The 55,213-nt window shown below is 67.6% G+C and carries 56 protein-coding genes (2 of these 56 only partly in view); 18 read left to right on the top strand and 38 right to left on the bottom strand.

Features of this window, described 5'->3' with window-relative positions:
* The 4 genes in view from EAO78_RS10775 to EAO78_RS10760 are tightly spaced (at most 19 nt apart) and all read right to left on the bottom strand, a layout consistent with a single transcriptional unit that may run on beyond the window.
* On the bottom strand, positions 1-623 hold the 5' portion of the coding sequence (locus tag EAO78_RS10775; RefSeq protein WP_238987668.1) for an ABC transporter ATP-binding protein. The gene continues 418 nt to the left of window position 1, outside the view; only the first 623 of its 1,041 coding nucleotides appear in the window; it begins with the start codon at positions 621-623; its stop codon lies beyond the left edge, outside the window.
* A gap of 2 nt (positions 624-625) precedes the next feature.
* Positions 626-1,636 (bottom strand): ABC transporter permease, encoded by a 1,011-nt coding sequence (locus EAO78_RS10770; RefSeq protein ID WP_122105838.1) that lies wholly within the window; start codon positions 1,634-1,636, stop codon positions 626-628.
* Positions 1,633-2,592: an ABC transporter permease gene (locus EAO78_RS10765; RefSeq protein ID WP_122105837.1), complete on the bottom strand. Its 960-nt coding sequence runs from the start codon at positions 2,590-2,592 to the stop codon at positions 1,633-1,635. The genes EAO78_RS10770 and EAO78_RS10765 overlap by 4 nt, the downstream gene beginning before the upstream one ends.
* A 19-nt stretch (positions 2,593-2,611) precedes the next feature.
* Positions 2,612-4,324, bottom strand: coding sequence for an ABC transporter substrate-binding protein (locus EAO78_RS10760; protein ID WP_122105836.1), 1,713 nt, complete (start codon positions 4,322-4,324; stop codon positions 2,612-2,614).
* A 277-nt stretch (positions 4,325-4,601) separates the two neighbouring features.
* On the opposite strand from EAO78_RS10760, the gene EAO78_RS10755 reads away from it, so the two are divergent.
* From EAO78_RS10755 to EAO78_RS10745, 3 genes are all read left to right on the top strand, one after another.
* A complete protein-coding gene (locus tag EAO78_RS10755; RefSeq protein WP_122105835.1) occupies positions 4,602-5,288 on the top strand; it encodes a helix-turn-helix domain-containing protein in 687 nt (228 codons plus the stop codon).
* Between the two features lie 136 nt (positions 5,289-5,424).
* A complete protein-coding gene (locus EAO78_RS10750) occupies positions 5,425-5,793 on the top strand; it encodes an Hsp20/alpha crystallin family protein (protein ID WP_122105834.1) in 369 nt (122 codons plus the stop codon).
* A 119-nt stretch (positions 5,794-5,912) separates the two neighbouring features.
* Complete coding sequence (locus tag EAO78_RS10745) at positions 5,913-6,839, top strand: DMT family transporter (protein WP_122105833.1); 927 nt, start codon at positions 5,913-5,915, stop codon at positions 6,837-6,839.
* Positions 6,840-6,874: 35 nt separating this feature from the next.
* Here EAO78_RS10745 and EAO78_RS10740 read toward each other — a convergent pair whose 3' ends face one another.
* Positions 6,875-7,342, bottom strand: a complete 468-nt coding sequence (locus EAO78_RS10740; RefSeq protein ID WP_122105832.1) for a peroxiredoxin — start codon at positions 7,340-7,342, stop codon at positions 6,875-6,877.
* A gap of 99 nt (positions 7,343-7,441) precedes the next feature.
* On the opposite strand from EAO78_RS10740, the gene EAO78_RS10735 reads away from it, so the two are divergent.
* Together EAO78_RS10735 and map are read left to right on the top strand one after the other, a co-directional pair.
* Entirely contained in the window at positions 7,442-9,493 is a 2,052-nt protein-coding gene (locus EAO78_RS10735; RefSeq protein ID WP_122105831.1) for a histidine kinase N-terminal 7TM domain-containing protein, read from the top strand.
* A 76-nt stretch (positions 9,494-9,569) separates the two neighbouring features.
* Positions 9,570-10,478 (top strand): type II methionyl aminopeptidase, encoded by a 909-nt coding sequence (gene map, locus EAO78_RS10730; protein WP_122105830.1) that lies wholly within the window; start codon positions 9,570-9,572, stop codon positions 10,476-10,478.
* A gap of 664 nt (positions 10,479-11,142) precedes the next feature.
* Here map and EAO78_RS10725 read toward each other — a convergent pair.
* The 7 genes from EAO78_RS10725 to EAO78_RS10695 all read right to left on the bottom strand — a co-directional run bounded on the left by EAO78_RS10725 (position 11,143) and on the right by EAO78_RS10695 (position 16,113).
* Positions 11,143-11,577 (bottom strand): type II toxin-antitoxin system VapC family toxin, encoded by a 435-nt coding sequence (locus EAO78_RS10725; RefSeq protein WP_122105829.1) that lies wholly within the window; start codon positions 11,575-11,577, stop codon positions 11,143-11,145.
* Positions 11,574-11,849 (bottom strand): hypothetical protein, encoded by a 276-nt coding sequence (locus EAO78_RS10720; RefSeq protein ID WP_122105828.1) that lies wholly within the window; start codon positions 11,847-11,849, stop codon positions 11,574-11,576. Before EAO78_RS10720 ends, EAO78_RS10725 begins: the two co-directional genes overlap by 4 nt.
* A gap of 86 nt (positions 11,850-11,935) precedes the next feature.
* On the bottom strand, positions 11,936-13,042 hold the full coding sequence (locus EAO78_RS10715; RefSeq protein WP_122105827.1) for an ATP-NAD kinase family protein: 1,107 nt from the start codon (positions 13,040-13,042) through the stop codon (positions 11,936-11,938).
* 284 nt (positions 13,043-13,326) lie between these two features.
* Entirely contained in the window at positions 13,327-14,013 is a 687-nt protein-coding gene (locus tag EAO78_RS10710; protein WP_122105826.1) for a competence/damage-inducible protein A, read from the bottom strand.
* A gap of 88 nt (positions 14,014-14,101) precedes the next feature.
* Complete coding sequence (locus tag EAO78_RS10705; protein WP_122105825.1) at positions 14,102-14,878, bottom strand: DUF5803 family protein; 777 nt, start codon at positions 14,876-14,878, stop codon at positions 14,102-14,104.
* Between the two features lie 15 nt (positions 14,879-14,893).
* On the bottom strand, positions 14,894-15,589 hold the full coding sequence (locus tag EAO78_RS10700) for a DUF2110 family protein (RefSeq protein WP_122105824.1): 696 nt from the start codon (positions 15,587-15,589) through the stop codon (positions 14,894-14,896).
* Entirely contained in the window at positions 15,589-16,113 is a 525-nt protein-coding gene (locus EAO78_RS10695) for a transcription factor (protein WP_122105823.1), read from the bottom strand. Before EAO78_RS10695 ends, EAO78_RS10700 begins: the two co-directional genes overlap by 1 nt.
* A 116-nt stretch (positions 16,114-16,229) precedes the next feature.
* Here EAO78_RS10695 and EAO78_RS10690 point away from each other — a divergent pair, with 116 nt between their 5' ends.
* Positions 16,230-17,222 carry a hypothetical protein gene (locus EAO78_RS10690; protein ID WP_122105822.1) on the top strand — a complete coding sequence of 331 codons (993 nt, stop codon included), beginning with the start codon at positions 16,230-16,232 and terminating at the stop codon, positions 17,220-17,222.
* Positions 17,223-17,253: 31 nt separating this feature from the next.
* On the opposite strand, the gene EAO78_RS10685 is transcribed toward EAO78_RS10690, so the two are convergent.
* Positions 17,254-18,732, bottom strand: coding sequence for a PAS domain-containing protein (locus EAO78_RS10685; RefSeq protein ID WP_122105821.1), 1,479 nt, complete (start codon positions 18,730-18,732; stop codon positions 17,254-17,256).
* A 73-nt stretch (positions 18,733-18,805) separates the two neighbouring features.
* On the opposite strand from EAO78_RS10685, the gene EAO78_RS10680 reads away from it, so the two are divergent.
* Entirely contained in the window at positions 18,806-20,287 is a 1,482-nt protein-coding gene (locus tag EAO78_RS10680; protein WP_122105820.1) for an ATPase domain-containing protein, read from the top strand.
* A 17-nt stretch (positions 20,288-20,304) separates the two neighbouring features.
* Here EAO78_RS10680 and EAO78_RS10675 read toward each other — a convergent pair whose 3' ends face one another.
* The gene (locus EAO78_RS10675) at positions 20,305-20,982 is read right to left on the bottom strand and encodes a tRNA (cytidine(56)-2'-O)-methyltransferase (RefSeq protein WP_122105819.1); all 678 of its coding nucleotides are present in this window, start codon (positions 20,980-20,982) and stop codon (positions 20,305-20,307) included.
* 168 nt (positions 20,983-21,150) lie between these two features.
* Here EAO78_RS10675 and EAO78_RS10670 point away from each other — a divergent pair, with 168 nt between their 5' ends.
* A complete protein-coding gene (locus EAO78_RS10670; RefSeq protein ID WP_122105818.1) occupies positions 21,151-22,212 on the top strand; it encodes a phosphoribosylaminoimidazolesuccinocarboxamide synthase in 1,062 nt (353 codons plus the stop codon).
* A 335-nt stretch (positions 22,213-22,547) separates the two neighbouring features.
* On the opposite strand, the gene EAO78_RS10665 is transcribed toward EAO78_RS10670, so the two are convergent.
* A complete protein-coding gene (locus EAO78_RS10665; protein ID WP_122105817.1) occupies positions 22,548-23,513 on the bottom strand; it encodes an asparaginase in 966 nt (321 codons plus the stop codon).
* Between the two features lie 140 nt (positions 23,514-23,653).
* Here EAO78_RS10665 and EAO78_RS10660 point away from each other — a divergent pair, with 140 nt between their 5' ends.
* Positions 23,654-24,832, top strand: coding sequence for a M24 family metallopeptidase (locus EAO78_RS10660; protein ID WP_122105816.1), 1,179 nt, complete (start codon positions 23,654-23,656; stop codon positions 24,830-24,832).
* A 34-nt stretch (positions 24,833-24,866) separates the two neighbouring features.
* On the opposite strand, the gene EAO78_RS10655 is transcribed toward EAO78_RS10660, so the two are convergent.
* On the bottom strand, positions 24,867-25,850 hold the full coding sequence (locus EAO78_RS10655) for a D-2-hydroxyacid dehydrogenase (RefSeq protein WP_122105815.1): 984 nt from the start codon (positions 25,848-25,850) through the stop codon (positions 24,867-24,869).
* Positions 25,851-25,982: 132 nt separating this feature from the next.
* Here EAO78_RS10655 and EAO78_RS10650 point away from each other — a divergent pair, with 132 nt between their 5' ends.
* Positions 25,983-27,299: an amidohydrolase gene (locus EAO78_RS10650; RefSeq protein WP_122105814.1), complete on the top strand. Its 1,317-nt coding sequence runs from the start codon at positions 25,983-25,985 to the stop codon at positions 27,297-27,299.
* A gap of 185 nt (positions 27,300-27,484) precedes the next feature.
* Here the strand turns inward: EAO78_RS10650 and EAO78_RS10645 are convergent, their stop codons facing one another.
* The 6 genes from EAO78_RS10645 to nth form a co-directional block, all read right to left on the bottom strand.
* A complete protein-coding gene (locus tag EAO78_RS10645; RefSeq protein WP_122105813.1) occupies positions 27,485-27,964 on the bottom strand; it encodes a hypothetical protein in 480 nt (159 codons plus the stop codon).
* Positions 27,961-28,455 carry a phosphopantetheine adenylyltransferase gene (locus EAO78_RS10640; protein WP_122105812.1) on the bottom strand — a complete coding sequence of 165 codons (495 nt, stop codon included), beginning with the start codon at positions 28,453-28,455 and terminating at the stop codon, positions 27,961-27,963. Before EAO78_RS10640 ends, EAO78_RS10645 begins: the two co-directional genes overlap by 4 nt.
* An 80-nt stretch (positions 28,456-28,535) precedes the next feature.
* Positions 28,536-29,138 carry a winged helix-turn-helix domain-containing protein gene (locus EAO78_RS10635; protein ID WP_122105811.1) on the bottom strand — a complete coding sequence of 201 codons (603 nt, stop codon included), beginning with the start codon at positions 29,136-29,138 and terminating at the stop codon, positions 28,536-28,538.
* Between the two features lie 64 nt (positions 29,139-29,202).
* On the bottom strand, positions 29,203-30,294 hold the full coding sequence (locus EAO78_RS10630; RefSeq protein ID WP_122105810.1) for a glutamate--cysteine ligase: 1,092 nt from the start codon (positions 30,292-30,294) through the stop codon (positions 29,203-29,205).
* A 186-nt stretch (positions 30,295-30,480) separates the two neighbouring features.
* Entirely contained in the window at positions 30,481-31,035 is a 555-nt protein-coding gene (locus EAO78_RS10625; protein WP_122105809.1) for a DoxX family protein, read from the bottom strand.
* Positions 31,036-31,170: 135 nt separating this feature from the next.
* Positions 31,171-31,854, bottom strand: a complete 684-nt coding sequence (nth, locus tag EAO78_RS10620) for an endonuclease III (RefSeq protein WP_122105808.1) — start codon at positions 31,852-31,854, stop codon at positions 31,171-31,173.
* 153 nt (positions 31,855-32,007) lie between these two features.
* On the opposite strand from nth, the gene EAO78_RS10615 reads away from it, so the two are divergent.
* The gene (locus EAO78_RS10615) at positions 32,008-32,379 is read left to right on the top strand and encodes a hypothetical protein (protein ID WP_122105807.1); all 372 of its coding nucleotides are present in this window, start codon (positions 32,008-32,010) and stop codon (positions 32,377-32,379) included.
* 19 nt (positions 32,380-32,398) lie between these two features.
* Here the strand turns inward: EAO78_RS10615 and EAO78_RS10610 are convergent, their stop codons facing one another.
* Positions 32,399-33,445: a threonine aldolase family protein gene (locus EAO78_RS10610; RefSeq protein ID WP_122105806.1), complete on the bottom strand. Its 1,047-nt coding sequence runs from the start codon at positions 33,443-33,445 to the stop codon at positions 32,399-32,401.
* 148 nt (positions 33,446-33,593) lie between these two features.
* Here EAO78_RS10610 and EAO78_RS10605 point away from each other — a divergent pair, with 148 nt between their 5' ends.
* Positions 33,594-35,120, top strand: coding sequence for a carboxypeptidase M32 (locus EAO78_RS10605; protein ID WP_122105805.1), 1,527 nt, complete (start codon positions 33,594-33,596; stop codon positions 35,118-35,120).
* 31 nt (positions 35,121-35,151) lie between these two features.
* On the opposite strand, the gene EAO78_RS10600 is transcribed toward EAO78_RS10605, so the two are convergent.
* The 4 genes from EAO78_RS10600 to EAO78_RS10585 form a co-directional block, all read right to left on the bottom strand.
* On the bottom strand, positions 35,152-36,222 hold the full coding sequence (locus EAO78_RS10600; RefSeq protein WP_122105804.1) for an NAD(P)/FAD-dependent oxidoreductase: 1,071 nt from the start codon (positions 36,220-36,222) through the stop codon (positions 35,152-35,154).
* 55 nt (positions 36,223-36,277) lie between these two features.
* Entirely contained in the window at positions 36,278-37,297 is a 1,020-nt protein-coding gene (locus EAO78_RS10595) for a two-component system sensor histidine kinase NtrB (protein WP_122105803.1), read from the bottom strand.
* A gap of 398 nt (positions 37,298-37,695) precedes the next feature.
* The gene (locus EAO78_RS10590) at positions 37,696-38,868 is read right to left on the bottom strand and encodes a 3-dehydroquinate synthase II (RefSeq protein WP_122105802.1); all 1,173 of its coding nucleotides are present in this window, start codon (positions 38,866-38,868) and stop codon (positions 37,696-37,698) included.
* Positions 38,869-38,954: 86 nt separating this feature from the next.
* Entirely contained in the window at positions 38,955-41,618 is a 2,664-nt protein-coding gene (locus EAO78_RS10585) for a heavy metal translocating P-type ATPase (protein ID WP_122105801.1), read from the bottom strand.
* Positions 41,619-41,793: 175 nt separating this feature from the next.
* Here EAO78_RS10585 and EAO78_RS10580 point away from each other — a divergent pair, with 175 nt between their 5' ends.
* Both EAO78_RS10580 and EAO78_RS10575 read left to right on the top strand, forming a co-directional pair.
* Positions 41,794-42,471, top strand: coding sequence for a DJ-1/PfpI family protein (locus tag EAO78_RS10580; RefSeq protein WP_122105800.1), 678 nt, complete (start codon positions 41,794-41,796; stop codon positions 42,469-42,471).
* Between the two features lie 49 nt (positions 42,472-42,520).
* On the top strand, positions 42,521-43,354 hold the full coding sequence (locus tag EAO78_RS10575; RefSeq protein ID WP_122105799.1) for an HNH endonuclease: 834 nt from the start codon (positions 42,521-42,523) through the stop codon (positions 43,352-43,354).
* A 5-nt stretch (positions 43,355-43,359) separates the two neighbouring features.
* Here the strand turns inward: EAO78_RS10575 and EAO78_RS10570 are convergent, their stop codons facing one another.
* Positions 43,360-43,635, bottom strand: coding sequence for a transcriptional regulator (locus EAO78_RS10570; RefSeq protein WP_122105798.1), 276 nt, complete (start codon positions 43,633-43,635; stop codon positions 43,360-43,362).
* A 96-nt stretch (positions 43,636-43,731) separates the two neighbouring features.
* Here EAO78_RS10570 and EAO78_RS10565 point away from each other — a divergent pair, with 96 nt between their 5' ends.
* Entirely contained in the window at positions 43,732-44,706 is a 975-nt protein-coding gene (locus tag EAO78_RS10565) for a sugar phosphate nucleotidyltransferase (protein WP_122105797.1), read from the top strand.
* A 54-nt stretch (positions 44,707-44,760) separates the two neighbouring features.
* Here EAO78_RS10565 and EAO78_RS10560 read toward each other — a convergent pair whose 3' ends face one another.
* From EAO78_RS10560 to EAO78_RS10540, 5 genes are all read right to left on the bottom strand, one after another.
* Positions 44,761-45,279 carry a macro domain-containing protein gene (locus EAO78_RS10560; protein ID WP_122105796.1) on the bottom strand — a complete coding sequence of 173 codons (519 nt, stop codon included), beginning with the start codon at positions 45,277-45,279 and terminating at the stop codon, positions 44,761-44,763.
* 23 nt (positions 45,280-45,302) lie between these two features.
* Positions 45,303-45,545 (bottom strand): hypothetical protein, encoded by a 243-nt coding sequence (locus tag EAO78_RS10555; RefSeq protein ID WP_122105917.1) that lies wholly within the window; start codon positions 45,543-45,545, stop codon positions 45,303-45,305.
* 79 nt (positions 45,546-45,624) lie between these two features.
* Positions 45,625-47,619, bottom strand: a complete 1,995-nt coding sequence (menE, locus tag EAO78_RS10550; protein WP_122105795.1) for an o-succinylbenzoate--CoA ligase — start codon at positions 47,617-47,619, stop codon at positions 45,625-45,627.
* Positions 47,620-47,649: 30 nt separating this feature from the next.
* Positions 47,650-48,084 (bottom strand): universal stress protein, encoded by a 435-nt coding sequence (locus EAO78_RS10545; protein WP_122105794.1) that lies wholly within the window; start codon positions 48,082-48,084, stop codon positions 47,650-47,652.
* A gap of 74 nt (positions 48,085-48,158) precedes the next feature.
* Positions 48,159-49,112: a transcription initiation factor IIB gene (locus EAO78_RS10540; RefSeq protein ID WP_122105793.1), complete on the bottom strand. Its 954-nt coding sequence runs from the start codon at positions 49,110-49,112 to the stop codon at positions 48,159-48,161.
* A gap of 279 nt (positions 49,113-49,391) precedes the next feature.
* Here EAO78_RS10540 and EAO78_RS10535 point away from each other — a divergent pair, with 279 nt between their 5' ends.
* A complete protein-coding gene (locus EAO78_RS10535) occupies positions 49,392-49,820 on the top strand; it encodes a hypothetical protein (protein WP_122105792.1) in 429 nt (142 codons plus the stop codon).
* A 4-nt stretch (positions 49,821-49,824) separates the two neighbouring features.
* On the top strand, positions 49,825-50,463 hold the full coding sequence (locus tag EAO78_RS10530) for an METTL5 family protein (protein WP_122105791.1): 639 nt from the start codon (positions 49,825-49,827) through the stop codon (positions 50,461-50,463).
* Between the two features lie 12 nt (positions 50,464-50,475).
* Here the strand turns inward: EAO78_RS10530 and EAO78_RS10525 are convergent, their stop codons facing one another.
* The 5 genes from EAO78_RS10525 to EAO78_RS10505 all read right to left on the bottom strand — a co-directional run bounded on the left by EAO78_RS10525 (position 50,476) and on the right by EAO78_RS10505 (position 54,763).
* Positions 50,476-51,315: a halocyanin domain-containing protein gene (locus tag EAO78_RS10525; protein WP_238987667.1), complete on the bottom strand. Its 840-nt coding sequence runs from the start codon at positions 51,313-51,315 to the stop codon at positions 50,476-50,478.
* A 151-nt stretch (positions 51,316-51,466) separates the two neighbouring features.
* A complete protein-coding gene (locus tag EAO78_RS18450; RefSeq protein ID WP_238987666.1) occupies positions 51,467-52,234 on the bottom strand; it encodes a hypothetical protein in 768 nt (255 codons plus the stop codon).
* Between the two features lie 108 nt (positions 52,235-52,342).
* A complete protein-coding gene (locus EAO78_RS10515) occupies positions 52,343-54,094 on the bottom strand; it encodes a rhomboid family intramembrane serine protease (RefSeq protein WP_122105790.1) in 1,752 nt (583 codons plus the stop codon).
* An 80-nt stretch (positions 54,095-54,174) separates the two neighbouring features.
* A complete protein-coding gene (locus EAO78_RS10510) occupies positions 54,175-54,453 on the bottom strand; it encodes a UPF0058 family protein (protein ID WP_122105789.1) in 279 nt (92 codons plus the stop codon).
* Between the two features lie 94 nt (positions 54,454-54,547).
* On the bottom strand, positions 54,548-54,763 hold the full coding sequence (locus tag EAO78_RS10505) for a ribbon-helix-helix domain-containing protein (RefSeq protein ID WP_066415053.1): 216 nt from the start codon (positions 54,761-54,763) through the stop codon (positions 54,548-54,550).
* A gap of 209 nt (positions 54,764-54,972) precedes the next feature.
* Here EAO78_RS10505 and EAO78_RS10500 point away from each other — a divergent pair, with 209 nt between their 5' ends.
* A protein-coding gene (locus EAO78_RS10500; RefSeq protein ID WP_122105788.1) for a molybdopterin-dependent oxidoreductase crosses the window boundary here: on the top strand, positions 54,973-55,213 show its 5' portion. The gene runs 395 nt beyond the window's last position; 241 of the gene's 636 nt are visible here — the first part of the coding sequence; its start codon is at positions 54,973-54,975; its stop codon lies beyond the right edge, outside the window.

The raw sequence follows: 55,213 nt of genomic DNA, 5'->3' as shown, positions 1-55,213 counted from the left end.
ATCTGCGCCTGAATGGTCACGTCGAGCGCCGTCGTCGGCTCGTCGGCGATCAGGAGGTCAGGCTCACACGAGAGCGCGATCGCGATCATCGCGCGCTGGCGCATTCCACCGCTGAACTCGTGGGGATAATCCGTCGCACGGCTCTCCGGATGCGGGATCTGAACCGACTCCAGCATCTCTATGGCCCGGCGCCACGATTCGCTAGCTTTCGAGGCGCCGATTATCTTCCGTTTCATCTCCGCCGGAAGCGAGATCGATTCGCCGATGTCCTGATGGAGTCGGACGGTCTCCGCGATCTGTTCTCCCACGGTTATCGTGGGATTCAGGCTGTTCATCGGGTCTTGAAACACCATCGAGATCTCGTTGCCGCGGATCGTCGTCATCTCCGCTTCCGACTTCTCGAGCAGCGGTTCGCCCTTGAACAGCAGTTCGTCCGCGGTGATCTCACCGGGGTCCTCTACGAGCCGCATGACGCTCTGTGCGAGGACGCTCTTTCCGCTCCCGCTCTCGCCGACGAGCCCGACTATCTCGCCGTTGTCGATGTGTAAGTCGACACCGTTGACCGCGGTGACCGTCCCTCGAGGCGTCTCGAACTCCGTCCGGAGGTTCTCTATCTGCAGCATCGTCATTTCTCCGACACCTCCGATTGCTTGACATCGAACGCGTCCCGGAGGCTGTCACCGAACATGTTAAACGCCAGCACGACGACCATGATCGCCAGGCCGGGGAAGACGCTGATCCACCACGCCTGGTTGATGTACTGGCGCCCCTCCGCGAGCAACAGCCCCCAGGTCGGCGTCGTAGGTTTGACCCCGAGACCGAGGAAGGAGAGGGCCGCCTCCGCGATGATCGCAAGGGGGATCATAAGCGTCATCTGGACGATGATCGGCGCGACGGCGTTGGGGAGTATCTCCTTGGTCATGATCCGTCGGTCGCTCGTCCCGATCGCTCGGGCGGCGAGGACGTACTCCTCCTCCCGTATCGACAACACCTCCCCCCGAACCAATCGGGCGAAGTCGTCGATAAAGGCGACCCCGATCGCGATCACCACGTTCGTCACTCCGAGCCCGCCGAGGAACGCGATCAACCCTGCGGCGAGGATGATCGAGGGGAACGCCCACTGGAAGTCGACGTATCGCATCAACAACTCGTCGATCAGGCCGCCGTAATAGCCGGCTATCAACCCGATCGCGGTCCCCACGGTAAACGCGAACGCCACGGTCGTCAGCGCGACCAGAAGCGAGATCCGCGCCCCGAAGACGATACGAGTGAACAAGTCATGACCGAACGAGTCGGTCCCGAGCACATGCCACACTCGGTCGATCTCACCGTTGCCGGTGTAGTCACCCTCGGAATAGCTGTTCGGCTCCTGGTTGATTCCGAACGTTTCGTCCTGTTCGTACGGGGCGATCATCGGCGCGAACATCGCCGTGAACACGAACAGTAGCACCATCGTCGCGCCGAAGATCGCCTTCTTGTCGGAGAGGATCTGATCGCGTATTCGGCGATACACTCCCCTGTTTTCGGTCGATTCGACCGGCGATTCGTCGCGATACCGTCGAGCGATCCGTTCCCGTTCGTCGGGGTCGAGCGCGTCCGAGTCCGACCGGCCGGACGTAGTGTGATCGTTGCTCATGACGCCTCATCCCCGTAGCGGATCCGCGGATCGAGGAACGTGTAAATGATGTCGACTGAGAGGTTCATGAATACCATGATCGACGCGACGAGGAGGATCACCGCCTGGGTGACGGGATAGTTGCGATCGAGGATCGCGTCGACGAGGAGCCGACCGATCCCCTGAATACCGAAGACGAGTTCCACAGTGACGCTTCCGACGAGCACGAGCGCGATCTGGATCCCGGCGACGGTAACCACTGGAATGAGCGCGTTCTGCATCGCGTGTTTGTACAGCCTCGTGGTTCGACCGACGCCCTTAGCCTTCGCCGTCCGCATGTACTCCGCGTCGAGTACCTCGAGCAGCGAGGATCGCGTCATCCGCATCACCACGGCCGCGTACGGAACGCCGACGGAGATCCCGGGGAGAAGGATCCGACGGAACCACTCGACGATCCCGTCCTCCTGTAGCGGGGCGTATCCGACGATCGGGAGGACGCCCCACCAGACGCCGAAGACGAGCGCCAACAGGATGCCGATGAAGAACGCCGGCATCGAGAGTCCGAGGAAGGCCGCGACGGTCGCGACGTAGTCCGAGCGCTGCCCCTTTCGGGTCGCGCTGATGATCCCGGTCGGAAGTGCGATCCCGAGGCCGACGACGACCCCGATCAGCGCGATCGAGAGCGTCCGTGGGACGGCGCTTGCCATCATCACGCTGATCTGTTCGCCTGAGGTGAGGCTCTGTCCGAGATCGAACGTCACCAGGTCGATCATCCATTCGACGTACTGGACGTAGAGTGGCTGATCGAGACCGAGTTCAGCACGCATCCGGTTTACCGCCTCCTCGGTGGCCTCGGCACCCAGCATCGTCCGAACGGGCCCGCCGGGGATGGCCCGTAGCCCGAAGAACACCACCGTCGCTACCAGCCAAACGACGAACAGTGCGTTGAGGACGCGTTTAGCGATGTACTTTTTCATTTAGCGGTCACCGCGCGTCCTATTCATCCAACCATACAGGCTCGAATTTCCGGACGAACGCGGGGATGTGGACGAAGCCGTTCACCTCGTTGCGGATCCCACAGACGTCCTCCTGGTGTCCGATGAATCCGGAGGCTGCCTCCTGGATGAGGATGTCCTCGACCTCCCAGAGCGTTTCACGACGCTCCTCCTGATCGATCTGACGGCGTTGTTCGCCGAGGAGGTCATGGACCTCCTGGTTGCGGTACTGCGCCCAGTTCCAGACGCCGTCCTCCTCTGGCAGCCGGAAGAAGTTCCAGACCGACTCCTCGGGGTCGGGCTTGTCGACGCTTCCGCTGAGCAGGATGTCGAAGTCGCCGTCGTAGTCGAACCGCTCCCAGAACGTCGCGGAGGTCACCTGCTCGACTTCGGAGTCGAGGCCGACCGCGTTCAACTGTTGGTTCAGGACCCGCGAGGCACGCAGGTTCTCCGGGTTCGCGAGGATGCTGATGGTGGTGTCCATCGCACCGCTCTCCTCCAACAGCTCCCGCGCTTCCTCGGGTGCGTAGGCCTGATCGTCCGGTTTCTCTTCGGGCTCCCGCCAGATCCACTCGGGGCTCGGCGAGAAGACGCCGGGGTTCGCGACGCCGTAGTTGAAGTACGCGGACTCGACGAACGCCTCGTTGTCGATGGCCTTGGCGATGCCGAGGCGCGTCTCGAGGGCGTCGAACGGCTCGCGGGCGTGATTGAAGATCACGCCGGCCCACGTGTTCCCTATCGTACTGCTGACCCCGGCGTCCGGGCTGTCCTCGACTTCGGAGATGTTGCCCAACGGGAGGAGGTTCGTGAACTGGATGTCTCCCGACTGGAGGGTGTTCACGACGGTTCCGGGCTCGGGAATCAGACTGACGTCGACGCCGTCGAGGTACGGAAGCGAGTTGCCGTCCTCGTCCTCCCTGAAGTAGTCGTCGAACTTGTCGAGGATTATCTCCGATCCCGTGTCGTGGTTACTGACCTGGAACGGACCGGTACCCACGGGTTCGAGGTTGTACGCGTCGGCACCCATCTCCTCGAACGCGGTCTCGTTCACGATCGTCGCCGCGCGACCCGGACCGGTGGTGAGGAGCGCGAGCGCGGACGCGAGCGGTGCCTCCCAGTTCAACGCGACCGTGTAGTCGTCGATGACCTCGACGGCCCCGTCCTCGACCGCGATGAGTTCGTTCTCCAGGTTGTGGGGCGCCTCGCGTTCGATGTTCCGTTCGATCGTGTACTTGACGTCCTCGGCCGTGAAGTGGTCCCCGTTGTGGAACGACACGTCGTCGCGGAGGTCGAAGACCATCCTCGTCCCGTCGTTCTCGACGGTCCAATCCGTCGCTAGGTCCGGGACGATCTCCAGGTTCTCGTTGGCCATGACGAGCCCGTTGAAGATGTTGACCGAGAGCTGGAAGTAGATCCCCGTACTGATGTACGCCGGATCGAGGTTGCTGATGTCGCCGGTCCACCACGCTGCCTGAAGGCGCCCGCCGTACCGGTCCGATCCGCCGGACCCGTCGCCGGAGCCGTCGTCCCCGCTACCATCACCACCACTGCCCTCGTCGCCACCGCCCTCGCCGGCACAGCCCGCGAGTGCGCCCATCCCGGCCGCACCGAACACCTTCACCGCGGTCCGCCGGTCGACTTTAGGTCCTTCGAGATCTGCGGCGTCTATCCCGGCCTCCGAGATCGACGGACTGTTTGTGTTTTCTTCTGACATGAGTTTATGTGGTAAACGCCACCATACCCACCATTTAGGTAATATAAATTTAAACTTTTCGCTGAGGTCCGATCAACGAGTGTACTACCAGTTCTAAATCCGCTGCTGTCTTGCGGTTTTCATATTTGTACTCTCAATGGATCTACTACTTTCGACGTTATTTATATACCATTGCCCGAATTGATTTGGGCTCTGATCGCCTTCCACCGTCGATCGCGACGGGGTCGATCGGGTCGACGGGAAACACGTTATGTTCCTCCACCGACTCACCTCGACCATGCGCGAAGTGACGCTCCGGATCCGCCACCACGACACGCCCGAGTGCGGGGCCAGCGCTCGCTACCCGGAGGTGACGCTCCGCTCGGTCTCCTCGATGACTGGGCGGGGGACGGAGCGAAAGCGGATCATCGAGCTCCGCGGGCCGGGTGACGACATCGAGGGATTCCTCGAGGCGTTCCGAGAGGCGGAATCCGTCGTCGAGGCAGAGCCGCTCTCGCCGCTCGAAGGGTTCCACGTCTACGTGGCGCTCGTCGTCGACGCCGAACGCTGGGACAGCATCGCCGAACGTCTCTCGGATCTCGGGATCCACTACCGGATGGGGACGACGATCACCGCCGGGATCGAGCGGTGGACGCTGTATTTGGAGCCCGACGACGACCTTTCGGCCGTGATCCGCGCGCTGGAAGCGGGCGGCAACGATGTCGAACTTGCCCGAAACGTACCGCTGTCGGAGATAGAGCGGCCGCCACAGCTGGAGCTGTCCCGTTTTCTCGAGGATCTCACGCCACGACAGCGCGAGGTGCTGGCGGTCGCGATCGCGATGGGGTACTACGAACACGGCGGAGATGTCGGCATCGAGACGGTCGCCGACGAACTCGAACTCGGAACGACCACGGTCTGGGAGCACCTATCCCGTGCCGAAGCGAAGGTGATGGCTGGGGTCCTCGACCGACTCGAGACGTGAACCCGCCCGTCAGGCAAGCTACCACGTCCTCCGCCCGCCGCTTTTCGTCTCCCTATATATTGTTAATACATGTCATGATTCGTTAGATTTTTATTGAGCCGCCCATATACTACCGAACGGATTCGAGGTGGTAGACATGGCTCTTCCACGACCAGCCAGCACGTGGACCGGAGGCATGGACCTGCCAAGCAAACTGTTCGAACGAGGGAGCGACGACTACGAACTATACGAACAGGAGGACGAGTTCGTCCTCGCGGTCGAGCTCCCTGGGTTCGATCCGGCGGAACTCACCGTCTCGTGGAACGACGGCACGCTGAACGTCGCCGGCGAGCACGAGGACGAGTTCCGCAGCACGCGCCGGACGTACCATCGCCGGTTCCGGTTCCCGAAGACGATCGACGAGGACGCCATCGAGGCCGAGTATCAGAACGGTATTCTCACCGTCCGGCTCCCGATGGCGGTCGACGCCGCGATGACCGGAACCGAGATCGAGATCGAGAGCTGACGGGCTCGTCCGTCGGTCGCCCCGTTCCCTGAGCTCGATCGCGAAACGCTTTCTCCCGGAAACCCCGATCGCTGACCGGAACGGACACCGATATACGGGCGGACGTCGTCGTCTCGAACGTGTCCAGATACCGCGACTTCCTCCTGTTCGCGCTCCTCTCGGCTCTGTGGGGCGGCTCGTTCGTCGCCATCGAGGTCGGACTGGCGTACTATCCCCCCGTGTTGTACGCGGCCTACCGGTTCGACATCGCGGCGTTGGTCCTCGTTACCTACGTCCTCCTCACCGAACGGAACCCGTTTCCACGGACTCGTGGCGACCTCGCCGCGATCGGACTCAGCGGCGGGTTCAACGTGGCAGCCAACAACTCGCTGTTGTTCACGGGTCAGCAGTACACGACGAGCGGGATCGCCTCGATCACCTACAGCCTCGTTCCCATCGTCACTGCGGCCGTCGCGGCGATGTGGGTCGGCGAGTCGAGCCTCGACCTGCGAGGGGGGGTCGGCGTCGTGCTCGCGTTCGTCGGCGTCGGACTCGTCGCCCAGCCGGACCCCGCGAACCTGGCCGGCGGGGTGACGATCGGGGTGGCGCTCATCTTCGTCGGCGTGGTCTCGGTCTCGTTCAGCAGCGTCGGACTCCGCGTCGTGGAGACGACGTTCTCGAGCGTCGCGCTCACCGGCTGGGCGATGCTGTTCGGCGGACTCCTGATGCACGGGTTCAGCCTGGGGCTCGGCGAGGGACAGCGACTCCCCGCGACCGAGCTGCCGGCGCTCGTCGCGCTGGGATTCCTCGGCGTGCTCTCCTCGGCCGTGGCGTACACGATCTACTTCACGCTCCTCGACCGGCTCGGCGCGTTCGAGATCAACCTCGTCTCCTACGTCGTTCCCGTGGTCGCGACGGTCGCCGGCGCGGTGCTCCTCGCGGAGCCGGTGACGGCGACGACCGTCGCCGGATTCGTCGTCATCCTCGCCGGCTTCGGGCTGGTAAAACGCCACGCGATCGCCGAGGAGGTGCCGAAGCTCGTCTCGCAGGTCGGCGGGTTCTTCTGACCTCCGGAGCCGAACGTCCCGAACGATCCGTCGGCTCAGTTCGGTAGCGCCGCGACGTCCTCGAGGATCTCCACGGCGTGGTCCTCCGGCGAGACGCCCTCGTAGGCGAGCACGACCGTCCCCTCGCTATCGACCACGTACGTGTTCCGAAAGACGCCGTCGAAGACGTTCCCGAACATCTCCTTTTCGCCGTAGGAGTCGTACGCGCTCGCGACCTCGCCGTCGGGGTCCGAGAGGAGATCGAAGGGGAGATCGTAGTCGACCGCGAAGTCGGCGAGGTCGGAGACGGGGTCGTCGCTGATCCCGAGCACCCGTACGCCGGCGTCCTCGAAGGCGCCCCACTCGTCGCGGAAGCTACACGCCTCGGCCGTACAGCCCGGCGTGTCCGCCCGCGGGTAGAAGTAGACGACCGTGTAGGCGGCGTCGGTCCCGCCAAGCGAGACCGTCTCGCCGTGTTGGTTCTCGAGCGTGAACGTCGGAGCATCCGTCCCGGGGTCGAGCATACCGTCCGTCGAGCCGGTGGCGGCTTATCGGCACCGATCCGGTCGACTCCCGCGGTCTCCGCTCCGTTTTTATGGTCCACCCACATCCCTTCGGTATCGATGGTCTGGCAAACGACGCCGTACACGGTCCCGCTGCTCGTGGCCGGGGCGTCGTCGTTCGTCTTCGCCGCGTACGCCTTCTCGCGTCGGTTCCGGGGGTCGACGCTGCTCGTCCGGACCTTCCTCGGCGTCACCGTCGGGGCGGGGATATGGGCCACGGCCTACGCCGGCCAGCTGTCGGCGACCACCCTCCCCGGAACGCTACTCTGGAACCGGTTCGTCTGGATCGGCGTCGGAACGCTCGCCGCCGCGTGGCCGGCGTTCGTGTTGGCGTACACCGGGCGATCGACCTGGTTCCGGCCCCGGCGGCTGGCACTGATCTGTCTGGTCCCGGCGTCAGTCGTCGCCGCCGTGTGGTCGATCGGTGCCGTCCCTCTGTTCTATCGTTCCCCCGCGCTCGCGACGTCTGACGGCGGACACCTCGTGTTGGCGTACTCGCCGACGGTCGCGCTGCTGGCGTTCACCGCGTACAGCTACGCCGTGAACCTGCTCAGCTTCGCCGTGCTCGGATACGCCGCGATCGACCGGACCGGGATCTTCCGGCGGCAGGCCGGACTCCTGTTTCTCGCCGGTACGTTTCCGATGGCCGTCGGAGTTCTCGGCGCGTGGTCGTCCGTGGGGCCTCGGTTCGTCGACCTCACGCCGATATCCTTCGCCGTGACGGTGGGGGTCGTCGCCTGGGTGGTGTTTCGGTACCGGCTGCTCGACCTCTCGCCCGTCGCGCGGAAGACCGCGTTCGCGAACCTCTCGGACGGCGTGGTCGTTCTCGACGGTGCCGACCGAGTCGTCGACGCGAACGACCGTGCCCGCGAGCTGTTCGCCTCCCTCGAGTTCGGCCAGTCGGCCGAGGCGGCGTTTTCGGGAGTGCCGACGGTGTTCAATGCCGTCCGGAACGGTGGAACCGGAAAGGGCGGACGGGCGACGATCGAGACCGAGGACGGACCGCTGTTCCTCACGGTCACCGAACACGCGGTCTCCTCGGCCGTCTCGGGAGCCGAGCGGAGCGGCAGCGTGGTCCTCTTCCGCGACGTGACCGAACGCGAGACGCTCCAGCGTCGGTATCGAGCGCTCATCGAGAAGTCTCCGAACGTCATCGCGATCTGCGGAACCGACGGCCTGCTCCGGTACGTGAGCCCGTCGATCGACCGGCTCCTCGGCCGGCAGGCGGCGACCGTCGAGGGGCGGCCGATCCTCGATCTGGTCCATCCGGAGGACCGCGCCGAGAGCCAGCGTCGGTTCGAGGCCGCCCTCGAGACGGGCGAACCACAGGTGTTCGAACACCGGATCGCCCACGAAAACGGCGACTGGCGCGCCTTCGAGACGACGATCGAGCCGCTCTTCGAGAACGCCACGAAGGAGGTGGTGATCACCGCGACCGACGTGACGGAAAACAGACGACACGAACAGCGACTACAGGTACTCAACCGGGTTCTCAGACACGACCTGAAGAACGACGCGAACGTGATCGGCGGGTACGCCGACCTGCTCCGTGACCACGTCGACGCCGAGGGAAGCGAGCACCTCGACGTGATCGATCGGAAGGTGGAGACGCTGACGCATCTCAGCGAACAGGCCCGCGAGATCGACGTGGCGCTTCACGACGAGTTCGACCCGGCGGAGATCGACCTCGCGTCGCTGCTGCCGCGACTCTGTGACTCGCTGGAGACGGCGTTCCCCGACGCGTCGGTGTCCGTTTCGACGCCGGAGGTCGCGGTAGTGTCAGCCGACGAACTGCTCGAGTCCGCGGTGCGGAACGTGTTGGAGAACGCGGTGATCCACCACGACGGAGCCGTCGCGAACATCGAGGTGGCCGTCGGCCCCGACGAGGACGGGTATCGTGTCGAGATCGCCGACGACGGGCCGGGCATCCCGCCGGTCGAGCGGACGGTGTTCTCGGAGGGGCGCGAGACGCCCCTCGAGCACGCGAGCGGGCTCGGGCTCTGGCTCGTCCATTGGATCGTCACGGGCTCGGGCGGCGAGCTGGCGATCGAGACCCGCGAGCCAACCGGAACGCTCGTCTCGATGTGGTTCCCGGCCATGGACGGCGCGTGACCCGGTATCCGGCCCGGGCCCCGGCGAGCGGTACGTTCCCGCAACCTCTTTGCGGCCCCTCGACGAACCGGGTTACATGAGTCACGGACCCCTCGACGACGACGCGGTCGAGAGCTACCGGGAGGCCGGCGCGGTGCTGGTCGAGGCGATGAACGAGGCCAGGGAGATGGTCGAACCGGGTCGGAGCCAGCTCGAGGTCGCCGAATGGGTCGAGGACTTCGTTCGCGAGGAGGGCGCGGGGCTCGCGTTCCCCGTCAACCTGAGCGTCGACCCCGAGGCGTCCCACGCGACCCCGTCCCGCGACGACGACACCGAGTTCGGCGAGGAGATGGTGTGTCTCGACGTCGGCGTCCACGTCGACGGCTACATCGCCGACGCCGCGGTCACGGTGGACCACACCGGAAACGTCGAGCTCGTCGAGGCGGCCGAGATGGCGTTGGAGGCGGCCGTCGACGAGGCGGGACCGGGCGTCGAGGTCGGCGTCGTCGGACGGGCGATCGAGGACGTGATCCGCGGGTACGGCTACACGCCGGTTCTGAACCTCTCGGGACACGGCGTCCAGCAGTACGACGCGCACACCGAACCGAACGTCCCGAACCGCGGGGTCGACCGCTCCGTCGAACTCGAGCCCGGACAGGCGGTCGCCATCGAGCCGTTCGCGACCGACGGCCGCGGGAAGGTCGGCGAGGGAACCGACGAGGAGATCTACGAGCTCCAACGCGAGAAGAGCGTCCGCGACCGGCGGGCCAGACAGGTGTTGGAGGAGATCGCCGAGTTCGACGGCCTTCCCTTCGCCGCCCGGTGGCTCTCGAACGAGCGGGCCGGGATGGCGCTCCGGCGACTCAAACAGGCGGACGTAATCAAGGGATACCCCGTGCTCAAGGAGGCCGACGACGCGCTCGTGAGTCAGGCGGAACACACGCTCCTGGTCACCGACGAGGGCGTCGAGGTCATCACCGCGGGCATCCACGACTTCGACGGATAGGGTAGGTACCGAGTCGGGAGTCAGAGAGGCGTTTTATCAGATCTTTCCGATAAGACTCGTGTGAATCTCTCGATCGTTGGACCGTGCAAGTAGTACGGTTGTTTTGAGAGTGATCGGACTGATCGATGTGGGATCGTTTCCGGCGCGGTGAACACGTCCAAAGTCCCAGCCGCGAGGATTCCCGCGGCTCGTTGTGCGCTTTAGTCGCTCGCGTTGCTCGCTCCTTCCAGTGTCGCCGGCGCTTCGCGCCGGCTGCTGGAGGGATCGGAGGTCCCTCCCTGCTTACGTCGCCGGGGTTCATCCTTCCGGGAGACTCCGTCTCCCGACTTCCCGCTCACTTCGTTCGCGGGAATCGCGGCTGCCCCTTTGAATCCCACCCCGCCCCGCACAGCCCCGCGCCTCATGCCTCCCCAACCTCGCCGCTCGATCCGCGGCGTCCCTCGCGGGCTCCTCGTACCCTGACGGGCACTCGGAGGCGCGCCACCGCTCCGGCGATCGTTCGTTCCTCCGCCTGTATTGAGCATACGCCGAGCACGGCGAGGCGTTTCACCGACGAAGCCGTCGGAGACGACGGAGTCGGCTTTTTCCCTCCAGGTTTTTCGAGGAGTGGTTCCCGACGCGAACGCAGTGAGCGAGGGAACCCGACGATGAAAAAGGTGGTTGTCTAAACCGTCGCGGGAACCAGTCGATCGACGAGTCCGTCGAAGTCGTCGTCGAAGCTGAGCACCGTATCGATATCGTGACTCTCTACGAGCGCAACGGTCATCGCGTCAGTGAAACTGAGCCCGTGGTCGGCGTACTGCTCGAACCGTTCGACCGCTTTGCCGAAGAGCGGTTGTGACGTGTACAGGAGATCGATGGCGTCCGGGAAGGGATCGACACCACGGATGCGTCGACCGAGTTCGATCGCATCCGCCATCCGACCGGTACGGCGGTACGTGAGCGTCACCGATTCGTCGTAGACGTAGTCACTCGCCATCACGTGTCCGTAGTCGGCAGATCGAAGGACCTCGGTGAGCGCTTCCGTCGCGACGTCGTGCCGGCTCGCGTCGACGTCGTGATGGGCGTAGAACACGCCGGTATCCACGAAGACGCTCATCCGTAAAGGATCTCGTCGATGTCGTCCTCCTCGGTCTCGACGCCCGAGGAGATCGTACCCGAATCGAATCGGTCGATCTCGTCCGCGGACAGGGCATCCGTACCGCTACGGAAGCCATCGATGAACTCCGTTCGCGACCCGACGGCCGAGTCGACGAGACGTTCCAGGATCTCCTGCTGGGTAACCTTCTCTCCCGTTCTGAGTTTGATTTCGGCCTGTAACTCCTCGAGTTTGGACTTCGTTTCCTCGTCCATCTTGACTGCGGTCGCCATGCTAGTCAGTTGAGTAGCTAACTGAGTTAACCTTTCGATCAAATGAGTGAGCTACGAAGACGGTCCGACGAGTCACGACGGAACCGCTACACGATCTTCATCATCCGCGTCTCGAACTTCCCGACGCGGACGCGGACCCACCCGGCCAGCTCCGCGTCGAGGTCCGGGTCGTCGGTGTCGACCCGGAGGACTCTGACGTCGTCGAGTTTCGTCCGGGAGGCGACGATCGTGACGTCGCACTCGCGGATCACGGCCGGCGAGAGCTGCGGGTTCCCCCGGCCGAAGACGAACCCCTGCCCGCCGATGGGCGAGACGACGATCACGTTCTCCTCGCCGAGCGCGTTCAGGATCTCCGATTCCGTCGCGTCGCGGACGATCACCTCGCCGTCGCGCCAGACGTCGACGCCGATAGGCGAGGGTGAAAAGCCGAGTTCGGCCTTGATCGCGCCGACGGTCGATCCGGGTCCGAGCACGTAGGTGACTCCGTCGCCCTCGCGTGCCCGGACGTCGTCGGCGACGCCCTCGGCGAGTGACTCGACGGTGCCGCTCGCGGTCTGTTTCGACGACTGGAGGTCCTCGGCGACGGGGACGTGTGCGACCCCGCGGAGCTCGGGATGGACCTCGCCCTCCCGGTAAGCGTCCTCGTCGATGTCCATCACCTCGCGGCGCTCCGTCCGCGAGAACGTCGCCGCCACCTCCGCGGCGTCCTCCGGCGAGACCGCGAACACCGACGAGTACACCTTCACGCCCGCGGGCACGCCGAGCATCGGCGTGTCCGTGCCCTCGAGCGCCGTCGCCACGTCGGCCGCGGTGCCGTCGCCGCCGACGAACAACACGAGGTCGACGCCCGCCTCGAGGAAGTCGGCCACCGCGAGACGGGTGTGTTCGGCGGTCGTCTCGGGAGAATTCTCGCCGTCGGTCCCGGGATCTCCGCCGTCGTCGAACGGATCGACGACGCGAGCCGGCTCGAACCCCGCCCCGCGGACGACCGTCTCGCCCATGGGGTCCCCGACCGTCGAGACGGTCGTCTCGGGCGCGACCGCGGCGAGCCGCTCCATCGCTCGCGCCGCGCGGTCGGGCGCACGCGGCTCCGCGCCGCGCTCGCGTGCCTCCGCGACCTTCCCATCGGTTCCCTTCAGTCCGACGCGACCGCCCATTCCGGCGATCGGGTTCATCACGACGCCGACGTGCATACCCGACGTTGTGGCGTCGACCACTTAACGGGTCGTCGACGGCGGGCGGGTCGGGCCGTGCGCGCCACGGCCGACCGCCGAAGATCAAGCTTTAAGCCGGGACCCGGACAACCTCCGTACATGATCCTGTCCGCCGTTCAGCCCGAGCCGCTCCCGATCGAGGCGACTGCGCTCGCCGTGCTCGCCGTCAGCCTGGTCGTCACCGCCGTCTGGGTCGCCTATCTCGCGCGCTGACGACGACCGCCGGCTCGTCGCCCACTGACCGTCGGCCGTCGACCCGTCCCTCACTCGACCAGTTCCGCGCGCTCCCGCAACCACGCGGCGGCCCGTTCGGCCTCGGTCGCGTCGCCCGCGGTTATCTTCACCCTGACGTTCTCGCCCGGGTAGGACCCGACGCTCACGTCGAAGCGCTCTCTGAGCTCCGAGAACCGGCCGATGAGGGTACTCTCGGGCTCGTCGACGGCGACGACGACCGCGTGGATCGGGTCGCCGTCGAACTCGGACTCGACGCGCTCGAACATCGCCTTCATCTCCGTCGGGACGCCCGGAAGCACGTAGACCGACTCGACGACCGCGCCCGGCGCGACGCCGGCCTCGTTGGCGAGCGGCCGACAGCCCGCGGGCAGATGCGTCGTCTCCGCGGCGAGATCGTCCGCGCTGTACCCCTGCTCCTCGAGCCACGCGGCCGCCTCCTCGTTCTCGACGACGTCCCGGCCGAACGCGGCGGCGACCGCCTCCATCGTCACGTCGTCGTGGGTCGGACCGAGCCCGCCGGTGACGATCACGGCGTCGTACTCCGCGTGGTACTCGTTGACGACCCGGGCGATCTCCGAGACCTCGTCCGGGACGACCGTCACCCGTCGGACCGGGACGCCCCGGTCCGCGAGTCGGCCGCAGAGCCAGGTCGCGTTCGTGTTCTCGGTGTCGCCGACGAGGAGTTCGTCCCCGACGGTGACGATGGCGGCGTTCATGCTCGGACCCACGCGACGGCGAGTCAAAAGGTCGCCGGGGAGGGACGGTCGGATCCGGTCCGGCGGTCGCCGAGGACTCGGCCGCCGGTCAGAGGAAGCCGTCGTCGTCCTCGTCGTCGTACACGCCGAGGCCCATCTCGCGGCGGCGCTCGCGGAGCTCCTCGAGCTGCCGTTTGAACCTGAGCGTCCCCACGATCGCGACGAGGATCGCGATCGCGAGGATCCCGCCGAAGACGACGAGGTCTGTCTCACGGTACGCCTGGACGACGATCGAGCCCGTGACCTCCTCCCAGACGATCCGGTCGCGGTCGTCGACCGTCTCGACCTCGTAGCTCCGCGGCGAGACGTGTCCGACGAGCGGGAAGTCCGTGCTGAATCCGGGCGGCAGCGTCACGGCGTATGACCCCTCGACGTACGCCAACGACGTGAACCGTCGGGGCGACCCGTCGCTCGTGAACGCGACCTTCCCGCCCTCCATGTCGTCGCCGAGGCGGACCCACGTCTCGTCCGGCGTCCGCTCGACTTCCCCGCCGCGGGCGCGGAACTCGCTTCCGGTCACCACCTCGCCGTCGGGGTACTGATACCGGAACGCCTCGAACTCCAGGGGCTGGTCGCCGGCGTACGGAGTCTGGCGGTACAGACGGAGCTCGTCGCGCCCGGAGAGGTCGTAGACGACCGTGTACCGCGCGTCAGTCGAGAGGTCGAAGGCGGCGTCGCGGTCGACGTCGAAGTCGTAGTCGCGGGGCGGTTCGGCGTCGAGCGTCTCGTTCGCGACCTCCCCGCCGCCGGTCGCGTAGCCGAGACAGCCGGCGCTCGCGGCGAGGAGCGCGACGAGCGTCACGGCGAGGACGAGGCGTCGGTTCACGCGCTCGAACTCACCTCAGACGACACAGCGCATCTCCGCCGGGAGATACGAGCCGATCGCGGCCAGCAGCCCCGGCGGGTCGGTTCCCTCGGCACAGACGACGCTCTGTTCCAACAGCCCCAGCCGCTCGACGGTGACGATGTCCTGTGCGTGACCGGCGCGATTCACCGTCGCGCGTACCTCTCCACGCGTCGCGGAGTTGACGTTCAGCCGACCCGGTCCCCGCTGCCAGTCGTAGAGGCGGTCCCGCTCGGCGTCGGCGAGCCGGTGGGGGTCGGCGTCCGGATCGCCGATATCGCCGCCGTAGACGAACGCCATCGGGAGATGCTGGACGAGACCGAACCGCTCGACGACCTGTTCGGGCGCGCCGACGCCGAGGCCCAGCTCGTCGGCGGGAACGTGGACTTCCTCGCCCGCGTCGAGGACGAAGCCCTCGGCGTCCCACGACTCGAGGGTGCCGACGTACGTCTCGCCGGCGACGAACCCCTCGTCGTGGGCGACGATCGCTCCCCACGTCTCCGCGAGGACGTTGCGGGCGACGGTGGCGTCGTCGCCGGTCACGTCGACCTGGACGAAGTCGTCGTCGCGGACGCCGACGGTCCACTCGACCGCGAGTTCGCCCACGTCGTTGCCGACGAGCGAGTTCATCCCGTCGAGCGCGCGGTCGCGGGCGTCGCCCTCGACGTAGCACTTGGTCGCGAGGACGACCATCAGCCGGTCACGTCCGCGTTGAGCTCGTCCCGAAGCTCCTCGAGACGCATCGACAGCGCCTCCTGGAGCCGGTCGTTCTCCATCGCGTCGAGCGGCGAGCCGCACTCGGGACACTCGAAGCCGAAGTCCATCGCCTCGCCGAACTCGAAGCGGAGCGAACACACCTCACAGAGGTAGAACTCGTGGGTGCGCTCGTACTCCTCGCGGTCGTCCAACGCGTCGAGGAGTCGGTACATCTCCTCCTGGAGGTTCTCCGGAATGTTGTCGTAGTGGAACGTCCAGAGGTACGTGAGCCAGCCGGAGTCCTCGTCGCGGACCCGCCGATAGGTGGCGAGGTCGTTCTCGTAGAGGATGAACAGCGCGCGACGGACGTCGTTGAGCTCCAGTCCGAGCTCCTCGGCCAACTCCTCGTCGGTCACCTCGCCGTCCGGGGGCGCGGCCGCGACCGGCATCCCCGTCGGCCCCACGAGCTCGTGGAGGTACTTCTGGATGACGGGGTCGTTCAACAGGTCCTCAAAAGCCATTACCGTGACGTGGCGGTGCAGCGGGGTTAAAAGCTCCGGAAGGGACCACGACGGCGTTCCCGGGCGCCCTCCGGCTCCGGCAGAGCTATACGCCGCCCGACTCACGGGTTCCGCGTATGAACTCCGGTCCGATCGAGCGGGGGTCCACGGTCGTCGGCGCGCTCGCGCTCGCGACCGTCCCGGTCGTCATCGCGGCGGTCCCGTTCGTGCCCCTCGCGTGGCTCGTCGACGCCGTCGTCGGACTCGAGACCGTCCCCGGTCTCGGCGCCGTCCCTGGCGTCGGCGCGGTCGTCGTCGGCGTGCTCGCGGCCGCCGTCGTCGGACCCGCGACCTCGATCGCGCTCGGACCGATCCTCGTCGATCGGCGGATCGAGCGGCTCCCCGCGGCCGACCTCGACGACCGCCCGGCGGCGTTCATCGACTCGCGCGTCGATGCGATCGCGGAGTCGGTCGGGATCGATCCGCCGCCGGTCACGGCCGTCCGGGCGGAGGCGGCCAACGTCGCCGTCGCCGACGGCTACCGGGGGCCGCGGCTCGTCGTCTCCACGCGACTCCTCTCGTTGCCGGCGGCGGACCGCGACGCCGCGTTGCGTCACGCGCTGGTCCGGCTGCGCACGCGCGAGGCCGCGTTCACGACCGCCGTGTTGCCCGCCCTGGTCGTCGTCGAGTGGGTGACGCTGTTCGCGACGCTGCTCGTCGGTCGTCGGTCCGACCGCAGCCCGGCGGATCGCCGTGTCAACCGGATACACGGATACGAGCCGGACCGCGAGCGGATCCCGGCTCCCGCGTACGCCGCAGCCGGCCTGGTCGTCTGGCTGGTCGCGCTCCCGGCGTGGGTCCCGGCGGTCGTCGGCGACCGCCTGTTCGTCGCCGGTCGCCGGCGCGCCGCCGACGCCGCGGTGGCTCGGGTCGGCGAGGCGGAACGCGACGGACTCGCGAACGCGGTCGGATTCGCGGACGAGGCCGCCGGCGCGGCCGACTGGCCGCCGCTCCTGGACCGGCTCTCGCTCGTCTCGATGGCGGACGACGAGACCGGTCGCGTGCGCGGCACGAGCCGACAGGAGGCGCGGATCCGACTCGCGAGGCTTCGGTCGAAACGGACGCTGTAGGAGCCACGGAGCCGACGGCGACGGCCGGTCCTCACGAGTCCGTCGGGACGGACAACCGAAGGGTCGTTCCACGGCCGTCGCCGGTGGACACGGAGAAGTCGCCGCCGACCCTGCTCACGACCCAGTACATCAGCCAGAGCCCCAATCGGTCGGCGTGTTTCAACGAGGTCTCGCCGCCCTTGAGCACGTGCGTCTCGTGGTCCGGGATGCCGGGGCCGTCGTCGGCGATCTCGATCTCGATCCACTGCGGCTCCGGGCGCTCGACCCGGATCTCGACCGAGGGGTGCGGCTCGTCGTTGTGTTTGATCGCGTTCTCGACGGCCTCCTCGACCGCGGTCAGCAGTCCGGCGACGGTCACCTCGAGCGGGTCGTCCGCGGGAAGGGACAGGTCGACCCTCGCGTCCGGATACTGTCCCTCGAGCGCGCTCACGAGCTCCGAGAGCCGGTCGCGCAACCCGATCGGCGGTCCCGAGGGGTCGGTCGACGACAGCGTGTGGTCGATCTTCCGTACCGCCTCCGCGATCCGCATGAGATCGTCGGTCGTCTCCGATATCACCTCGAGCGGCTTCCGATACTCGTCGCCGAGGTCATCGCGGAGGAGCTCCGCGTACCCGTCGATGAGGTTCATCTTGTTTCGGAGGTTGTGATTGAGGACCCGATTCATCACCTCCAGTCTCCGCTCGCGGATCTTCCGGTCGGTGATGTCCGTCTGGAACCCGACGTAGTTCGTGACGGTTCCGTCCTCGCCGCGGATAGGCGCGACGGTGAGCCGGTTCCAGAAGCGGCGGCCGTTCGCCCGGTAGTTCAGGACGTCCACGGAGACCGGTTCCTCGGCGTCTATCGCCTTTCGGATCGTCGCTCTCGTCTCCTCGTCCGTTTCCTCCCCCTGGAGGAACCGACAGTCCTCGCCGAGCATCTCGGGTCCGTACCCGGTCAGCCGCTCGAACTCCGCGTTCACGTAGATCAGCGGGTTGTCTCCCGATCCCGGCTCAGCGAGCGTGATTCCGACCGGCGCCTCGTCCATCGCCCGCTCCTTCAGTTCGATCTCCCCGACGGCCTCCTCGAGCCGTCGCTCGCGCTCCGCGAGCCGCAGGGAAGTCTCCCGCCGTTCGACCAGGTTCGCGATCCGGGTAGCCAGTTCGGCGCGTCTCACCGGGAGGTCGATGACGTCGTCGACGCGTGGCCACGCGTTCTTCACGGACCGCTCGTTCGTCCCCTCGGGAATCAACAGGACGAACGGGAGGAAGACGGGGTCGGACCGCCTCCGTCTCGGCTCGATCGCGTCCGCCGCTCGCTCGAACCCGTCCACGTCGAGGACACAGCAGTCGTAGACCGAATCGAGAGCCTCGACGTCCGTCGCCGTCTCGATCCGGTATCGGTCGGACAGCGCCTCGGCCAGCAGCTCGCGGTCCCGACCCGGCCGCATGAACAACAGCAGGCTGGACGCGTCCTCGGGTCCGGAGGGGTCATGGCTCGCCTCCGTCTCGGCGTCCTCGAAACCCGGGACCATTTCCCATAAGAGGAGCGTCCACGTCCACTAAGCATTATCCCTTTATGGTACCACCCGCCCAAGGACCCAGGGAATGTCATCACCACTGCCCGAGCGACTCTCGACCGGCGTCGTCGGCCTCGACGAGATCCTCGCCGGCGGGCTCGTTCCGGAGCGGAGTTACATGATCAGCGGGCGGGCGGGAAGCGGAAAGACGATCCTCGGCTTTCACTTCCTCACCGAGGGCGTCGAGCGGGGCGAGACGGCCCTCTTCATCAACCTCGAGGAGGACCTCGACGACCTGAAGGCGAACGCCGAGTCCCTCGGGTTCGACACGGAAGCGATCGAGTTCCTCGACCTGAGCCCGAGCGCGGACGTCTTCACCGAGGAGCAGTCCTACGAGGTGTTCGCTCCGTCGGAGGTCGAACGGGAGACGCTCACGGAGCGGATCGTCGAGAGCGTCACGACGGTCGACCCGGACCGCGTCGTCGTCGACCCCCTGACGCAGCTGCGGTTCCTGACGGACGACGACTACCAGTTCCGCAAGCAGGTCGTCGGCTTCATGCGGTTTCTCAAGGACCGGAACGCGACCGTGCTGTTCACCGTCCAGAACACGTCGTCGATGCCGACCGACGACCTGGAGTTCATCACGGACGGGACGATCGTGTTGGGAACCGAGGCGCATGGGAAGTCGATCCGCGTGCCGAAGTTTCGCGGGTCCTCGACGCAGAGCGGGGATCACGCCTACCGGATCACCGACGGGGGGATCGAGGTCTATCCGGCCCTCCAGCCGGGCGAGCACGTCGGCGAGTACGACCCCGGGACGATCTCCTCGGGGATCCCCGAGGTCGACGAGTTGCTCGCCGGCGGGCTCGAGCGCGGGACCGTCAGCATCGTCAGCGGCCCGACCGGCGTCGGCAAGACGACGCTGTCCACGCAGTTCATGAAGGAGGCCGCCCGCCGCGGGGAGCGGTCGGTCATCTATCTCTTCGAGGAGACGAGGGGGACGTTTCTCACCCGGTCGCGAGCGGTGGACATTCCGGTCGACCGGATGATCGAGCGGGGAACCCTCCAGGTGAACGAGGTGGAGGCCCTGGAACGGTCGCCCCAGGAGTTCGCCCGGATGGTTCGCGAGGAGGTCGAGGAGCGGGACGCCGACATCGTGATGGTCGACGGGATCGCGGGATATCGCCTCACCCTCCGCGGGGAGGAGGACACGATGCTCCAGCAGATGCACGCGCTCGGGCGCTACCTCAAGAACATGGGAGCCACCGCCATCCTCGTCGACGAGACCCGGAACGTCACCGGGGAGTTCCGGGCGACGATGGAGAACATCAGCTACCTCGCGGACAACATCGTCTTCCTGCGGCATCTGGAGATACAGGGAGAGATGCGGAAGGCGATCGGCGTGTTGAAGAAGCGAACCAGCGACTTCGAGCGGACGATCCGCGAGTTCCGGATCACGGAACACGGGATCGAGGTCGGCGAGCCGATGTCGAACATGCGCGGACTGTTGAGCGGAACTCCGGAGATGGTGAGGAACCACGAGCGGCGGGAGGACGGGACGGGAGAGTAATCGGGGAGCTTTCGCGGCTACGTCGACTCCGCGTCGCCGTCGTCGCGCTCGGTGTCTCCACGTCCGCGGTCGTCCGCGTCGACGACCGTCTTTCCGGTCGCTTCCGGCACCACGCGACGATCGGCGTCGACCCACTCGCGGTCGAGTTCTTCGCCCTCGAAGAGCCGGTCCAGGAAGACGGCGAGGCCGGCGACCTCCGAGTGCGGCTGGTTCGTCACGCCCACGTTGAAGTCGGCCCGCTCGTAGAGCGCCCACGGAACCTTCTCGCCGCCGACGACGACGAGGAGGTCCCGGGCGTCGCCGCCGCGGTCACCGACGGCCCTCCCGTCGTCGGCGCGGACCGCCGCACGGATCTCCCCTTCGACGTCCTGGATCCGCTCGCCGTACATGGTGAGGTGGACGACGACGCCCTCCCAGTTCCTCACGATCGCCTTCTGGTCCTCCCGGAGCTCGACGCCGAACGGGCCGCCGAACCGGTCCGTAACCCCCCGAACCGTCTCGGCGGACTGACCGGCGTTGTCCGGGAGGATCACTCGATCCGCACCGAATGCCCGTGCAGTGAGGCCCACGTGCGTCGTCATTCGGTCGTCCCGTCCGGGTCGGTGGCCGTACCGGAGGACGACGACCTCGCCCGTCTCGCGCGTCCCCTCGTCCGCTTCGCGCGTCTCCCCGTCCCCTTCACGCGTCTCGTTCATACTCCCTCCTGCGACTGGGAGGCGTGAGGGCCTTTCGATGCCGACGGTCGGTCCTCCTTCGAGACGGCTCCCGAGTACGATCCACAGATCTGGATCGATACGGTCGACGAGCCACCGAGGTGACCACGTAACTGAAAGATTCATTTGGGAGGCGGTCGCGGATCCGGTATGACGAGCGTCAAGGAGTTCCGCGTCGTCGAGCCCGCGACCGCCGCCGAACTCGGCCGCGGCCGGTTCGCGTTCACCGACGCCTATTCCGTGTTCGACTGGGGGCGGATGCCCGACGCGATCCCGCGGAAGGGCGCGAGCCTCTGTGTGATGGGCGCGTTCAACTTCGAGCGGCTGGCCGACGCCGGGATCGCCACGCACTACCGCGGCGTCGTCGATCCCGCCGCGGTCGAGTCGGGTGCCGACCCCGAGGACGCGGTCGTTCCCCTCGCGGAGGCCGACGCGCCGCCGACGGAGATGGCGATCGAGTTGACCCAGGTCCCCGACCTCCCGTATCGGGGCCCCGAGTCGGGATACGACTACGACACGTTCCACGAAGAGGGCGGGGCGAACTACCTCGTTCCCCTGGAGGTGGTCTTCCGGAACACGGTCCCCGTGGGATCCAGCCTTCGTCGCCGACGCGACCCGTCGGACTTCGATCTCCCCTTCGAGGAGTGGCCGGCCGAGTCGGTCGACCTCCCCGAGCCGGTCGTGGAGTTCTCGACGAAGTACGAGGAGCAGGACCGGTATCTCTCCCGCGAGGAGGCCGACCGGATCGCCGGTCGCGCCGACGTCGACGCGCTCGCCGATCTCGCCCGCGACGTGAACCGGGTCGTCACCGACCGCGCCGAGGAGGCCGGGTTCGTCCACGAGGACGGCAAGATCGAGTGTCTCTACGTCGACGGCGAGCTCCGCGTCGCCGACGTGGTCGGGACCTTCGACGAGAACCGGTTCTCCTACGACGGCCAGCAGGTCTCGAAGGAGGTCGTCCGCCAGTGGTACAAGCGCGCCGACCCCGAGTGGGTCGAGGCGGTCGGCGAGGCGAAGTCAGTGGTCGCCGACCGCGACACCGCCGACTGGCGAGAGCTCTGCGACGAGGAGCCGATCGACCTGCCCGAGGACGTCCTCGAAACGATCTCGGCGATGTACGCCGCCGGCGCGAACGCCTACACCGGGAGCGAGTGGTTCGACGCGCCCCCCGTCGACGAGGCGATCGCCGCCGTCCGATCGCTGGACGGGTAGGGACCCGTTCGTGGGGACGGGGTGGCTCGTTCCGGCGATTTCGACCCTCGGCGGTTCAGCGATCACGCTCGGTATTCGTACGAAACGGGAGCGTAACGGAGGATCCGGGAACCGATCCGGAACTAAGAGATTCCGGTATGTCAGAGGCTATCCCTGATCTCGGATGGCTTTTCATCTCATGTTCGGATATAATACAACAATTACTCATATTCTCACAAAGTTCTCCCCGATCGGCGCCCGGAACGCGGGAGATGAACGGCGTCAAACCGACGGTTCGTTTCGATCGCCGGAAGACGGCTGCTCGTGACGAACGTACGGCGTGTTCGATCCGCTGCTCACTCTCCGGGACGTTCGAAGACCTCGTCGAGGCCCCGTGCTGCGAGGCCGACTATCGTCCGGATGCGCGTCTTCTGAAGGTTCAGGTCGCTGTAGTAGCACCCGATCTCCTGGAGACTCTTCTCGCTTCCGCGAAAGCCGTAGGTGTCTCGAGCCAGACGGCCCTCGGGGCATCGCGTGGTCGCGACGATCGGGACGCCGTCCTCGGCGATGGCTCGCAACTCGGGGACGATCTTCGGCGGGACGTGGCCGGCACCCGTCGTCGCGAGACAGAGCGCGTCGCTTTCGCGAGCGGGAGCGAGCTGTTCCGGCGGCATGTCCGCGGTCACGAAGGCCGCGTACACGTCGTTCGTGAGGTCGTCGTACTCCACCGTGAGCGACGGGTCGGGCGACTCGGGCGTCCGACGCCACGTGACGCGCGATTCGTCGATGACCCCGAGCGGGCCGAACTCCGGAGATCTGAACGTATCGAGGTTCATCGAGTTCGTCTTCGTCACCTCCCGGGCCGCGTGAATGCGGTCGTTGAAGGCGACGAGAACGCGTCCGGTCGCGTGTTCGCTCGTCGTCGTTTTCACGCTCGCGAGGAGGTTGGCGGGCCCGTCCGGGCTCGGAAGCGAGGGATTCCGCATCGCGCCCGTAAACACGACCGGCGTCTCGCCGCGATAACAGAGGTCGACGAAGTACGCCGACTCCTCGAGCACGTCCGTCCCCTGCGTGACGACGATCCCGTCGACGTCCCCATCGTCGTCGAGTTCGGTCAGAGATCGCGCGAGTTCTCCCATCTGCTCGACGGTGAAGTGCGCGCTCGGCACGTTGGAGAACTCTCGCGTGTCGACGTCCGCGACGTCCGCCAGTTCGGGAACGGCGGAGACGAGGTCCTCGCCGGTGAGTTGCGGGCTCGCGTCCCCGCCGGAGTCCGGCGTCGAGGCGATCGTGCCGCCCGTAGAAACGACAGTCACTGTCATGGCATCTCCTGACTAGCGGATTCGCATAAGTATTCCTCCCCGAGGAGTGCGCCCACCGGGACGATCATAAACGGTTTCCGTAGTTCTGATACACGAAATATTTTACATCCACGCGAGAGATCTCCGATAGAGCCCGAACCATGCCAGGCGAGGTCTTCCCACGGTCGGAGTACGAATCCCGGGTCGAACGCACCAAAGAGCGGCTACACGAGCGCGACCTCGACGCCATCGTGGTCTCGGACCCGGCGAACATGAACTACCTCGCGGGCTACGACGGCTGGTCCTTCTACGTCCACCAGGCCGTCGTCGTCACCCGCGAGTACCCCGAGCCGGTCTGGGTCGGCCGCGACATGGACCGCAACGGCGCGCGCGCCACGACGTGGCTCGCCGAGGAGAACATGCGCGCGTACAGCGACGACCACGTCCACTCGCCGTACGACCTCCACCCGATGGACTTCCTCGCGGACGCCCTCGAGGACCTGGAGGTCGCGGACGGCCGGATCGGTCTCGAGATGGACGCCTCCTACTTCACGGCGAAGTCGTACACCCGGCTCCAGTCGCAGCTCCCGGACGCCGAGTTCGTCGACGCGGACCTGCTCGTCAACTGGCTCCGGATACACAAGTCCGACCGGGAGATCGAGTACATGGAGGAGGCCGCACGGATCTCCGAGGAGGCGATGCTCGCGGGGCTCGACGCGATCGAGCCGGGCGTCCCCGAGTACGAGGCCGCCGCCGCGATCTACGACCGGCTGGTCCGCGGCACCGACGAGTACGGCGGCGACTACCCCGCGATCGTCCCGCTCATGCCCTCCGGCGACCACACGGGGACGCCGCACCTCACCTGGTCCGACCGCGAGTTCGAGGACGGCGACCCCGTCCTCATCGAGCTGTCCGGATGTCGCCACCGATACCACTCGCCGCTCGCGCGGACGACCTTCGTCGGCGATCCGCCGGACGCCATCGAGGAGACGGCAGAGGTCGTCGTCGAGGGGATCGAGGCCGCCCTCGACGTCGTCGAGCCGGGCGTCACCTGCGAGCGCGTCGAGCGGGAGTGGCGCGAGACCATCGCGCAGTACGGCGTCGAGAAGGAGGACCGCATCGGCTACTCGATGGGGCTCGGCTACCCGCCGGACTGGGGCGAACACACCGCCAGCATCCGACCCGGCGACGAGACCGTCATGGAGGAGGGGATGACCTTCCACATGATCCCGGGACTGTGGGAGGACGAGTTCGGCGTCGAGCTCAGCGAGACGTTCCGAGTCACTTCGACGGGCGCGGAGACGCTCGCGGACTTCCCGCGCCGGCTGTTCACGGCCTGACGGACGTTATCGGGTTCTCACTCGTCGACGGTCCTCACTCCGCGTCGTCGGGCGCGGCGACGAGGTTCCGGAGGTCGTCGGGGTCGCCGCCGGCGTCGAGCGCGGCCACGTTGTCGGCGACGATGTCGGCGAGGCGATCCCAGTGTTTCGGCGTGTGGCCCCCGGTGTGGGGCGTGATCAGGCAGTTCTCGAGGTCCCAGAGCGGGTGGTCGGCCGGGAGCGGCTCCGGGTCGGTCACGTCGAGGGCGGCCCCGCGGAGCCCGCTCGACTGGAGCGCGGAGACCAGTGCGTCGGTGTCGACGATCCCGCCGCGGGCGGCGTTGACGACCACGGCGTGGGGCGGCAGCGTCGCGAGCTCCTCCTCGCCGATCAGTCCGCGCGTGAGGTCGTTGAGCGGGCAGGCGACGACGACGTAGTCGCTGCGGGCGAGCGCGTCGTGGATCGCGTCCGCCTCGAAGCCGACGACCTCGTCGGTCGGGCCGCCCTTCGAGGGCGTGTAGCGGACGCCGATCGTCTCCACGTCGAACCCCTCGAGTCGCTCGACGACGTGCTGGCCGATGGAGCCGAGCCCGATCACGGTGACGGTGCTGTCCGCGAACTCGTACGACTGGAAGTGCCGCCACTCCGCGTTCGACTTGCGCCGCCAGCCCTCGTGGAGGCGACGGGCGAACACGAGCATGTTGGCGATCGACTGCTCCGCGATCCCCGGCGCGTGGATCCCGCCGGCGTTGGTGACGGCCACGCCGCGGTCCGTGAGCGCCTCCACGGGCACGTGGTCGGTACCGGCGAAGGTACACGCGAACAGCTCCAGACGGTCCGCGTCGGCGATCGCCTCCTCCTCGACCGTGACCCCGGTGACGATCCGCGCGCGCGGAACGAGCTCGCGCTCATCGGCCGGCGTCCGCGCGAGCGCGACCTCGTGGTCGGGCAGGCGCTCGCGGAGCGTCTCGGCGTACGATCCCATCGACAGTCCCTCGGTCCCCTCGCGGAGGACGACGATATCTGGCTGGTCGCTCATGGTGGATCCGCCGCCGGGCGGCGGTAACGTCCCCGGGTTCGACGGTACGCTACTTACCTTTTTTGTAGTTCTTGTAGTCTTCGTACACGATCATCGTGTACGCTTAAGTAGGTCCGGGAGTCACGAGCTCACATGACACGCCCGGTCGCGGAGCGGCTCGTCGAGTTGCGTCGGGGCTTCCACGAACATCCCGAGCCCGGCTGGCGCGAGTACTACACGACGAGTCGGCTGGTCGAGGAGATCGAGGGGATCGGCGTCGACGAGCTCGCCGTCGGGCGGGAGGCGTACGACCCCGACGACCGGATGGCCGTCCCCGAGGACGCCAACGACGAGTGGGTCGAGCGGGCTCGCGAACGCGGCGCGCGCGAGGACGTGCTCGAGCGGACCGCGGGCGGCGTCACCGGCTGCGTGGCGGTTCTCGAGCGCGGCGAGGGGCCGACCGTCGGCCTCCGGGTCGACATCGACGGCCTGTTCATCGAGGAGTCGACCGACGACGACCACGAGCCGGTCCGCGAGGGATTCCGCTCCGACATCGACGGGAAGATGCACGCGTGCGGCCACGACGCCCACATGACGTTGGGACTCGCGACGCTCGAGGCGGTGAAGGAGGGCGACTTCTCCGGACGGTTCGTCGTCTTCTTCCAGCCCGCAGAGGAGATAAGCGGGGGCGGCCACCCGATGGCCGAGAGCCGGTTCATCGAGGGGATCGACCACCTCTTCGCGGTCCACGTCGGGCTCGACCACCCGACCGGCCGGGTCGTCGCCGGGATCGAACGGCCGCTCGCGATGGCACACGTCGACGCGTCCTTCGAGGGGACCTCGGCGCACGCGGGGAAGGCTCCCGAGGAGGGCGACAACGCGATGCAGGCGCTCGGGACCGCCATCTCGAACGCCTACGGGATCCCCAGACACAGCGAGGGGATGACCCGCGTGAACGTCGGGTACGCGGAGGCCGGCAGCGCGAGCAACGTGATCGCCGACCGTGCACGCGTCGAGGCCGAAGCCCGCGGGGAGACCACCGCGTTGAAGGAGTACGCGAAGTCCCGACTCGAGCGGGCGTTCCGCGGGGCGGCGGTGTCACACGGCTGTGAACTCGACTTCGACGTGGTCAGCGAGTCGCCGCGGGCGGACAGCGATCCCGCGCTCGTCGAACACGTCGCGTCCGTCGCGGAGGGCGTCGACGGCGTCACGGAGGTGCTGTCGACGGCCGACTTCGGCGCGAGCGAGGACGCGACGTTCCTGATGGAGCGCGTTCAGGCGGACGGCGGGCTCGCGACGTACCTGATCGTCGGCACCGACCACCCGACCGCCCACCACACGCCGACGTTCGACGTCGACGAGCGAAGCCTCCGGATCGGCGTCGACGTCCTGACGCGGGCGGTACTCGGCGTCGATGGCGTCGACGAGGACGACACCAACGCCGCCGACGGCGTCGAACCCGACGACTAAGGGCGGATCCGGTCTCCGTACGACCGGAATTGAGCAGCCGGACCCCTTGCGTGGGAGGCTGGTGCCGAACGCCGCCGTCGGCCGCGTCGCGGCGACGTCACATACGTTTCGGTGGAGGCACACGTGCGGTCGGCGTGAGAGATGGGGGTACGGAGGTTCGGTTCGGATGACGACCGACGGGGAAGTCACTCGTCCGCGGGTTCGGAGCCGACGTCCGTCCCGGTTCGCCGGCCGAACGCGACGGCCAGCCCACGACCGACGGCGTAGCCGACGCCGCCGACCGCGACCGCCCCGGCGACCGCGAGCGAGAGTGGCTCCACGACGGGGACGACGGTCACGACGGTTCCCCCCGTTCCCGGACCGATCGCGATCCCCTCGCCGGCGACGAGACGGATCTCGGGCCCGAGGGCGCCCAGGAGGACTCCGGCGGTCGGCCCATATGAAAGAAGAACGCCCGGAAGGAGCCCGCCGCCGACTCGGGCGAGGCTCGCGACGCCGATCACGGAGACGGCCATGCAGGCGGCCGCGACCGGCGTCGGGTCGAGCGATACGGCGGAAGCGAGGACGTCGACCGCGAGCAGGGAGAGCGCGAACCCCGTCGCGCTCCAGACGGCGGCCCGCTCGAACCCCGCCTCACCGAGGAGGGTCCGCGTGAGTCGCGTCATTCGGGTCGCGTCGCTCCCCGACCCTCGCGGTCAGGAGTGGGGTTCCCGTGCTCGTCTATCTCGCCGGCGACGATGCGCGTCGAGGAGATCCGTTCGCCGTCGGCGGCGGGGACGTGGTCCACGACGACGATCTCGAGGGGATCGTGGCCGCGGGACTCGCGGATCTCGTTGATCCGTTTCCCGCCCTCCTTCGTCTCGGGCGAGACGATCAGCGCGTCGAACTGCGGCTCGACGGCGATCCCCGTCGGCTCCTCGAGTTCCCGGACCGTGAAGTCGCGTCCGTGCTCCGCCGCGAGTGGCTCGATTTCGGCCACCAGATCGCGTTTCCGACCCTCGTAGGGACGGACGTACCGCTCGACGTGTCGGGTCTTCGGGGCGAGTTCGTCGGAGGTCAGGCCGACGGTCACGTCACCCAGCTCGAACGCCCGTTCGAACAGCTTCCGATGGCCGTCGTGGACGGGGTCGAACGTGCCGCCGAGCGCGACGTTCATGCCCGTGAGTTGCGCGGGCGGGACTTAAATCATCCCGAACCGACCGCGTCGGATCGGTCGCCGTCGTTCGGTCACCTTGGTCAGCGGTCGGTGTCGCCGTCGTCGGCAGCGTTCTCGCCGTCAGCGTCGTCACCGGACGGGTCGGTCTCCCCGTCCCCGTTCCCGTCCGCGCCGGCGACGGAGATCTGAACCGGCTCGTCGTCGCCCTCGGCCGACTCTCCGCCCAGTCGCCGGTCGAGGTTGAAGACGGCGTTGAGCTCGGCCTGGACGTCGCCGACGACGCCGCGGACCAGCTCGCTCGGCGCGATCGCCTCGTACTCGTACGGGTTGTTGCCCGCGCCGTCGGCCTCGCGTTTCCCGCGCGAGACGGTCCCCTCGTCGTGGAGCTCCGCGAGCGCCTCCCGGACGGTGCTCGGGTAGAGGCCGGTCCCGTCGGCCACCTCGTCGCTGGTGCTCCGGGGGTTCTCGCGGAGGTAGACGTATATCCGCGCCCGCGTCTCGGTGTCGAGCAGCCACGCCAGCAGGTCCACGACGTTGTCGTCGAAACCCTTGACGGCCTTGTCGGCACCCTCGCCGAGTCGTTCGCGCGTCCGTCGAAGCTCCTCTTTGGTCCGATCCGCGGGCGATCCGTCCTCGCCGTCGTCGACGAGGTCGTCCCCGCGGTCGGCGTCGTCCGTGGTCATGCCCGAAGGTTCGCTCCGTGCGCCCAAAAGGGTTTCTCGTCGCTTTCGTTCCGACGGAACCGGGTCAGGCGTCCTCCAACACGAGGTCCGCACACAGGTCGTCGAGCCCGTCCGCCTCGCGGATCCGCCGCTGTCGGTCCGTCCCGCTCTCGGCGTCGTACACGTCCCGGATCCCCGTCACCCCCAGCCGGTCACACTCCTCGTCGACGACCTCGCCGAGCGAGACCGTGTCCTCGCCGTCGCGCGTGACGAACGACGCGTCGTGGCCGTGTCGGATCGCGCGCCACTTGTTCTCGTCCAACAGTTCGCGTCGGAGCGGCGGGTCGGACGCTCCTGACTCGCCGTCGTCGTATCGCGCCGCGAGGTCGACGACGAGCGCGTGGACGAACTCGACGAACGCGAGCGTTCGCTCGGGGTCGCGCTGGGCGTCCGGCGCGCGGACCTCGACGGTACCGTGGCCGGTGTGCGGGCGCACGTCGAACCAGAGCTCGCCCCGGTCCTCGATCGACCCCTGCTCGACCATCCGTCGCTCGAAGCGGTCGAACGCCTCGAAGTCGTCGAACGCGGACGGGATCCCCGTGTTCGGGAGGTTCTCGAATATCTTCGCCCGCGCCGACGCCAGCCCGGTGTCGTAGCCGTTCCAGAACGGGGAGTTCGCCGACAGCGCGAGCATCACCGGACAGTACCAGCGGAGGCGGTTCGCGATCCACACCGCCTTGTCCGCGTCGTCGACGCCGACGTGGACGTGGAGACCCGCCGTCGTGTTCCGGTGTTGGGGGTACTGGATCCGATCGAGCTGTGAACGGTACCGCGGTTTCTCCGCGTGGTCCAGCTCGCGCCACTTCGCCGCCGGATGTAACCCCGCGACCGCGATCCGGTAGCCGTCCGCCGCGGCGTGCTCGACGAGCGCCTCCCGGACCGACCGGAGCGCGTCGCCCGCCCGACCCGGGTCCTCGATGAGCGGCGTCTGTGCCTCGATCGTACACTTGAACAGCTCGTGGTCGAACCCCTCGGGGACGGCCGTGGGCGGATCGCGGCCGTACACCAGGTCGTCGGTCCCGGAGGTCGGGCGACCGTCGGCGTCCACGATGAAGAACTCCTCCTCGATGCCGAGCGTTCCCGTCCGGGTGAACGCGTCCCGCGAACCGAGCTCCATTACGAGGCAATTAGCCCGGTCGTTCTTATATGGAGTGGATGGGGGAAATCGCCTCGTAGTGGATGGGGAAGATCGCTTCGTAGTGGATGGAAAATCGCCTCGTGACGGAACCGCAGTGTGTCGAAAACGTGTTCCGAACGGTGAAAACGAGTCGGGCCGAGGGTTCGGTTCGGCCGCCTCTTCGGCTCAGCCAAGGAGGTAGCGGGCCGCGGGGAAGCGCTCGACGAGGGGCATCCCGCCGACCTCGATCCGCTCGATGTAGGCGTCGAGGCCGAGGATCCGGCCCGCGCCGAAGGCGGCGACCGTGAGGAACACGGCCGCGTAGATCAGCGTCGAGTCGAACAGCGCGAGGAACTCCCCCGCCCAGCCGCCGAGGTAGAACATCGTCATCTGGATGGCCCCGCCGAGCGCGGCCAGCCGGACGAACGCCCCGGCGATGAGCGCGACGCCGATGAGCACCTGCGTGAACGGGACGACGACGTTGACGACCTCCATGAGCGCCGGCATCGACGCCATCGCGGCGTAGAGGCCGCTGACCGGGCTCGCGGGATCGACGTTCGCGAGGTATCCGGCCGCGTCGAACGGCCACTCCGTCACCTTCCCGAGACCCGCGAACAGGATCATCCCGCCGATGAGCGCCCGGAGCAGGACGATGAACAGCGCCGACAGCGAGTGCGCCTTCCCCAACAGCGTGATGCCGCCGAACTCCCCGCCGAACTCGTTGGTAGTTTTCGTGGACATTGTGTCTCTCTCCGGTTACGGATACGCCGGGTGAACACATAAGAGGGGAAGCGGGTTCCACGATCCGGGGAAGGAAATCGTCGACTCCCCCGGTGAGCGGGGTCTTTATAACCGAACGCCGATACCTCTCGCCGCCTACCACTCCTCGCCGCTCGCCAGGTCGACGGCGGCGTCGGGCTTCGCGGAGGGACACAGGTCGGCCAGCACGCACTCGTCGCAGTCCGGGTTGATCGCGGTACACGTCGCCCGGCCGTGGTCTATCATGAGGTGAGTGAACTGCTGCCAGTCCTCCTCCGGGACGATCCCGAGGAGGTCCTCCTCGATCGCCCCCGGTCGCTCCTCCTCCGTGATCCCCAGTCGGCGGGTGAGCCGCTGGACGTGCGTGTCGACGACGATCCCCTCGACGACGTCGTGGCCGTGCTGGAGGACGACGTTGGCGGTCTTGCGGCCCACGCCCATGAGGTCCGTGAGTTCCGACATGGTGTCCGGCACTTCGCCGTCGTGTTCCTCGACGATGTCCGCACACGCCGAGCGGATGTACTTCGCCTTGTTGTTGTAGTAGGTGATCGAGTTTATCGCCTCCGCGAGCTCCTCTTGGGAGGCGTTCGCGTAGTCCTCCGGCGTCTCGTACGTCTCGAAGAGGTCGGCACAGACCGCGTTGACGCGCTCGTCGGTACACTGTGCCGAGAGGATCACGGCGATAAGCAGCTCTAGCCGGTTCGAGTAGTTCAGCGAGATGGTGGAGTCGGGGTACTCCTCGTAGAGCCTCTCGAGAACCTCATCGACCTGCGACTCGCGCGTTTCGAGCGGCGTTCCCATACATGTTGCAGCCGTCGCCCGGCATAAAGCGATCCGGAAGCGGCCTCGAGTCCATCCGGAGGGGAATCCGGGACGAACCGGAACCGACTCCGAACGGACTCCGGCGCGACCGCGGAGCGATACTTTCAGGGTCCCTCCCGCGGAGGAACCGACGTGTCACGTTCCCGCGACCGGACCCGACGTCACCCGGCGTACCTCCGGCGGCCGGAGGAGTTCTACACCCTCTGGATCGCCGCGACGTCGACGTACGGGGTCGGCGACATCGTCTCGACGATAGCCTTCCTCGCGTACGTCCCCGCCGTCGAGGAGGCCAATCCGGTCGTCGCTCTGGCGCTGGACTCCTTCGGGCTCGCGGGGCTCGTCGGGCTCAAGATCGCGGTGTACCTCGTCATGCTGTGGATCAGCGTCCTCGGTGCCCGGGATGGCGACGGGCTCCTCTACTACTTCCCGCCCGTACTCCTGACCCTCGTCGGGCTCTACCTCACCGGCTCGAACGTCCGGCTGATGTGGATCGCGACGGGGTGAAACGAGACGGTCGATCGGTCTACGCCGACAGCGCCGCGACGACCTCGCTCACCCGGTCGACTGCCTCGTCGACGTCCTCGCCGCCGATCCCGAGGTGCGTCGTGAAGCGGGTCGTGTACGCGTCGAACTCGCCGCAGCCGACGCCGGCGTCGGTACAGGCCTCGACGAACTCGCCCGCCTCGATACCGGCGGCCTCGGTGTCGGCGACGACGATGTTCGTGTCGGGTTCGGGCACGGAGACGCCCGGGAGGTCGTCGAGCCCGGCGGCGAGGGCGGCGGCGTTGGCGTGGTCCTCGGCGAGTCGATCGACGTTCTCCAACGCGAGCAACCCGGGCGCGGCGATCATGCCGGCCTGTCGCATCCCGCCGCCGAACAGCTTTCGGACCCGGCGGGCCGCCTCGATGAACGCCTCGTCGCCGGCGAGGATCGACCCGACCGGCGCGCCGAGCCCCTTCGAGAGACAGAAGGTGACGCTGTCGATCTCCTCGACGAGGTCGGGCGCGGGTTCGTCGAGCGCGACGCTCGCGTTGAACACGCGCGCGCCGTCGAGGTGAACCGGGACTCCGGCGTCGCGCGCGGCGGTCGCGGCGGCGTCGAGGCGCTCCTTCGGCACGGCGATCCCGCCGCGGTAGTTGTGGGTGTTCTCGAGCGTCAGGAGACCGGTTCCGGGTCGGTGGAGGTCCTCCTCGACGATCCCCCGCTCGACCTCCTCGAGAGTCGGGACGCAGCGCTCGCCGGCGTCGATCGTCCGCGTCTGGAGCCCCGAGAGCGCGGACGCGCCCGCGAGTTCCCACCGGTAGACGTGTGACTCCCGCTCCAGGAGCACCTCCTGGCCGGGGTCGGTGTGGACGTTGATCGCGATCTGGTTGGCCATCGTTCCGCTCGGCGTGTAGAGGGCGGCCTCCATGCCGACGGCGTCGGCCGCGCGGCGTTCCAGTTCGTTGACCGTCGGGTCGTCGCGGTACACGTCGTCGCCGACGTCGGCGTCGCGGGCGGCGTCCCGCATCGCCTCCGAGGGGCGGGTGACGGTGTCCGAACGCATGTCGATGAAGTCGTCCGTGGACATCTCTGTCCCGGCGTTTCGCGGCCGGCATCAAATAGCTCGCGCTCTCGGGATCGTCCCGTCGGATCGCGACCTGCCGGGTCACGAAGGTCCCCGCCGATCGGATTCCGGGAGCGCGTCCTTCTTAACGCACCCGACCGTTCCACGCGGTATGGCAACGGAAGCCGCATCCGACGACGGGTCCGACGCGCCGGACGCGTACGACGCCCTCCTCGAGCGCGCGAAACGCTGGAACGCGGTCGGCAGCGCCGCCGGCGTCCTCGGCTGGGACCAACAGGTGATGATGCCCGAGGGCGGGACGCCCGCCCGCTCGAAACAGCTCTCGACGCTCTCGTCGGTCCGCCACGACATGCTGACCGACGACGAGACCGGCGAGCTCCTCGACGAACTCGAGGGGGCCGGGTTGACCGACGAGCGGGCGGCGGTCGTCCGCGAGATCCGCCGCGAGTACGACCGCGCCGACGCGGTCCCCGTCGAGCTCGTCGAGGAGATAAGCGAGACGAGTTCGGAGGCGCTCGCGGCCTGGGAGGAGGCGAGGGCCGAGGACGACTTCGAGGCGTTCGCGCCGCACCTGGAGAAGCACGTCGAACTCAAACGCGAGTACGCGGAGCACATCGACCCCGACCGCGACCCCTACGCGGTGCTCTTCGAGGACTACGAGCCGTGTCTGTCGATCGAGCGCGCCGAAGCGATCCTCGAGGAACTGCGCGAGACGCTCGTCCCCATGATCGACGAGATCCGCGAGTCCGACCGCGACCTCGCCGTCGACACCTTCGAGGGGACGTTCCCCGAGGAGGACCAGGAGGCGCTCGCGCGCGACGCCCTGGAACTCGTCGGCTACGACTTCGACCGCGGTCGGCTCGACGTCTCCTCGCACCCGTTCACCTCCGGAAACCAGTTCGACTGCCGGGTGACGACGCGCTTCGACGAGTCCGACCCGCTCGGCGCGATCGGCTCGACGATCCACGAGTTCGGCCACGCCCAGTACAACCTCGGGCTTCCCCGGGAGCACTGGGGGACCCCGCTCGGCGAGTCCCGCGACCTCTCGGTCCACGAGTCGCAGTCGCGGCTCTGGGAGAACCACGTCGGCCGGAGTCGAGCGTTCTGGAAGCTCTTCCTCCCCACGTTCCAGGAACGCTTCCCCGGGACGGCGGACGCCGCCGTCGAGGACGCCTACGAGGCCGCGAACCAGGTGTACGAGGACAACTTCATCCGCGTCGAGGCCGACGAGCTCACCTACCACCTCCACATCGTCGTTCGCTTCGAGATCGAGCGCGACCTGATCCGGGGCGACCTCGCCGTGGAGGACGTGCCCGAGGTCTGGAACGACAAGTACGAGGAGTACCTCGGGATCCGGCCCGAAACGGACGCGGAGGGATGTCTCCAGGACATCCACTGGAGCCACGGCAACTTCGGCTACTTCCCGACCTACTCGCTCGGGTCCGTCATGGCGGCCCAGCTGTACGCGGCCGCGGAGGACGACCTCGACGACCTCGAGGGCTCGATCGCCGACGGCGACTTCGACCCGCTCCGCGAGTGGCTCGGAGAGAACGTTCACCGCCACGGCTCCCGCTACGAGACGAACGAGCTGGTGAAGCGCGCGACCGGCGAGGACTTCTCGGCTGACGCGTTCCTCGCGTACGTCGAGGGGAAGTACGGCGAGCTGTACGACCTCTAGGAGGGGACGGACTCCCTCCGTTCAGCCCCGTTCAAACGTCCTCGGCGACCCGCTTACCCGCGTCGAGCCCGTTCGCGAGCGCGGCGTGGAGTCGACCCTCGCCGGCGACCCAGTCGCCGAGGACGTACAGTCCCTCACGCGCCGCCGCGTCGACCGGGTCCTCTCCGTGGGCCGGCTCGCGATCGAGTTCGCCCTCGGGGATCGCGTAACGCCAGCCCTGGTGGTCGGTCCAGTCGGGGTCCAGGAGCCGGTCGTCTCCCACGATGTCGGCGGCGTGGCCGGCGAGTTCGGCCACGTTGTCGGCGGGGTCGGCGTCGTAGCGCTCGGCCGACCACTCGCCGCCCGCCTGGACGACGAGCAGCGACTCGCCGTCGGGAACGTGGCCGTCCTTACACTCCTCGCGGGAGATCCAGCCGACCGCGTGCTCCTTGTCCGCGTTCACGAGCCCGTAGTACGGTCGATCGAGCGCGAAGGGGTAGTGGAGGATCGCGGTCCAGACGGTGCGGTAGGGCACGTCGGCGGCGGCCGCGCGGAGTCGCTCGCGGACCGGTGACTCCCACTCGGCGTCCGCGAGCAGTTCGGCGGTCTGGGGCGCCGGCGGATTCACGAGCAGGACGTCGCACGGTCCCCACGAGTCGCCGTCGGTGTCGACGAGGGTCCACGGGTGGTCTCCGCTTTCATCCCGTCGGATCGTCTCGACGCGGGTCCGCCGGTGGACCGTCGCGTCGGTCCCGCCGAACAGTCGTTTGGCGATCTGGGTGAGTCCCGTCCGGTAGCTCCACTTGTGGTCGTCGGCGTCGCGCCCGGGCGACACCTCGCCGGACTCGTCGAAGGTGTACACGGGCTCGGTCGCGTCGACCATCCCCTCGTCGTCGAGGGTCTCGGTGACGAGTTCGACGACTCGATCGTCGTCCGCCTTGAGGTAGTTCGCGCCGTAGTCGTACACGAGGTCACGGTCGTCGTTCCGTCGGGTCGCGGCCCGGCCACAGAGTCCGCCCGACTTCTCGAGGACGGTCACCTCGGCGTCCGGGACGGCCGAGTCGAGGACGTGCGTCGCCGCCGCCGCGGCCGCACCCGCGCCGACGATGCCGATGGTGGTCATCGTTGTCTCGGCTATGGACGCGACGGGCTAACACTTGTCGGGGGACGTGCGCGCTTCAAGGAACTATCTCGAACCGTGCGCCGCCGTCGACGCCCTCGGTCACGGAGACGTCCCAGCCGTGAGCGTCCGCGATCCGAGCCACGATCGAGAGGCCGTATCCGGTCCCGTCCTCCGTCGTCGAGTAGCCGTACTCGAACACCTCTCGACGGACGCTCTCGGGGATCCCGGGACCGTCGTCGGCGACGTACAAGGTGCCGTCCGGCGTCCGACCGACGCGGACCGTCACGTCCCTCCCGCCGTGTTCCATGCAGTTCCCGAAGAGGTTCTCGAGGAGTTCGCGAAAGCGGCTCTCGTCGGCCTCGACCGTCCCCAACTCCGAGTCGATCCGCAGGGTTGCTCCCCGCATGTCCACGTTCCGCCACGACTCGTGGACGCTCTCCTCGACCGCGACGGGTTCGGTCTCGCCGATCTCCCGGCCCTCCTTCGAGAGCGCCAACACGTCGTCGACGAGGTCGTCGATCCGGGCGAGCGACTCGGCGATGTTCTCGAGTTCGGGGGCATCGTGGTTCTCTCGAGCGATGTCGGTGTACCCGATGGCGACCGACAGCGGGTTCCGGATGTCGTGTGCGAGGATGTCCGCGAACTCGTCGAGGCGGTCCTTCTGGTCGCGGAGCTGCTCCTCCCGGCGCTTCCGTTCGGTGACGTCCCGGACGACCCCCGTGAAGTACTGTTCGCCGTCGTACTCGTGTTCCCGAAGGCTGACGAGCGTCGGCACCTCGTGGCCGTCCTTGTGTTGGGCGGGGAGTTCGATCCCGTCCCAGTCGATGTTCCGTTCTCCCGTCCGGACGTACGCCGCGAGCGCCGAGGCGTGGACCGGCTGGAGCCGCTCCGGGATGATCTTCATCTTCGAGCTCCCGATCAGCTCGTCGGGGGCGTATCCCAGAATGTCCTCGATCGCCGGATTGGCGTAGACGATCTCGCTTTCGGCGTCGATCGTCAACATCCCCTCCGAGGCGTTCTCGACGAGAGTCCGATAGAAATCGTCGGAGGCGACGGGTGGATCCGGCGATCTCATCGCTTCACGAGCACGTCCGGGGTCCCGATAGTTAACTGTTGATACCCGCCCACGCGGGAGTGTCGTCCGCGTCCGACCGTCACTCATCCACGTCCGACCGTCACTCGGTCGCGATCTCGAATCGAACGCCGTCCAGCACGTTCGCGTCGGCGACGGTCGGCTCCGTCTCGGTGCGCACGTCGATCCGGTGGCTCTCACCTTACGGAAACTCGGACGCGAGGTCGGCGAACGCCGGGTCGTCGTCGACGTGGAGCACCCGGATCGGTCACAGTGTCCGGGTTCGTGGAAGACGAAAAACAGGCGTCGTCCACTCGGTTCGCGGGCCGTCCGCTCGACTGGACCGGGGACCGGATCCGCCGTCACCGAGGGCGATCCGTCACTCTCGGTGAGGGATCACGTTACTTCTCGATGATGCTCTCCTCGACCGCCTCGCCGAAGTGGCGCGCGACGTCCTCGTAGTAGACGAGCGCCTCGTCGCCCTCCTCGAGGTCGGTGACGGCGGTCCGTCCCTCCTTCGTGGCGACCTTCACCGTCTCGGCGTTCTGGATCAGCGTCTCGATCCGGTCGACCCCGTCGTCGGTCTCGAGTTCGGCCTGGACCCGGAACATCGGGCGCTTCTCGATCTTCACGCGGCCGACGATCGCCTCGCGGGTGTCCCCGTCGGTGTCCACGATCTGGACCTCGTCGCCGCTCGACAGCTCCGCGAGGTAGTTGGTACCGCCCTCGGGGTTGCGAACGTACGCGTGGACCGCGCCGGCGTTCACGCGGAACGGGCGCGACTCGACGTACGGCGACTCCGCGGTCTCCGCGTGGACGAAGAAGAGCCCGCGGGACATCGATCCGACCAGCATCCCCTCGTCGCCGTCCATCAGCGAGCCGGTGTCGATACAGACGCGGTCCGCCATGCCGGTGGCCTCGACCGCGGTCACCTCGGCGTACCGGAGGTCGAGCGTCTCGCGGTCGGCGGCGTCCCGTGCCTCGACCGCGCCGCGGATCTCGTCGGGCGAGTCGGAATCCAGGAGCACCCCGTCCGCGCCGATCTCGAGCGTCTCGAAGGCGGTTCGCGCCTCCGCCGCGGTCGTCGCGCCCGCGATCAGGTGGGTCTCCTCGCCGACGCGCGCGATCAGGTTCTCGAGGGGGATGATGGACCAGTCCTCGCCGACGATCACCGTGAAGTCGGCCGCCTCCGCCGCCGCCTCGGCGAACGCCTCGTACTCCGTGCCGAGCACGCGGACGTACGCGCCCTGCGCGCGGTCGTCGCGTCGCCGGAGGGTCGTGAGGTCCGCCGACCCGGAGAAGTCCTCGGGGAGGTCGATGGTGCCGTCGCCCTCGCCGCCCTTCCCGACGAAGTAAGCGTCCGCCTCGGCGTTCTCGTCGTCGCCGTCGACGACGTCGGCGTCCGCGAGGAACGCCGCCACGTTCACGTCGCCGAGCTCCCTGACGCGACCGACGTCGGTCTCGTCGACGAGCACCCAGTCCGCGCCCGCCTCGATGGCGGTCGTGATCCGTCGCTTTCGCGTCTCCCAGTCGCCGACCGCGCCGTCGGCTTTGATCCAGACCGTGCGTGTCATTACCCGTATCTCACGGGCGCGTGGCTTGAAAACTGCGAAAGGGACATCCGGACGTGACCGTCCGGACACCGCCGGGAGGGGACCGCTCAGCGGAGCCGACCGAGCAGTTCGTAGTCGTGGTCGGGCGTGTACCGACGGAACAGCAGGCTGTTCGACAGCACCGACACGCTCGAGAACGCCATCGCGACGGCGGCGAGCACGGGCTGGAGCAACCCGAGCGAGGCCAGGGGGATCATCGCCGTGTTGTATCCCAGCGCCCACACGAGGTTCTGTCTGATCTTCGCGAGCGTCGCGTCCGAGATGCGGATCGCCTTCACGACGTCGACCGGGTCGTCGCGCATCAGCGTCACGTCGGCGGCCTCGATGGCGACGTCCGTGCCCGAGCCGATCGCCGTGCCGACGTAGGCGACCGCGAGCGCGGGGGCGTCGTTGACGCCGTCGCCCACCATCATGGCCTTTCGACCGCCCTCCTGGACGGATTCCACGGCGTCCGACTTGTCCTCGGGAAGGACCTCCGCGCGGACGTTCCGGGGTTCGATCCCGACCCGTTCGGCGACGGCACGTGCGGTCCGCTCGTTGTCGCCGGTGATCATCATCACGTCGATGCCGCGCTCTCGAAGCTGGCTCACGGCGTCCCTCGCGGTCTCCTTGACCGTGTCGGCGGCGGCGACCACGCCCACGATCTCACCCTCCGATGGCGGCTGATCGCCGTTCGACTCGGGGTTCCCGCTTCCATCCGAGCCGCGCAGCGCGACCAGCATCGCCGTCTTCCCCTCCTTTTCGAGACGCTCCATCGTCTCCAGGGCGGGCGAGGGGTCGATCCCGTCGTCACGGAGGAGCTTCCGATTGCCGACCAGCACCTCCCTGCCGTTCACGGTGGCTTTGATGCCGTGGCCGGGGACGTTCTCGAAGTCGTCGGGGTCGGCCGTATCGATGCCGCGCTCGACGGCGCCGTCGACGATCGCGCGGGCGAGCGGGTGTTCGCTCCCGCTCTCGGCGATGGCCGCGAGCCGAAGCACGTCGTCCTCGCCGAGCGGCTCACGGGCGGCGAGACGGCCGCCGTCGGCGGAGAGCGTCCCGCCGTCGCGGTCCCCGACGGGCCGCTCCCCGTCGTCGAGGACGACGACGTCGGTCAGTTCCATCTCGCCTCTCGTGAGCGTCCCGGTCTTGTCGAAGACGACGGTGTCGACGTCCTTCGCGCGTTCGAGGACGTCTCCCCCCTTGAACAGGACGCCGTTCCGCGCACCCAGGGTCGTTCCGACCATCGTCGCGGCGGGGGTCGCAAGGCCCAGCGCACAGGGACAGGCGATCAGTACCGCGGACGCGAACACGACGATCGAGAACTCGAAGACCGAGACGCCGCCGGTGGCGACGGGACCGCCCGCGACGAGCCCCCACAGCGGGAGGCCGTCGACGAAGCCCGCGAGGGCCTCGGGAAACAGGAACCAGACGACCCCCCAGAGGACGGCGTTGGCGATGACCGCGGGGACGAAGTACGCGGAGATGCGGTCGGCGAGGTTCTGGATGTCGGGCTGGCGCGACTGCGCCTCCTTCACCGTCCGAACGATCTGCTGGAGCGCCGTGTCCCTCCCGACCCTCGTCGCCTCCACGACGAGCACGCCGTTCTCGTTGATGGTCGAGCCGACCACCTCGTCGCCCTCGGACTTCTCGACGGGGACGGACTCGCCGGTCACCATCGACTCGTCGACGGCCGACTGGCCGTCGACGACGACCCCGTCGGTGGGGATCTGCTCGCCGGGCCGGATCTTCATCCGGTCGCCGACTTCGACGTCCTCGAGCGGGACCTCCACCTCGCTCCCGTCCTCGTCAACGACGGTGGCGGTGTCGGCCTCCATCTCCAGGAGCGTCCGGAGCGCCTCGCCGGCCTGTCCCTTCGAGCGGGCCTCGAGGTAGTTGCCGAGCGTGATGAACACGAGGATGAACGCCGCCGTGTCGAAGTACAGCCCGCCGGCGATCGTCCCGAGCAGGACCGCCACGGAGTAGACGTACGCGGTGGTCGAGCCCAGCGCGATCAGCACGTCCATGTTGGCGCGGCCGTTCGTGACGAGCGCCTTGTAGGAGTTCTCGTAGAACGGCTTGCCGAGCACCAGCTGGACGGGCGTCGCCAGCGCGAACGCGATCCATCCGGACGGAACGCCGACGAGTTCGTCCCCGACGAGGCCGAGCGCCAGCAGGTGATCGGTCATGAACACCAGCAGGGGCAGGGACAGGACTGCGCCGAACAGCGTCAGCCGGAGTTGCCGACGGATCTCCTCCTGCCGGGCGGTCTCCCGGGCGTCGCCGTCGGAGGCGTCGTCGGTCTCGCCCCCCTCCCGAACGGGCGAGTAGCCGGCGTCCTCGATCGCGTCGTGGAAGTCCCCCGGACTCGCTTCGGCCGGGTTGTACGTGACCCGTGCCTCGTCGGTCGCGAAGTTGGCATCGGCGTCGACGACGCCCGGCGTCCGTTCGAGCGCGTCCCGTATCGTCTCCGAGCAGTTCGCACACGACATGTCGGTGACCGCGATCGTGATCGTGTCGCTCACCGGCGAGTAGCCCGCCCCCTCGATCGCGTCGTATATCTCGCCGAGCGAGACCTCGTCGGGGTCGTACGTCACCGACCCCTCGTCGGTGGCGAAGTTGACGTTCGCCTCCGAGACCCCCTCGAGCGAGCGAACGGCGTCGGAGACGGACTGGGAGCAGTTCGCACAGCTCATCCCCTGAACGTCGATCCGGCTCTTTCGCGTACTCATCGTTCGTTCATACGGGCTCCCCATTCAGTGGTGTTTCCCTTTCGAAAGTTCGGATATTACGGGACGAAAGTTTCGAATACAAATCGGCCGCGTCACGACATAAGTCACTCGGCCGCCCTCGCCGCTGCCGGGCACGGACGCCTTTTCAGTCGGCGGGCCGAACGACGGGGCACCCATGACACGCGCGCTGTTCGTCGTGAGCGAGGAGGGGTACTGGGCCGAGGAGTGTCTCGAGCCGCTGACGACCCTCGAGAGCGAGGGCATCGACGTGACGGTCGCGACGCCGTCCGGCTCGCCGCCGGTCGTCGACGAGCGGTCACTGGAGCCGGACGCCGCCGGCGGCGAGGCGGTCGTCGAGGAGTACCGCGAGATCGACGAGACTCATCCCCGACTGAACGACCCGGAACCGATCGCGGCGGTCGACGCCGCCGACCACGACGCGGTCGTGTTCCCCGGCGGCCACGGGACGGTGTGGGACGTGAACCAGGACCGACACGCCCGCCAACTGCTTCTCGACGCGGTCGCCGGCGACGACGGCGTCGCGCTCGTCGTCTGTCACGCGGTCGGAATCTTATCCTTCACGCGCGAGGCCGACGGGACGCCGCTCGTCGAGGGGCGCTCCGTCACCGGGTTCCCCAACGAGTGGGAGGAGGGGATCGTCGACGACGATGACGTGTTGCCCGACGGACGGAAGCTCCCCTACTGGGTCGAGGACGAGGTCCGGCTTGCCGGCGCGGACTGGGACGCCGAGCTCGACGCCGACGAGAGCGTCACGGTCGACGGCGACCTGATCACCGCTCGCGGGCCGGGCTCGTCGTCGGCCGCGGCCGCGACGCTGCTCGAGCAGCTGTAATCCGTTACACGCACGTCAGCTATTTTTATTGTGAGCGTGAGACTGATGCGTGAGGCTTTCAGATCTCGATTTGGAAGTCGGTGAGAGATACACATCTGACAGGCTACAGTCGGTTTTCGACCGTGGGATGACAGGGAGAGGTATCGAGATCTGTTATGACTCGGACGACAGGCGATATCTCCGGCTGTTTGCACGGGGTGATGGTCCTTACGCTGATAAGCTCAGTGGAGACGAATTTACGTATGTCGGGGAAGGTCAGAGCGGAGATCAAGAGCTGACGGCCGGAAATCGATATCTCGCAGAAGCAGAAACGGCACCGCTCCCGATATTTTTCTTCTATAAACCGCCCGGAGGTGACGCCTGGGAGTATCGTGGACGGGTTGAGGTGTTAGAGTTCGATCGAGTTCGGCGGAACGGGCGTCGTGTGTTTGAATTCACGCTGACATACGACACAAAGGAACGGGTCGATCGATCCTCCCATGCTTCGGATATCTCTCCACCAAAGCGGGTCGAGACTCGTCGCTCTCGAGTAATCCGTGACACGCAGATCTCGTCTCGACTCAAAGAAGAATACAGATTCGAATGTCAAATCTGTGGAGACGTTCGCCGACAGTCGCCCAGTGAGCGATATGCCGAGGCACACCACGTTCGGCCACTCGGATCCCCGCATGACGGCCCGGATGTTCGTTCGAATCTCATCGTTGTGTGCCCTAACCATCACGCCGATTTCGATTACGGGATGCTCTCGATCGATCCAGAGAGCGGTCGAATCGCCCATGCGTACGATCAGAACGTGGACGGGACGACACTCGAAACCCGGCCGGATCACGAGATCGACACAGAGTTCCTACGCTATCACAACCACGAGATCGCTGATTTCTAGTCCGATCACCGGATCACGAACGCGGGCTCGTCGATCCGTTCGCATTTACACTCCGGACACCGCGAGGGGGCGTTGAGCGGGTCGTCGAAGCCGTCGAACCCGCAGTCGCGACACGTCGGCGGCGAGACGAGGAACGACTCCTCCCCGTCGACCGACCGAGAGACGTGTTCGAGATGCTCGTAGACGGTCGGCGTCGGCAGCGAGAGGTCGGCCGCGATCTCGCTCGCCGTCGCGGGCTCCTCGCGGAGGCGCTCGGCGATCCGCTGGCGGGTCGTCTCCATGTCTCCCGCTCGTCGGCACGGGAGAAAACGACGGCGAAGCGTCCCGCCGTTGACACAGGCACAAGAAGTATGACGACGGGGATAGAGGGTGTGCGTATGAAAGCAGTGGTACTTGCCGGCGGATACGCGACGAGGCTCTGGCCGATAACCAAGGACCGTCCCAAGATGTTCCTCCCGGTGGGCGAGCGGACGGTGATAGACGAGATCTTCGCCGACCTCGAGGCCGACGACCGGGTCGACGAGGTGTTCGTCTCCACCAACGAGCGCTTCGCCGACACGTTCGACGAGTACCTGGCCGATAGCGACTTCGAGAAGCCGACCCTCTCCATCGAGGAGACCGTCGAGGAGGACGAGAAGTTCGGCGTCGTCGGCGCGCTGGCCCAGCTGGTCGACCGGGAGGGAGTCGACGACGACCTGATGGTCGTCGCCGGCGACAACCTGATCAGCTTCGATCTGGCCGAGTTCGGCGACTTCTTCGAGGAGAAGGGAACGCCGGTGCTCGCCGCCTACGACGTGGGATCCCTGGAGCGCGCGAAGTCGTACGGGCTCGTCGACCTCGACGGCGATCAGGTGATCGACTTCCAGGAGAAGCCGGACGACCCCAAGAGCACGCTCGTCTCCATCGCGTGTTACGCGTTCCCCGTCGAGACGCTGCCGGACCTCGCGACGTACCTCGAGGACGGGAAGAACCCCGACGAGCCCGGCTGGTTCCTCCAGTGGCTCCAGTCGCGCGAGCCGGTCCACGCGTTCACCTTCGACGGCGCGTGGTTCGACATCGGCACCGCCGAGAGCTACCTCGACACCGTCGAGTACGCGCTCGACGGCGGAAGCCTCGTCGACGACGGGGCGACCGTCGAGGACGCCGAGATCGGCGACGTCGTTCACGTGATGGACGGCGCGGAAGTCACCGACAGCTCGCTCGAGCGCGCCGTCGTCTTCCCCGAGGCGACGATCACGGACAGCGACGTAAAGAACACCGTCGTCGACGAACACGCGACCCTCGAGGAGGTCGAACTCACCGGATCGCTGATCGGCGCGTACACCTCGATCACGAGCGGCGAGGGCTTCTAGGCGGGTCGACGTCGTCGGGCGATCGACGTCGTCGACGTAACCGTCGCGTCCGCGTCAGCCCCCACCTTCACCGCGAACCGCGTCGGCAACGCGCCGAATCGTCCCGTATTCGTCGCTCGAGTACGCGATGAAGCGTACGTCTCGCAGGCTTTCCGGGTCGTACTCGTGGATCGTCTCCGCGATGATCCGCGCACCCTCAGCGAGGTCGAACCCGGCCACGCCGCAGCCCAGCGCGGGGACGACGAGCGATCCACAGCCACGCTCGTCGGCCGCGGCGAGGGCGTTCCGGGTGGCGTCCCGGACGCTCTCGGCGGTCGCGCGGCCGTCCCCGTAGTGGGGCATCGCCGCCGCGTGGACCACGACCTCGGCGTCCAACTCGAACGCGTCGGTGACGGTGACGCCGCCGAGATCGACGGGGCCTCGCTCCATCGCCGCCTCGTTTATCGGGCCGTTCGCCGCGCGTCTGAGCGCGCCGGCGACGCCCGAACCCATCCGGAGGCTCGTCCCCGCGGCGTTCACCAGCGCGTCGGCCGACTGCTCCGCGATGTCGCCCTGGACGACCGTGAACTCCATGCGCGGGCGATCGGTCGCCGCGGTCAAGAGCGTTCCGCGGGAACGGTGGGACCGTCGCTCTCCTCTCCGGTCGTTTCCGCGTGCGCGTGGTGGTAACAGTCGAGCGCGGGTTCCCCGGCCGCGGTCGTCGCCGGGTGGAAACACACCCGCCGGTAGCGCTCGTTCTCGAGCAGGTTGACCGTGAACCCGTCGGCGTGTCGCGAGACCGACTCGTAGCGGTCACCGCAGGCGGGACAGACCTCGGGCGGATCGTCGGGCACGTACACGGGTCGTCTCGGAACGCGGTTACGGTCCGGCACGACAAAACGGGTTCGCCGACGGATGGACGCGCCGGAGCGCCGGCGGTCACCCCGAGTTCGTATCTCCGTCCTCGCTGCCCCCGGAGTTCTCTCCGTCTCCGGACTCCGCCGATCGAACGGGATCCGTCCGGTCGTCGCGGCTCTCCTCGAGCACTTCCGCGGTGAGGTCGGTCCGCGCTCGCCAGGGGTCGACGCCGTCGCCCGCCGACCCGTTCGAGTGCTCGGGTCGGTCGTGATCGGAGCCGGCGTCGCCGTCCTCGGCGTCAGCGCCTTGGACGTCAGCGCTCTCGCCGTCCTCGGGATCTCCGTCGGCCGGCTCGGGGTCGGCGGGTTCGAACCCGGCGCTCCCGAACCCGTCTCGCGGGTCGTGGCCCGTCTCGCGCAGCCGCTCCCGGACGGCGTCCCGGTCGATCGTTCCCGAGACGGTCCGCGGGAGCTCGTCGGTGTAGGCGATAGTCTTGGGGATCTTGAAGCCGGCGAGACGGTCGCGGGCGAACTCGAGGAGCGCGTCGTCGAGTTCGTTCCCTCCCGCCGTACCGATCTCTCGTTCCCCGTCGTCGGCTGCCGGACCGATTCCGAGGTCGTCGTCGCGCTCGCCGCCGGCCTCCGTTTCGTCACTCTCCGCTCCGCCGGTCTCCACCCCGTCGGTTTCGATCTCGTCGCCGTCGTCGACGGAGTCCACGTCGTCTTCGGTCGGACTCCGCATCGCGTCCGTCCGGTCGCCGACCGCGACGAGCGCCGCGACGCGTTCGCCCCACTCGTCGTCCGCGAGGCCGACGACGGCGACGTCGTCGACCGCGGGGTGGCCGGCCAACACGTCCGACACCTCGCCGGGCTCGACGTTCTCGCCGCCGGTGACGATCCGGTCGTCGAGCCGGTTGAACACGTACAGGTAGCCGTCCTCGTCGAGCGTTCCGACGTCGCCGGTGTGGAGGCCGTACGGCCCGAACTCCGAGCCGGTCGCGTCCGGTCCGAGGTATCCGGGGGTTATCGTCGGACCGTCGACGACGATCTCGCCGGTCTGGCCGGCGTCGACCGGGTCGCCCTCCTCGTCGACGACGACCACGTCGGTGCCGAAGATCGGGCGACCGACCGTGTCGGGACGGTCGCGAGTCGCCTTCGGCGTGGCGGTCGCGACCTGCGAGGCGGCCTCCGTCATCCCGTAGGTCGGATACACCGGGATCGAGTAGTCCCGACAGCGCTCGATCAGCTCCTCGGGGGCCGGCGCGCCGCCGAGGAGAACGACCCGCAGCGTGTCGGCGAGCGTCCCCCGCCGGTCGAGCATCCGCTCGAGCATCGTCGGGACGAGCGAGACGCCGGTGACGTCGTACCGGTCGATGTCGTCGGCGGTTCCGCCGGGGTCGAACCCCTCCCGGAGCACGAGCGTCGTTCCGTAGAGCACCGACCGGTACACCGGGGCGAGCCCGCCCATGTGGTGGAGCGCGAGCGAGACGAGCCAGCGGTCGTCCGGGTCGACGCCGAGCCGGAACGCGGAGGCGACGGCGGAGGAGTAGACGTTGCCCGCGGTGAGCGGGACGGGCTTCGGCACGCCGGTCGTCCCCGACGTGAAGAGGATACAGAGCGGGTCGTCGAACGTCCACTCGCCCGGATCGACCGGGTCGGGATCGGCGTCGTGGACGGCCGTGACCGCCGCGTCGGTCGGCTCGTCGACGGAGAGCACGGGAACGTCCTCGACCGCCGCGAGCGCGTCGGACTCCGTCGACTCCGAACAGACGACCGCGTCGAGGTCGGCCCGCTCGACCCGCTCGCCCAACTCGCGCGGGGTGAGTTCCTCACCCAGCGGGACGAAGGTCGCGCCGACGCGCATCGTCGCGTGGACGAGCCCGACCGTCCCGACGTACGGCGGGGTGAGCACCCCGAGTCGGTCGCCCTCGCGGATCCCGTGTGCGACGAGCCGGCCCGCGGTCTCCGAGACGAGTCGATCGAGGTCGGCGTACGTCCAGGCCTCCCCGTCCTCCGCGCGGATCAGTCCGATCTCGTCCGGGGAGGAGACGACGCGGTGTGTGAGCCAGTCGCGCATAGTCAGGCGTGTGAGACCCGGGGAGACGGTTCACTCATCGCTCGGCTGTCGGACGGTCAACACCGGCACGTCCGCGGTCCGGACCACCCGCTCGGTCACGCTGCCGAGCAGGTACCGATCGAGCCCCTTCCGTCCGTGCGTGCCCATCACGATCATGTCGATCCCGTGTTCGTCGACGTACTCGCGGATCGAGCGGTAGGCGGTTCCCGACGCCACCGTCGTCGTCGTCTCGACGCCCGCGTCGGCCGCGGCGTCGGCGACGCGCTTCGTCGCCTCCTCGCCCTCCGACTGCAGCGCGTCGACGACGATCTCGGACCCGGCCTCCAGCGTCGAGTACGCGGAGCCGTCGACGACGTAGAGCGCGTGGAGGCGGGCTCCGTATCGGTCCGCGAGGTCGATCGCGTGTTCGATCGCGGCGTCGGAGGCGGGGCTTCCGTCGGTCGGCACCAGAATCTCGTCGTACATCTCGTCGGTCGATACGCCGGGTGGCGATTAAAAACCCGATCCTCCGGTCGTCGGTGGTCGAGCCCGATGACGAATCAGCGGAAACCCATGGCCTCGATCTGCTCCTGATACCGGTTACGGATGGTGACTTCGGTGACCTGGGCGACGTCGGCGACCTCGCGTTGGGTCTTCTTCTCGTTACAGAGCAGCGACGCGGCGTAGATGGCGGCGGCGGCGAACCCCGTCGGGGACTTCCCCGAGAGCAGCCCCTGCTCGGCGGAGACGTCGATGATCTCGGTCGCCTTCGACTGGACCTCCTCGCTGAGTTCGAGCGAGGAGGCGAACCGCGGGACGAACTGTTTGGGATCGACTGGCTTGAGCTCCAATCCGAGCTCCTGGGAGATGTAGCGATACGTCCGGCCGATCTCCTTTTGCGGTACCCGGGACACCTCCGCGACCTCGTCGAGCGATCGGGGGATCCCCTCCTGTCGGCAGGCGGCGTAGAGGGCGGCGGTGGAGACGCCCTCGATCGAGCGGCCGCGGATGAGGTCCTCCGAGAGCGCGCGTCGATAGATGACCGAGGCGACCTCCCGAACCGACCGGGGGACGCCCAGCGCGCTCGCCATGCGGTCGATCTCCGAGAGCGCGAACTGGAGGTTGCGCTCGCCCGCGTCCTTCGTCCGGATCCGCTCCTGCCACTTGCGGAGCCGATGCATCTGCGAGCGCTTCTCCGAGGAGAGCGACCGCCCGTACGCGTCCTTGTCCTTCCAGTCGATCGTCGTCGTCAGCCCCTTGTCGTGCATCGTCTCCGTGATCGGCGCGCCGACGCGGGACTTCGACTGCCGCTCGGAGTGGTTGAACGCCCGCCACTCCGGACCGCGATCGATCGTCTGTTCGTCCAAGACCAGCCCGCAGTCCTCACAGACGAGCTCCTGGTCCGCGTCGGTGACGATCTCGTCGGAGTCACACTCGGGGCAGGTGATCGCCTCCTCGTCCGATTCTCGCTCGGTGTCCCGCTCCCTCTGGCGCTGGCGGCTCGGACGTTCCATTATAAGGTTTCTGGTCAGTGCCGTATTTAAGACTTTTTCACAGATGTTGGAGAGGAAACACGAACGATCGACGGGGTGAAATATCGAATACCCGCCCCTAACGGCTCCTACGACGCGTTCGGTGTCGATCACTGCGGGGGTCGAAGGGGAGTCGGCCGGGGGAAACCGCCCTTCGTCGATCGCGTCCGAACACGAAACGTGACCGACTCCGTCCGACGCAAGAGGTATTACTACTGAACATTCAAAAAAGCTTTTGTATAACTAGAAACTATGACGAGTATGAGCACCACGGAACCACGCGGGATCGACGCGGCGATAGACGGGTGTCGTCCCGCCGAGATAGACCCGATCGTCGTCGACGCGGCCGACCTCGAGAGTACCGCTCCCGAGTACCTCCGGGATCTCAAAGCCGGCCTCTCCGCCCGCGACTACCAGCCGGCGACGCTGGTCGTCGACGCCCGTTTCGCCGACGACTGTCCGCTCGCCACCGGCGAGGAGGCCGACAGGCTGCGCGGGTTCGTGCGCGCGGCCGCGTTCCTCGGGGCCGGCCGGATCGAGGTCCGTCTCGGTGAGGTCGCCGACGCCGACGCCGTCGACTCGACGCTCTCGGCGCTCGCCGAGCGCGCCCGCCGCGAGGGAGTCGAACTCGTTCGGATCGACGACGGCGTCGTGACGGACGGGAGCGATGCCGACCACACGACCGCCTGAACGCATGGCGACGAAGCGTTCGCTCGCGACGAAACTCGGCGTCGTCGCCGGGTTCGAGAACCCACGTGCGACCCTCGAACAGTACCCCACTCCCCCCGATCTCGCCGCGCACGTCGTCCATCTCGCCGACCTCCAGGGCGACGTCGACGGCCGAACGGTCCTCGACCTCGGTGCCGGGACGGGCATGTTCGCGCTCGCGGCCGCGCTTCGCGGGCCCGCACGCGTGGTCGGCGTCGAGCTCGACCGCACCGCCTTGACCACCGCTCGCAGAAACGAGCGCCGCATCGCCGCGAGCGCCCCCGTTCACTGGATACAGGGAGACGCGACGCGACCTCCGGTGACGTTCTCGGAACCGGTCACCGTCGTCATGAACCCGCCGTTCGGCGCGCAGGACGGCAACCGCAACGCGGACCGGTCGTTCCTCGCGACCGCGAGCGAGCTCGCGACCGTCTCCTACTCCGTCCACAACGCCGGAAGCCGGGAGTTCCTCGAGGCGTTCGCCGCCGACAACGGCGGCGAGGTGACCCACGCGTTCGCGGCCGACTTCGCGGTGGACGCCCAGTTCGAACACCACACTGAGGGGTCCCGCGAGCTCGACGTCGAGGTGTACCGGATCGAATGGGAGTCGGCCTCCCCGGCGTGAACCGTCGTCGGTTTACTCGACGACGATCGCGCCGCGGTGGCCGAGCCCGCGATGGGGTCGACAGGCGTACCGGAAGACGCCGGTCTCGTTGAACGTGTGCTCGAAGTGGACGCCGGGCTCGGCGTAGATCGTCTCGCTTCCGACGTCGGCGTCCTCGAAAGCGACGTCGTGTCCGCCCCCGCTGCCGGTCCACGACCACCGGATCGTCGTTTCGGTCGAGACCGTCACCGCGTGCGGGTCGAACGCGAGGTTCCCGCCGTTGCCGTCCGCCCCGGTCGTGATCTCGACGAGGTCCTCGTCCGTCCGGTCGGTGATACTCCCGTCGTACTCGTTCGTATCGACCAACCACTCGTCGACGGTGGGATAGCCGCTCGACGGCGCGGACTCGACCACCACGACGCCTTTCATCCCCGCCTCGGCCTGCGGTTCGCTGACGTACCGATACGTCCCCTCCGTCTCGAAGGTGTACTCGAACGTCGTCCCCGCCTCGCCGTCGGGCGCGCCGCTGTCGAACGTCCCGTCGGCGGCAACGACGTTGTGCTCGCGGTCGGTTCCGGTCCACTCCCACGTCACGGTCGTGTCGGGTGCGACCTTGATCGCGGGCGGCGAGAAGGACTTCGAGTTCGACACGTCGAGGTACACCGTCGGGGGGTCGTCGAACCGGAAGTCACGGATCCGGGGAGTCCGTGGGTCGTTAGCGGTCGCGAGCCAGTCGTCCAACGAGTCGTCGTTCTCGATCGCCGAAGTCTCCGTTCGGGCGTCCGCCGTCCGAAGGTTCTTGAAACCGGCCAGGGTACCGAGGCCGAGGACCGTGCTCGCTCCGAGGAACGCTCGTCGGTTGGTGGAGGGCATATGCGTGTCGGGATTCGTCCGTACGCCATACAAAAATGTGGACCTGTTCCAAGTTACTTAGAACCGTGTGAGGTCGTGTCACCAAGGCCCGAGACGGTTCGACGACACGACGCCCGTCGACGATTATCGGAATCCGAAACGACCGACCCGGTCAGAGCCGGGGCGTCCCCGAGGCGTCGACCGGCTCGGGCGAGTCGTGACCCGTCGGGTCGTCACGCAGTTGGAGATACGCCGACGCGATGATCGCGTAGTACGGCGTGAAGAACACGGCCGAGGCGGCGATCGTCACGGCGTCGCCGGCGACCGGAGCGCCGGCGAGATCGAAAAGCGGCGCGATGACGCCGATGAAGCCGCCGAACACGCCAGCCAGCACGACGATGCCGAACAGCTTGAGTCGCGAGCCACGGGCGAGCGCCCAGCTCCGTTTGAGACCGTCCACGAGCCCGCGCTCCTCGACGGCGATCGTGAAGACGAAGAACAGGAACGACACGGCGAAGAACAGCCCCGGAACGACGAGAAACGCCGTCCCGAGGAAGATCAGGACCGTCACGACTATCCCGCCGACCAAAAGCCGTACCGTGGTGCGGCCGAGCCGTCGCGTCGCGTCCGCGGGCAACGCCGACAGCTCCTCGAACGGCTGGACGAGCGCGCGGGCGACGACCGCGAAGAACGCCGCGGACAGGGGAAGCAGGGCACAGAACAGCGCGAGCGCGACCGGCCCCGAGACCGGCAGGGTGATCCCGACGTTCGCGCTGAACTGACCGGCCACGTCGGAGGGGAGGTATCCGAGGACTGCCGTGTTGACGGCCGCTTGCGTTGCGAACTGGATGAGGAGGAATCCGGCGAGGAGGGTCCCGCCAGTTCGAGTGAGGGTTCGTCGAAGCCCGTCGCTAACCGCATGGCTGAGGTGGAGGGCCATACTGGTTCACGTCCTCACATCTATGGTATAAATGGTCCGGAATTCGCACGAACTCAACCGGGTCGGCCGGAAGCATCGCCGTTCGCAGGCATCGCTCGGGCGAGGACGTCAGTTTCGGCTCCGTTCGCGCCCCTCGTACCGCTCCCGCTCGGCGACCCGGACCCGCGAGTCGCCACGCTCGGCGAAGATCGCCTCCTCCTCGCGGACGAACGCGACGCCGCGAAGCGTCACCGACTCGTTCTCCGGCGGGATCGGCGCCGTCGCGTTCGTCCCCTCGTGGGCGACCCGGAGTTCGAATCCCTCCTCGACGGCCGCGACCGTGACGTTCCGGCCATCGAGGCGTGGCTCCGCGTGGGCCGCATCGCTCACGAACAGCGTCGATCGGTTCCCCTCGCGAACCGCGTCGACGCGGTAGGTCGCGTTGCCGCCGACGGCGACCCACCCGGTGCGCTGTACCCAGACCGTCTCGCGCCAGCCCGTCCCGCCCACGTCGACGGCGCGGTATCCCCAGAACGCGAGGTTCCCCGTCGAGACCGCCCTGGTCCAGATCTCCCGGTCGGGGTTCGCGACGATCACCCCCGAGGTCCGCACCGACGTGGAGCGACCGAACGCCTCGACGTCGACGGCGCTCACCGTCCGATCCTCGACGTCCTCGGCGTAGGTCACCTGGTACCCCTCCACCTCGATCGAGTCGCCCGGGAGGTCACCCTCGTCGACCGCGACGAGGTTGGGGACGACCGCGGGGCCGGCGACCGCCGCGAACGCGGCGAGGAGACACAGAAGGCCAACCGCCGCGGGCGTCACGGAGGCGGCGCTCTCGCGGATCGTCCGCGGTTCCGGGACCGCGAGCGACGGCCGGATCGGGTCGTCACGACCCGCGACCGCGACCGCGACGATCGCGGCGAGCGCGAGGACGCCGGCGAGCCCCAGCGCGCGGTACAGCTCGTACCGATCGTTCCCGAGATACCAGTAGACCGCCCACAGTCGGCGTGACGCACCGAACAACAGTACGCCGGCGAAGACGACGAACGCCGACGTGCGCGACGGACCGGCATCGATCCCGAACGCGCGTCCGCTCGTCGGACCCGTTGCCCGCGCTCGTCGCCGCCGGAGAAGCCACGCACCGACGAGCGCGCCGGCGATCAGTCCGAGCGCGTGGCCCTGGACCGCGATGTTCGCCCAGCTCGGCGGCCCGAACGAGGGGGTCGCCTCGGCGATCTCCACCGGCGTTCGGACCGTCTCGTAGACGACGCTGACGAGCGTCGCCGCCGTCAACGACGCGATCGTTCCGACCGGATAGTGAACGAGCGCGAACCCCCACAGCGCGAAGACGACGCCAGAGAAACCGATCACCGGTCCCAAAGCGAAAAGCGAGGAGACGATCCCGAACGACAGGACCACGCCGGGGACCACACAGAACGCTCGAACGTACGGGTTCCGGCGGAGCGACCCGAACGTCTCGCTCCCGCGCTCGCGCGGGAAGTGCCCATAGGCGTACTCCGCGAGCGACCCCGCGACGAGCGTCGACAGCAGGTTGCCCGTGACGTGCCCGCGGCTCGCGTGGGAGAACCCCGCCCAGAGCATCCCCTCCGGGTAGAAGTACGACCACGCGCGAAACGGGATCACGACCGGGCGGTTCGGGTTCTCGAACCCGCTCTGGACGAACAGGTAGACGCCGATCACGAAGCCGACGGCGACGAGCGTTCCCCAGGGGACGCCCAGGAGCAGCCGCGAGCGGAGCCGCCGTCCCCATCTCCCGGCGGGCCGGTCCGTGGCGACCACCGCCGCGAGCGCGACGATCGACGCCGCACCCGCGACCAGCAGGTGAACGGCGTCGATCGGAAGCGCCTCGAGAGCCATATCCCCACTACAGCGACCGATCGCATATCAATTCGCGGGTCGACGTGGACGACGGACCGTCCCGAACGTGGGCGGCGGCCTCAGATCTTGTTTTCGGCGTCGTCGGCGAGCTCCTTCATCCGCTTGCCGACCCGGCCGGCGGGCGAGAACTCGTCCTCGCTCATCGCGTTCGCCAACGCATTCCCGAGCACGAACACGGCGTGTTTGTGCTCACTTTTGGATTTGTGGACGTGTGAGGGGTCGACCTCGAGCTCGTCGTACGGGTCGAACAGTCCCGCGTCGACCGTCTCCTGCTCCCGGAAGTGTTCCATGATCGTCACCATCTGTTCGTGAAGCTCGAGCAGTTCGTCCTTGTGCATGGACCCAAATACGGGTCGGAGCCGGTTTAAGCGTTGTTGAGGATGAGACGCACGGATCGACCACGAAACGGACGGGTCACGTCCCGGCCGTCGTTCAGAAGACGTACTCGTCTTCGTGGCCCATCATTCCCTCGTCCTCGAACCCGCCGGAGTCGTCGTCCTCCATGGGTCCGCTCGTCTTGTACGCCTTGATCCCGGTCGAGAGGAGCTCCTCGACGGCTTCCTCGCGGTTGAGGAACTCGCCCTGCTCTACCATCTGCGTGATCTGCATCTCCAGGTGTTCCGGGACGGTTATCTTCACCCGTGGCATTCTCTTGGCCGCGTCTAACAGGATAGTGTATATAAATGTAGCGTCGGGTGTCGGGTGATTCGAAACTCGATCTATTTGCTTTCGAAACAATACTTTCGAATTTGATATCCTCAGTACGCGGTTCTCCAAAACACTCGTTCGCGGCGGCCGAGACGTACCCATACGCGTCCGAACGGTACCCATACGTTCCCCGAGGTCGTATCACCGGTATGACCGAGACACGGACGGACGGGATCGAGGATCCCGAAACCGGGGAGATCGAGGATCTCACCGGGCTATACCACGAATACGGCGACGACCGGCTTCCCCCGGGACAGCGTGAGACGGACCGGTTTCCGGTGCTCTCGAAGAGCGGTACGCCATCGTGGGGGCCCGACGACGCCTTCGAGGTCTGGGGGGCCGTCGACGACCGACTCTCGTTGTCGCTCGAGGAGTTCAGGGACTTCCCCG

The organism is Halobellus captivus, from assembly GCF_003697845.1.
Classification (GTDB): Archaea; Halobacteriota; Halobacteria; order Halobacteriales; family Haloferacaceae; genus Halorubrum; species Halorubrum glutamatedens.
Note: the sequence above shows the minus strand (reverse complement) of the source record. Positions and strands in the feature narration are given on the sequence as shown.

What these genes read in the sequence shown, in the direction of transcription:
- EAO78_RS10770 (WP_122105838.1), bottom strand. Translation starts at nt 1,636, where the DNA reads ATGAGCAACGATCACACTACGTCCGGCCGGTCGGACTCGGACGCGCTC.
- EAO78_RS10765 (WP_122105837.1), bottom strand. Translation starts at nt 2,592, where the DNA reads ATGAAAAAGTACATCGCTAAACGCGTCCTCAACGCACTGTTCGTCGTT.
- EAO78_RS10760 (WP_122105836.1), bottom strand. Translation starts at nt 4,324, where the DNA reads ATGTCAGAAGAAAACACAAACAGTCCGTCGATCTCGGAGGCCGGGATA.
- EAO78_RS10755 (WP_122105835.1), top strand. Translation starts at nt 4,602, where the DNA reads ATGCGCGAAGTGACGCTCCGGATCCGCCACCACGACACGCCCGAGTGC.
- EAO78_RS10750 (WP_122105834.1), top strand. Translation starts at nt 5,425, where the DNA reads ATGGCTCTTCCACGACCAGCCAGCACGTGGACCGGAGGCATGGACCTG.
- EAO78_RS10740 (WP_122105832.1), bottom strand. Translation starts at nt 7,342, where the DNA reads ATGCTCGACCCCGGGACGGATGCTCCGACGTTCACGCTCGAGAACCAA.
- EAO78_RS10735 (WP_122105831.1), top strand. Translation starts at nt 7,442, where the DNA reads ATGGTCTGGCAAACGACGCCGTACACGGTCCCGCTGCTCGTGGCCGGG.
- map (WP_122105830.1), top strand. Translation starts at nt 9,570, where the DNA reads ATGAGTCACGGACCCCTCGACGACGACGCGGTCGAGAGCTACCGGGAG.
- EAO78_RS10725 (WP_122105829.1), bottom strand. Translation starts at nt 11,577, where the DNA reads ATGAGCGTCTTCGTGGATACCGGCGTGTTCTACGCCCATCACGACGTC.
- EAO78_RS10720 (WP_122105828.1), bottom strand. Translation starts at nt 11,849, where the DNA reads ATGGCGACCGCAGTCAAGATGGACGAGGAAACGAAGTCCAAACTCGAG.
- EAO78_RS10715 (WP_122105827.1), bottom strand. Translation starts at nt 13,042, where the DNA reads ATGCACGTCGGCGTCGTGATGAACCCGATCGCCGGAATGGGCGGTCGC.
- EAO78_RS10710 (WP_122105826.1), bottom strand. Translation starts at nt 14,013, where the DNA reads ATGAACGCCGCCATCGTCACCGTCGGGGACGAACTCCTCGTCGGCGAC.
- EAO78_RS10700 (WP_122105824.1), bottom strand. Translation starts at nt 15,589, where the DNA reads ATGGTCGTCCTCGCGACCAAGTGCTACGTCGAGGGCGACGCCCGCGAC.
- EAO78_RS10695 (WP_122105823.1), bottom strand. Translation starts at nt 16,113, where the DNA reads ATGGCTTTTGAGGACCTGTTGAACGACCCCGTCATCCAGAAGTACCTC.
- EAO78_RS10690 (WP_122105822.1), top strand. Translation starts at nt 16,230, where the DNA reads ATGAACTCCGGTCCGATCGAGCGGGGGTCCACGGTCGTCGGCGCGCTC.
- EAO78_RS10685 (WP_122105821.1), bottom strand. Translation starts at nt 18,732, where the DNA reads ATGGTCCCGGGTTTCGAGGACGCCGAGACGGAGGCGAGCCATGACCCC.
- EAO78_RS10680 (WP_122105820.1), top strand. Translation starts at nt 18,806, where the DNA reads ATGTCATCACCACTGCCCGAGCGACTCTCGACCGGCGTCGTCGGCCTC.
- EAO78_RS10675 (WP_122105819.1), bottom strand. Translation starts at nt 20,982, where the DNA reads ATGAACGAGACGCGTGAAGGGGACGGGGAGACGCGCGAAGCGGACGAG.
- EAO78_RS10670 (WP_122105818.1), top strand. Translation starts at nt 21,151, where the DNA reads ATGACGAGCGTCAAGGAGTTCCGCGTCGTCGAGCCCGCGACCGCCGCC.
- EAO78_RS10665 (WP_122105817.1), bottom strand. Translation starts at nt 23,513, where the DNA reads ATGACAGTGACTGTCGTTTCTACGGGCGGCACGATCGCCTCGACGCCG.
- EAO78_RS10660 (WP_122105816.1), top strand. Translation starts at nt 23,654, where the DNA reads ATGCCAGGCGAGGTCTTCCCACGGTCGGAGTACGAATCCCGGGTCGAA.
- EAO78_RS10655 (WP_122105815.1), bottom strand. Translation starts at nt 25,850, where the DNA reads ATGAGCGACCAGCCAGATATCGTCGTCCTCCGCGAGGGGACCGAGGGA.
- EAO78_RS10650 (WP_122105814.1), top strand. Translation starts at nt 25,983, where the DNA reads ATGACACGCCCGGTCGCGGAGCGGCTCGTCGAGTTGCGTCGGGGCTTC.
- EAO78_RS10645 (WP_122105813.1), bottom strand. Translation starts at nt 27,964, where the DNA reads ATGACGCGACTCACGCGGACCCTCCTCGGTGAGGCGGGGTTCGAGCGG.
- EAO78_RS10640 (WP_122105812.1), bottom strand. Translation starts at nt 28,455, where the DNA reads ATGAACGTCGCGCTCGGCGGCACGTTCGACCCCGTCCACGACGGCCAT.
- EAO78_RS10635 (WP_122105811.1), bottom strand. Translation starts at nt 29,138, where the DNA reads ATGACCACGGACGACGCCGACCGCGGGGACGACCTCGTCGACGACGGC.
- EAO78_RS10630 (WP_122105810.1), bottom strand. Translation starts at nt 30,294, where the DNA reads ATGGAGCTCGGTTCGCGGGACGCGTTCACCCGGACGGGAACGCTCGGC.
- EAO78_RS10625 (WP_122105809.1), bottom strand. Translation starts at nt 31,035, where the DNA reads ATGTCCACGAAAACTACCAACGAGTTCGGCGGGGAGTTCGGCGGCATC.
- nth (WP_122105808.1), bottom strand. Translation starts at nt 31,854, where the DNA reads ATGGGAACGCCGCTCGAAACGCGCGAGTCGCAGGTCGATGAGGTTCTC.
- EAO78_RS10610 (WP_122105806.1), bottom strand. Translation starts at nt 33,445, where the DNA reads ATGTCCACGGACGACTTCATCGACATGCGTTCGGACACCGTCACCCGC.
- EAO78_RS10605 (WP_122105805.1), top strand. Translation starts at nt 33,594, where the DNA reads ATGGCAACGGAAGCCGCATCCGACGACGGGTCCGACGCGCCGGACGCG.
- EAO78_RS10600 (WP_122105804.1), bottom strand. Translation starts at nt 36,222, where the DNA reads ATGACCACCATCGGCATCGTCGGCGCGGGTGCGGCCGCGGCGGCGGCG.
- EAO78_RS10595 (WP_122105803.1), bottom strand. Translation starts at nt 37,297, where the DNA reads ATGAGATCGCCGGATCCACCCGTCGCCTCCGACGATTTCTATCGGACT.
- EAO78_RS10590 (WP_122105802.1), bottom strand. Translation starts at nt 38,868, where the DNA reads ATGACACGCACGGTCTGGATCAAAGCCGACGGCGCGGTCGGCGACTGG.
- EAO78_RS10585 (WP_122105801.1), bottom strand. Translation starts at nt 41,618, where the DNA reads ATGAGTACGCGAAAGAGCCGGATCGACGTTCAGGGGATGAGCTGTGCG.
- EAO78_RS10580 (WP_122105800.1), top strand. Translation starts at nt 41,794, where the DNA reads ATGACACGCGCGCTGTTCGTCGTGAGCGAGGAGGGGTACTGGGCCGAG.
- EAO78_RS10570 (WP_122105798.1), bottom strand. Translation starts at nt 43,635, where the DNA reads ATGGAGACGACCCGCCAGCGGATCGCCGAGCGCCTCCGCGAGGAGCCC.
- EAO78_RS10565 (WP_122105797.1), top strand. Translation starts at nt 43,732, where the DNA reads ATGAAAGCAGTGGTACTTGCCGGCGGATACGCGACGAGGCTCTGGCCG.
- EAO78_RS10560 (WP_122105796.1), bottom strand. Translation starts at nt 45,279, where the DNA reads ATGGAGTTCACGGTCGTCCAGGGCGACATCGCGGAGCAGTCGGCCGAC.
- menE (WP_122105795.1), bottom strand. Translation starts at nt 47,619, where the DNA reads ATGCGCGACTGGCTCACACACCGCGTCGTCTCCTCCCCGGACGAGATC.
- EAO78_RS10545 (WP_122105794.1), bottom strand. Translation starts at nt 48,084, where the DNA reads ATGTACGACGAGATTCTGGTGCCGACCGACGGAAGCCCCGCCTCCGAC.
- EAO78_RS10540 (WP_122105793.1), bottom strand. Translation starts at nt 49,112, where the DNA reads ATGGAACGTCCGAGCCGCCAGCGCCAGAGGGAGCGGGACACCGAGCGA.
- EAO78_RS10535 (WP_122105792.1), top strand. Translation starts at nt 49,392, where the DNA reads ATGAGCACCACGGAACCACGCGGGATCGACGCGGCGATAGACGGGTGT.
- EAO78_RS10530 (WP_122105791.1), top strand. Translation starts at nt 49,825, where the DNA reads ATGGCGACGAAGCGTTCGCTCGCGACGAAACTCGGCGTCGTCGCCGGG.
- EAO78_RS10525 (WP_238987667.1), bottom strand. Translation starts at nt 51,315, where the DNA reads ATGCCCTCCACCAACCGACGAGCGTTCCTCGGAGCGAGCACGGTCCTC.
- EAO78_RS18450 (WP_238987666.1), bottom strand. Translation starts at nt 52,234, where the DNA reads ATGGCCCTCCACCTCAGCCATGCGGTTAGCGACGGGCTTCGACGAACC.
- EAO78_RS10515 (WP_122105790.1), bottom strand. Translation starts at nt 54,094, where the DNA reads ATGGCTCTCGAGGCGCTTCCGATCGACGCCGTTCACCTGCTGGTCGCG.
- EAO78_RS10510 (WP_122105789.1), bottom strand. Translation starts at nt 54,453, where the DNA reads ATGCACAAGGACGAACTGCTCGAGCTTCACGAACAGATGGTGACGATC.
- EAO78_RS10505 (WP_066415053.1), bottom strand. Translation starts at nt 54,763, where the DNA reads ATGCCACGGGTGAAGATAACCGTCCCGGAACACCTGGAGATGCAGATC.